At 43.1% G+C, this 57,671-nt stretch carries 47 protein-coding genes (2 of these 47 cut by a window edge); 20 read left to right on the forward strand and 27 right to left on the reverse strand.

Going from position 1 to position 57,671, the window contains the following annotated elements; translation table 11 throughout:
- The 12 genes from VRUMOI_RS11830 to gspC all read right to left on the reverse strand — a co-directional run.
- Positions 1 to 447: the 5' portion of a type II secretion system protein N gene (locus VRUMOI_RS11830; protein ID WP_089137740.1), read on the reverse strand. It extends 303 nt beyond the left edge of the window; 447 of the gene's 750 nt are visible here — the first part of the coding sequence; it begins with the start codon at positions 445 to 447; the stop codon falls past the left edge of the window.
- Between the two features lie 102 nt (positions 448 to 549).
- The gene (locus VRUMOI_RS11835) at positions 550 to 1,059 is read right to left on the reverse strand and encodes a type II secretion system protein M (RefSeq protein WP_089137718.1); all 510 of its coding nucleotides are present in this window, start codon (positions 1,057 to 1,059) and stop codon (positions 550 to 552) included.
- On the reverse strand, positions 1,056 to 2,450 hold the full coding sequence (gene gspL / locus VRUMOI_RS11840) for a type II secretion system protein GspL (protein ID WP_089137717.1): 1,395 nt from the start codon (positions 2,448 to 2,450) through the stop codon (positions 1,056 to 1,058). The genes VRUMOI_RS11835 and gspL overlap by 4 nt, the downstream gene beginning before the upstream one ends.
- The gene (gene gspK, locus VRUMOI_RS11845; RefSeq protein WP_231897459.1) at positions 2,416 to 3,462 is read right to left on the reverse strand and encodes a type II secretion system minor pseudopilin GspK; all 1,047 of its coding nucleotides are present in this window, start codon (positions 3,460 to 3,462) and stop codon (positions 2,416 to 2,418) included. Before gspK ends, gspL begins: the two co-directional genes overlap by 35 nt.
- Complete coding sequence (gspJ, locus tag VRUMOI_RS11850) at positions 3,459 to 4,148, reverse strand: type II secretion system minor pseudopilin GspJ (RefSeq protein WP_089137716.1); 690 nt, start codon at positions 4,146 to 4,148, stop codon at positions 3,459 to 3,461. Before gspJ ends, gspK begins: the two co-directional genes overlap by 4 nt.
- Positions 4,135 to 4,500 (reverse strand): type II secretion system minor pseudopilin GspI, encoded by a 366-nt coding sequence (gene gspI, locus VRUMOI_RS11855; protein ID WP_089137715.1) that lies wholly within the window; start codon positions 4,498 to 4,500, stop codon positions 4,135 to 4,137. The genes gspJ and gspI overlap by 14 nt, the downstream gene beginning before the upstream one ends.
- Positions 4,487 to 5,080 carry a type II secretion system minor pseudopilin GspH gene (gspH, locus tag VRUMOI_RS11860; RefSeq protein ID WP_089137714.1) on the reverse strand — a complete coding sequence of 198 codons (594 nt, stop codon included), beginning with the start codon at positions 5,078 to 5,080 and terminating at the stop codon, positions 4,487 to 4,489. Before gspH ends, gspI begins: the two co-directional genes overlap by 14 nt.
- 255 nt (positions 5,081 to 5,335) lie before the next feature.
- Complete coding sequence (gene gspG / locus VRUMOI_RS11865; RefSeq protein WP_089137713.1) at positions 5,336 to 5,797, reverse strand: type II secretion system major pseudopilin GspG; 462 nt, start codon at positions 5,795 to 5,797, stop codon at positions 5,336 to 5,338.
- Between the two features lie 346 nt (positions 5,798 to 6,143).
- Entirely contained in the window at positions 6,144 to 7,364 is a 1,221-nt protein-coding gene (gene gspF, locus VRUMOI_RS11870) for a type II secretion system inner membrane protein GspF (RefSeq protein ID WP_089137712.1), read from the reverse strand.
- 3 nt (positions 7,365 to 7,367) lie between these two features.
- The gene (gene gspE / locus VRUMOI_RS11875; protein WP_089137738.1) at positions 7,368 to 8,855 is read right to left on the reverse strand and encodes a type II secretion system ATPase GspE; all 1,488 of its coding nucleotides are present in this window, start codon (positions 8,853 to 8,855) and stop codon (positions 7,368 to 7,370) included.
- Positions 8,856 to 8,890: 35 nt separating this feature from the next.
- A complete protein-coding gene (gene gspD, locus VRUMOI_RS11880; protein WP_089137737.1) occupies positions 8,891 to 10,894 on the reverse strand; it encodes a type II secretion system secretin GspD in 2,004 nt (667 codons plus the stop codon).
- A gap of 117 nt (positions 10,895 to 11,011) precedes the next feature.
- Positions 11,012 to 11,908 carry a type II secretion system protein GspC gene (gene gspC, locus VRUMOI_RS11885; protein WP_089137711.1) on the reverse strand — a complete coding sequence of 299 codons (897 nt, stop codon included), beginning with the start codon at positions 11,906 to 11,908 and terminating at the stop codon, positions 11,012 to 11,014.
- A 344-nt stretch (positions 11,909 to 12,252) separates the two neighbouring features.
- On the opposite strand from gspC, the gene hslR reads away from it, so the two are divergent.
- From hslR to VRUMOI_RS11905, 4 genes are all read left to right on the forward strand, one after another.
- Complete coding sequence (gene hslR / locus VRUMOI_RS11890) at positions 12,253 to 12,642, forward strand: ribosome-associated heat shock protein Hsp15 (protein ID WP_089137710.1); 390 nt, start codon at positions 12,253 to 12,255, stop codon at positions 12,640 to 12,642.
- A gap of 28 nt (positions 12,643 to 12,670) precedes the next feature.
- Positions 12,671 to 13,537, forward strand: a complete 867-nt coding sequence (gene hslO, locus VRUMOI_RS11895) for an Hsp33 family molecular chaperone HslO (RefSeq protein WP_089137709.1) — start codon at positions 12,671 to 12,673, stop codon at positions 13,535 to 13,537.
- 279 nt (positions 13,538 to 13,816) lie between these two features.
- Positions 13,817 to 15,442 carry a phosphoenolpyruvate carboxykinase (ATP) gene (gene pckA / locus VRUMOI_RS11900; protein WP_089137708.1) on the forward strand — a complete coding sequence of 542 codons (1,626 nt, stop codon included), beginning with the start codon at positions 13,817 to 13,819 and terminating at the stop codon, positions 15,440 to 15,442.
- A gap of 276 nt (positions 15,443 to 15,718) precedes the next feature.
- A complete protein-coding gene (locus tag VRUMOI_RS11905; protein ID WP_089137707.1) occupies positions 15,719 to 17,725 on the forward strand; it encodes an AsmA family protein in 2,007 nt (668 codons plus the stop codon).
- A 121-nt stretch (positions 17,726 to 17,846) separates the two neighbouring features.
- Here the strand turns inward: VRUMOI_RS11905 and VRUMOI_RS11910 are convergent, their stop codons facing one another.
- The 4 genes from VRUMOI_RS11910 to typA all read right to left on the reverse strand — a co-directional run bounded on the left by VRUMOI_RS11910 (position 17,847) and on the right by typA (position 22,184).
- On the reverse strand, positions 17,847 to 18,770 hold the full coding sequence (locus VRUMOI_RS11910) for a bifunctional GNAT family N-acetyltransferase/hotdog fold thioesterase (RefSeq protein WP_089137706.1): 924 nt from the start codon (positions 18,768 to 18,770) through the stop codon (positions 17,847 to 17,849).
- 59 nt (positions 18,771 to 18,829) lie between these two features.
- Positions 18,830 to 19,267 carry a D-aminoacyl-tRNA deacylase gene (dtd, locus tag VRUMOI_RS11915; protein WP_089137705.1) on the reverse strand — a complete coding sequence of 146 codons (438 nt, stop codon included), beginning with the start codon at positions 19,265 to 19,267 and terminating at the stop codon, positions 18,830 to 18,832.
- Entirely contained in the window at positions 19,264 to 20,139 is an 876-nt protein-coding gene (locus VRUMOI_RS11920; RefSeq protein ID WP_089137704.1) for a virulence factor BrkB family protein, read from the reverse strand. The genes dtd and VRUMOI_RS11920 overlap by 4 nt, the downstream gene beginning before the upstream one ends.
- A 215-nt stretch (positions 20,140 to 20,354) precedes the next feature.
- A complete protein-coding gene (typA, locus tag VRUMOI_RS11925; RefSeq protein WP_089137703.1) occupies positions 20,355 to 22,184 on the reverse strand; it encodes a translational GTPase TypA in 1,830 nt (609 codons plus the stop codon).
- Between the two features lie 658 nt (positions 22,185 to 22,842).
- On the opposite strand from typA, the gene glnA reads away from it, so the two are divergent.
- The 5 genes from glnA to VRUMOI_RS11950 all read left to right on the forward strand — a co-directional run bounded on the left by glnA (position 22,843) and on the right by VRUMOI_RS11950 (position 30,508).
- Complete coding sequence (gene glnA / locus VRUMOI_RS11930; protein WP_089137702.1) at positions 22,843 to 24,252, forward strand: glutamate--ammonia ligase; 1,410 nt, start codon at positions 22,843 to 22,845, stop codon at positions 24,250 to 24,252.
- A gap of 154 nt (positions 24,253 to 24,406) precedes the next feature.
- On the forward strand, positions 24,407 to 25,027 hold the full coding sequence (locus VRUMOI_RS11935) for a DUF4124 domain-containing protein (RefSeq protein ID WP_231897460.1): 621 nt from the start codon (positions 24,407 to 24,409) through the stop codon (positions 25,025 to 25,027).
- Positions 25,028 to 25,203: 176 nt separating this feature from the next.
- Positions 25,204 to 26,289: a nitrogen regulation protein NR(II) gene (gene glnL, locus VRUMOI_RS11940; RefSeq protein ID WP_408646229.1), complete on the forward strand. Its 1,086-nt coding sequence runs from the start codon at positions 25,204 to 25,206 to the stop codon at positions 26,287 to 26,289.
- Positions 26,290 to 26,351: 62 nt separating this feature from the next.
- Positions 26,352 to 27,764 carry a nitrogen regulation protein NR(I) gene (glnG, locus tag VRUMOI_RS11945; protein WP_089137700.1) on the forward strand — a complete coding sequence of 471 codons (1,413 nt, stop codon included), beginning with the start codon at positions 26,352 to 26,354 and terminating at the stop codon, positions 27,762 to 27,764.
- Positions 27,765 to 27,955: 191 nt separating this feature from the next.
- A complete protein-coding gene (locus tag VRUMOI_RS11950; protein ID WP_089137699.1) occupies positions 27,956 to 30,508 on the forward strand; it encodes a bifunctional diguanylate cyclase/phosphodiesterase in 2,553 nt (850 codons plus the stop codon).
- Positions 30,509 to 30,599: 91 nt separating this feature from the next.
- On the opposite strand, the gene hemN is transcribed toward VRUMOI_RS11950, so the two are convergent.
- From hemN to VRUMOI_RS11975, 5 genes are all read right to left on the reverse strand, one after another.
- The gene (gene hemN, locus VRUMOI_RS11955) at positions 30,600 to 31,973 is read right to left on the reverse strand and encodes an oxygen-independent coproporphyrinogen III oxidase (protein WP_231897461.1); all 1,374 of its coding nucleotides are present in this window, start codon (positions 31,971 to 31,973) and stop codon (positions 30,600 to 30,602) included.
- 132 nt (positions 31,974 to 32,105) lie between these two features.
- Entirely contained in the window at positions 32,106 to 32,594 is a 489-nt protein-coding gene (locus VRUMOI_RS11960; protein WP_089137698.1) for a DUF2489 domain-containing protein, read from the reverse strand.
- Between the two features lie 53 nt (positions 32,595 to 32,647).
- Complete coding sequence (gene yihI, locus VRUMOI_RS11965; RefSeq protein ID WP_089137697.1) at positions 32,648 to 33,223, reverse strand: Der GTPase-activating protein YihI; 576 nt, start codon at positions 33,221 to 33,223, stop codon at positions 32,648 to 32,650.
- A 30-nt stretch (positions 33,224 to 33,253) separates the two neighbouring features.
- Positions 33,254 to 33,892: a class I SAM-dependent methyltransferase gene (locus tag VRUMOI_RS11970; protein WP_089137696.1), complete on the reverse strand. Its 639-nt coding sequence runs from the start codon at positions 33,890 to 33,892 to the stop codon at positions 33,254 to 33,256.
- Positions 33,893 to 34,056: 164 nt separating this feature from the next.
- Complete coding sequence (locus VRUMOI_RS11975) at positions 34,057 to 34,674, reverse strand: c-type cytochrome (protein ID WP_089137695.1); 618 nt, start codon at positions 34,672 to 34,674, stop codon at positions 34,057 to 34,059.
- A 181-nt stretch (positions 34,675 to 34,855) separates the two neighbouring features.
- Between VRUMOI_RS11975 and yihA the strand changes: the two genes are divergently transcribed.
- Positions 34,856 to 35,575 carry a ribosome biogenesis GTP-binding protein YihA/YsxC gene (gene yihA, locus VRUMOI_RS11980; RefSeq protein WP_231897462.1) on the forward strand — a complete coding sequence of 240 codons (720 nt, stop codon included), beginning with the start codon at positions 34,856 to 34,858 and terminating at the stop codon, positions 35,573 to 35,575.
- A gap of 823 nt (positions 35,576 to 36,398) precedes the next feature.
- Here yihA and polA read toward each other — a convergent pair.
- From polA to recQ, 4 genes are all read right to left on the reverse strand, one after another.
- Complete coding sequence (polA, locus tag VRUMOI_RS11985) at positions 36,399 to 39,230, reverse strand: DNA polymerase I (RefSeq protein WP_089137693.1); 2,832 nt, start codon at positions 39,228 to 39,230, stop codon at positions 36,399 to 36,401.
- A 974-nt stretch (positions 39,231 to 40,204) separates the two neighbouring features.
- The gene (locus tag VRUMOI_RS11990) at positions 40,205 to 40,915 is read right to left on the reverse strand and encodes a 7-cyano-7-deazaguanine/7-aminomethyl-7-deazaguanine transporter (RefSeq protein ID WP_089137692.1); all 711 of its coding nucleotides are present in this window, start codon (positions 40,913 to 40,915) and stop codon (positions 40,205 to 40,207) included.
- Positions 40,916 to 41,254: 339 nt separating this feature from the next.
- Complete coding sequence (locus VRUMOI_RS11995) at positions 41,255 to 41,560, reverse strand: DUF3630 family protein (protein ID WP_089137691.1); 306 nt, start codon at positions 41,558 to 41,560, stop codon at positions 41,255 to 41,257.
- Between the two features lie 3 nt (positions 41,561 to 41,563).
- Positions 41,564 to 43,405 (reverse strand): ATP-dependent DNA helicase RecQ, encoded by a 1,842-nt coding sequence (gene recQ, locus VRUMOI_RS12000; RefSeq protein WP_089137690.1) that lies wholly within the window; start codon positions 43,403 to 43,405, stop codon positions 41,564 to 41,566.
- A 192-nt stretch (positions 43,406 to 43,597) separates the two neighbouring features.
- Between recQ and rarD the strand changes: the two genes are divergently transcribed.
- Both rarD and VRUMOI_RS12010 read left to right on the forward strand, forming a co-directional pair.
- Positions 43,598 to 44,584, forward strand: a complete 987-nt coding sequence (gene rarD / locus VRUMOI_RS12005; protein WP_089137689.1) for an EamA family transporter RarD — start codon at positions 43,598 to 43,600, stop codon at positions 44,582 to 44,584.
- A complete protein-coding gene (locus tag VRUMOI_RS12010; protein ID WP_089137688.1) occupies positions 44,571 to 45,221 on the forward strand; it encodes a LysE family translocator in 651 nt (216 codons plus the stop codon). Before rarD ends, VRUMOI_RS12010 begins: the two co-directional genes overlap by 14 nt.
- 698 nt (positions 45,222 to 45,919) lie before the next feature.
- Here the strand turns inward: VRUMOI_RS12010 and VRUMOI_RS12015 are convergent.
- Complete coding sequence (locus VRUMOI_RS12015; protein WP_089137687.1) at positions 45,920 to 46,447, reverse strand: CpxP family protein; 528 nt, start codon at positions 46,445 to 46,447, stop codon at positions 45,920 to 45,922.
- A gap of 330 nt (positions 46,448 to 46,777) precedes the next feature.
- Here VRUMOI_RS12015 and VRUMOI_RS12020 point away from each other — a divergent pair, with 330 nt between their 5' ends.
- From VRUMOI_RS12020 to trmL, 3 genes are all read left to right on the forward strand, one after another.
- Complete coding sequence (locus VRUMOI_RS12020) at positions 46,778 to 47,455, forward strand: response regulator (protein WP_089137686.1); 678 nt, start codon at positions 46,778 to 46,780, stop codon at positions 47,453 to 47,455.
- Positions 47,455 to 48,822 carry an envelope stress sensor histidine kinase CpxA gene (cpxA, locus tag VRUMOI_RS12025; RefSeq protein WP_089137685.1) on the forward strand — a complete coding sequence of 456 codons (1,368 nt, stop codon included), beginning with the start codon at positions 47,455 to 47,457 and terminating at the stop codon, positions 48,820 to 48,822. The genes VRUMOI_RS12020 and cpxA overlap by 1 nt, the downstream gene beginning before the upstream one ends.
- 63 nt (positions 48,823 to 48,885) lie before the next feature.
- Positions 48,886 to 49,365: a tRNA (uridine(34)/cytosine(34)/5-carboxymethylaminomethyluridine(34)-2'-O)-methyltransferase TrmL gene (gene trmL, locus VRUMOI_RS12030; protein ID WP_089137684.1), complete on the forward strand. Its 480-nt coding sequence runs from the start codon at positions 48,886 to 48,888 to the stop codon at positions 49,363 to 49,365.
- A 383-nt stretch (positions 49,366 to 49,748) separates the two neighbouring features.
- Here trmL and VRUMOI_RS12035 read toward each other — a convergent pair whose 3' ends face one another.
- Entirely contained in the window at positions 49,749 to 50,243 is a 495-nt protein-coding gene (locus VRUMOI_RS12035; RefSeq protein WP_089137683.1) for an FxsA family protein, read from the reverse strand.
- Positions 50,244 to 50,598: 355 nt separating this feature from the next.
- On the opposite strand from VRUMOI_RS12035, the gene aspA reads away from it, so the two are divergent.
- From aspA to VRUMOI_RS12060, 5 genes are all read left to right on the forward strand, one after another.
- On the forward strand, positions 50,599 to 52,044 hold the full coding sequence (gene aspA, locus VRUMOI_RS12040; RefSeq protein WP_089137682.1) for an aspartate ammonia-lyase: 1,446 nt from the start codon (positions 50,599 to 50,601) through the stop codon (positions 52,042 to 52,044).
- A gap of 151 nt (positions 52,045 to 52,195) precedes the next feature.
- The gene (locus tag VRUMOI_RS12045) at positions 52,196 to 53,494 is read left to right on the forward strand and encodes an anaerobic C4-dicarboxylate transporter (RefSeq protein ID WP_089137681.1); all 1,299 of its coding nucleotides are present in this window, start codon (positions 52,196 to 52,198) and stop codon (positions 53,492 to 53,494) included.
- Positions 53,495 to 53,679: 185 nt separating this feature from the next.
- Entirely contained in the window at positions 53,680 to 55,521 is a 1,842-nt protein-coding gene (locus VRUMOI_RS12050) for a protein-disulfide reductase DsbD (protein WP_089137680.1), read from the forward strand.
- A 126-nt stretch (positions 55,522 to 55,647) separates the two neighbouring features.
- Positions 55,648 to 56,283, forward strand: coding sequence for a response regulator (locus VRUMOI_RS12055; protein ID WP_089137679.1), 636 nt, complete (start codon positions 55,648 to 55,650; stop codon positions 56,281 to 56,283).
- A gap of 201 nt (positions 56,284 to 56,484) precedes the next feature.
- Positions 56,485 to 57,671, forward strand: partial view of a potassium/proton antiporter gene (locus VRUMOI_RS12060; protein ID WP_089137678.1) — the 5' portion only. 535 nt of this gene lie beyond the right edge of the window; 1,187 of the gene's 1,722 nt are visible here — the first part of the coding sequence; the start codon lies at positions 56,485 to 56,487; its stop codon lies beyond the right edge, outside the window.

Here is a 57,671-nt window from a genome sequence, read left to right on the forward strand (position 1 = left end):
TTCTTCACACCATGGCTGTGCGTACTTCAATGACGTTAACGATAACTCTACTCGGCCTTTTAATTCAACCGGCACTTGAGTTGGTACATAAGTCATGACTTGTTGTATTGGCATAGAAGCGAGAACATTGTTGGCATAAAGGCCAGAAAAGCTCGCCCCAACAAAGCCTTTACCATCTAGCTTAATACTGCTGCCACGACCGAAACGAACTTGGTATTCTAATTTAGCGGTCAATAATTTACTGGCTTGCAAATCCCAAGAGACACTACCGTATGACTGGCGGTTGACTTTAAGTTGTTGAACTTGCCCTTGCCAAATTGTGCCACTCATTCCAGTGACTTCGATTCCGCGTTGAGTGGGCATTTGAGCATAAACCCATGCCGCTGGAATATGTGCCACTAAACTTGTAATCAGCATCAATACAAAAACCAACAGATACCATTTCATACTTTTCACAAATTTGATCCTTTCACAAACCCATCGCTATTAGCCATGTTTATAAGAGTCATGTTTATAAGAGCCATCTTTATAACCGAAATAATAAAACGGCTAACCACGCTGAAACTGTAAGCGATTCACTTCGACCATACCGGCTTTATCTACACGGTTAATGTCCAAGAACAACACTTGCAACCCATATTGATCGCGCAATTGAGCTAACCAATTGATTAAAGTGTTAAATGGCACAGGTTGAATCCACACTTGCAACATATCATCACGCGGCTGCATACGGATCAGTTCGATATTAAAACGACTCGCCGTCGATGACACTACTTGGTTTAATGGCTGACTACGCTGCACACCTTTCGTGCCTGTTTGAGCGCGTAAGGTCACGATGCTATCGGCCGATTGCGTCACCCAACTCAAAAGCTGCTTTTCACTATTTAAACGCATTTGCGCTTGTTCGGTCCGAGCGCTTAATGGTTGTAAGATGCCCCAATACAAGAAGCCTACTGCAAATAATCCGCCACAAACTAATACTAGACGTTGCTCTCGGCTCGAAATACTGCTCCACCAACGCTGTAGTGGTGCCATAAGAGCGGCTAATTTATCATTCATGATCCGCTCCCTGTTCCTTTATTTTTAATCACATAGCTACCTTGCACTAGGTCACCATTTTTATTTAACTGGCCTTGGCTAACCTCAAACTGTTTCGCCAATTCAACTCGCAGACGCTCAAAAGATTGAAAATCATTACTTTGGGCATTTAAGCGAATTTCTTGACGAGTACCATCGAATTGCACGCTTTGTACCGTTACCGATTTCACGCTTTGCAAGGCTGGCGGCAACTTCGCCATCCACCCCAATAAAGAAGCACCACTGCTTCCTGAGCCCGATAAGGCATTCTCTTCATCTTGCATTAAGCGTTTTAAATAACTGATGGTTGGAATGCGTTGCCTATCTGGAAATACGCTACGGAAGATTCGCTCGCTCTCCGTTCGATAAGCTTGAGTTTGCGCTTCAATTTGTTGAACTTGCACCGTTTGCTGCACTAACAGTAGTACCAATAAAATGCTCGCCGCAATCGCCACTTTACGCCACACTCGTAAATGCTTAAACCACGACGATTGCGCTTTAAATGGGCCGGTTAATAAGTTGGCTTGTGATTGAATCGCCCCTTGCGCTAACGTCAGCATTGCCATTTCTTGTGGCGCTGCTATCCATCGGCCTGGTAAATCAGCATGTTGCTCAGGCAGTTCGCTATAACTATAAATCGTGAAGTGTTCAGCTGAAGTGTGAGAATGCTCTAAAGCTTCAACACTAGACTGCGCTTCGGCGACAATCTCTTCGCTTGATAGCATAGCACCATCAGCTGAATCGCTGTCTTGCGTGTCATCCTCAGACTGATCGTTGTCTTGTAGTAAGGTTTCAAAATTAAGTGCATCACCATCGGGTTCTAACCAACCTGACGCTAAAAACACATCGAGCCAATCATCATCAACCGCCGCACCTTTCACATCACTTTTGCGCATTAACCATTGATGATTAATGTGCATCGCACTGATGTAATTCTCTTTTAATGGTAAGGCTAGGCAATCTGGCAATACTTTTTTCAGCTCAATACCGTGCGATTTAAATTCATCGACCCAATCGGCTAAATATTGCTGCTCAACAGTGGCAACAATCGCTTGATCACCTTGTTTTTTAATCACGCTAAAGTGCATGCGCTCGATATCTTGCGTCAGTTCATCTTCCATTAAAAATGGCAACATCGAGTGTAATTGACGCCCGGCACCCGATGGAATTTGAATTGGCGTAATTAACACATCGCTGCTTGGTAATAACGCAATCACAGTACGTTGAACGCTGTAATCAACCAATTCACTTAGCTTTTCTCGGCTAGATAATTCTCCCGAGGCAATCACTTCTTGTAAGCTTGGCGACCAAACTAACCAAGGTATTGGATCAGTTGGATTACTGCTCAGCTTGATTGTCAGAAACTCGTTCACTGATCCCTCCGAAACGACGACGTATCACTTGTGTCGTTTTTTTATCTGAACTGTAGATTAGACTACGCAGCCTAACCCTTGAATTGTCTACTTTAATTTGCGCATCTAGCTCAAAATATTGGCTAGTTACCGATAAAAATGGGCTCGCCTCGCTGGTAATGTTGGCCGGCACACGTGTTATTTGTGGTTCATTTAAAAAGGTTTCTACATCTTTCCAACCGTCATGCGGTCGATTTTCAATTAATTGTTGTGCATCACTTACACTCAAAGAAGGCTGAAACATCCCGGCTAATAACAAGGCTTGCTGCGGCTTTAAGGTATTCACATTGATATACAAATCGGTCGTCGGTAGTGCGCAGGTGACTTGATTTAAAATCGTCATCGCAGGAGCAGTCACTTGATTAACCGCCCTTAATTCACTGCTATCGGCAATCAAGGTATCTGGTGCATCATAGCTAGGTTGCATCCCTTCATAAGTGGCACTTTCTACCCCACTTTGGGTACTTACTTGGCTATCACTATCGACATACTCTTTGATTGAATCAGCAATCACTTCCGCCTGATAATTATCAATGTCGACTTCTTGCAGCATATACGCTAAAACTTTCAATAAATAAGGTCGCTCGGACGTATTAGTTGCCGGTAATGCTGCCAGTGCATTGACATTAAAACACGCCTGTTTATCCACTATGCTGCCGACTGCATCGCCATTTTCAAGTGGGTATTGCGTGCCTTCAATCGCCCATGCTTGGCTTAAATTTATATTATCGTCACTGTCTTTATAGCTTTCTTCGATGGCGACCTGAGCCAGCGCTTCCACCCCCATGCCGTACCAGTAGGCTTGTTGGTGATTTAATAAATTACTGGCGCGATAAAACTGGGTCGACATTCTTTCTGTCATCGTCGCGGCAATCGCCACCAGCACGGCCACCAGCAATAACACAAAAATAAGTGCCACACCTTGCTGGCGTTTCATTCGGCGAAATGAAGCACGAGAAGTAAGCGGCATCATTGCGTTACCTCACTACCAGAACCATCTGAACCATTTTTCGCCGTAGCGGATTGCCCTTTTGGAATTAAATAAACACGGCGAATAGTGCCATAATCTTTTAATTCCAATGTCACCTCAACCGCTGCAGGCAATTGGGTTTCGACTTGCCATGTCTCTTGCCAGTTTTCTTTATCGCCGTCATAAAAACGGAAATCGAGATTCTCAACTTGCGCTAATAATGATTTATGCAGCGGTTCTTGTCCTTCAGGTGTATCAGGATAACGCCACCACACTCGCTCTAATTGATTACCGACGACCCGATAGCCGACTTTAACAATCTCTCCTCGTGGGAAAGCTTGTTGAGGGTTTTGCCATCCTAAACGAGTAAATAAAATACCGTGCGATTGTGAATCAAGTAAATATTCATCGCTGTAAAGCACTCGATTACCCGTGGCATTCGCTCGACCTTTAAATGAACGGGCGACCATCTGACGAAAATCACTATCCATAATAATCATTGCTCGTTGCATATCTTGCAAACGGGCGGTTTTCTCTGCCGACAGTTGATTACTACGTTGAACCTGATTAACCACTTGATAGGCTGCAATACTTAAACTGGCAAATACCATGATGGCGACCATCACTTCTATCAGAGTAAAGCCCTTGCTTAACGTTTTACGGCTTAACGTCTTCTTACGGTTTAACATAAGTTCTCACCGTCATCAGAGTGCTTTTGCGTTGTGGATCCAAAGACACACTAACATCCACTGCTTTAATTAAATCTAATCCTGTTTTTACTGGCGTAGCGGTCCAGTACCAAGTTTGTCCAGCAAACTCTTCTTCACCTTTTTTCGTCGCATTAAAAGACGAGGATAAATGCACCATCGCCAATTGGTTATCCACCACCATGCTGGCAAAGGTTTTCTCTTCTAAATAGCTCAGAGTATTGATGTGTTGAGTCACCGCGCGAATCACACTAATCGCTGCCGTGGCAAAGATCGCCAGCGCAATCAAGACTTCCAATAAAGTCATGCCTCGAACTTGCTTACGATGGCTCATTATCACCGACTCCTTCATTGCTCATCCCCGGAGACAATAGTTGTGCCACTCCCTCTTCAGACACTTTTACACGCCAAGTTTGCTCTGGCTTTTGATTCGGCTGTGACGTAAATAGCAATAAAAAAGGCGTCACTTCACCACTAGACAATACATACACTTGAGGCGGTTTCGGTTTTTTATCGGCATCTTCAAATCGGTCTTCGTAAAAGTCTTCTTGTTTGAATAAGCGATCATCATCCCCCCAAGCTTCACTGCCGAGCTCAAAACTAAAAGTTAAGTCTTCAGGCAATGTGGTTTCAGTAAAATATTTACTGTCTTGTACTTTTTGCCAACCTTCTTCACCTAATTGCATATAGGTATAAGTCAGTTTTTTCTCATCGAAACGTAAACCATAATCTTGGCCATTAAGAATCGCATCATCACTGAGTAATTGCAGTCGCTGGAAAAAGCGTGAAGCCTCTTCCTTCGCTTGGTCGTCATTACTCTGCGGTAAAGTTTGCACCACCGCTAACGCACTCAGTGACATTAACACCACCACTAACAGTACTTCGAGTAAAGTAAAACCACGCTGACGCTGCATTGTGTTCCTTAAATCATCTTGCGAGTTTTTAGTCGTCATTCCGTACATGAGCCTAAGCGAAGAAGATACGGAATCTCCTACAGCATATTGATAAACCAAATGTTGTAGGAGATCCTGAACTGCGCTCCTACGTCGCTTTTCAGGATGACGACTTTTTTGCACTTTCGAGCAACGAGAAGTAAAACGTCCGAGATACGAGTAACGAAATTGCTTTCGGCTCTCGAGCGAAGCGTCCTCGCCCCTCGATTCTCTCTGTTACTGGAAGTCTTGAATATTCCAGTTACCGATGTCTTTTTGCGAACCGTCATCGCCACCTTCTTGACCATCAGAGCCAAGAGTAAAGATATCTACTGTGCCGTGATCACCTGGGCTTAAATATTGGTAATCACCACCCCATGGGTCGTTAGGTAGACGTTTAATGTAACCACCTTCACGATAATTGCGTGGCTCAGGGCTACCGGTTGGTTTACTCACCAACGCATCCAAGCCTTGGTCGGTAGTTGGGTAAACACTGTTATCGAGCTTGTACATATCCAGCGCATTTTCTAGCGCCACAATATCCGTCACCGCTTTTTGTTGATCGGCTTTCTCTTTGTTACCCAATAAATTCGGGACAACGAAGCTAGCTAGAATCCCCAAAATAACCACCACTACCATCACTTCAAGCAAAGTGAAGCCAGATTGCTTCTTAGTCGATAAATTTAATTTTTTACTCATTGTGACTCCTAAAAAAATATCAATTTTGTGTTTCGTGGATCGAATAAAAGTTCCTGGTTTCTAGTTCCTAGTCCCTAGAAAAAGCGGACCGTGATCGTTATTGCTTCTACAACAAACAGACAGAACCCGATAATCTTTTCGTCTCCCGAGCGCAGCATCCCCGAACCTCGGGGCAATTCGCTACCTAAACTAAGACCTAAACAGAGCAAACAGTAGTCGTTACTGCTTTTACACCAAACTGGCAACACCCCATAATCTTTTCGTCTCCCGAGCGCAGCGTCCCCGAACCTCGGGGCAATTCTCTACCTAGAAACTAGGGACTAGAAACCAGGAACCGTTCTTTACTTTACTGCGTCACCAAATTATTCAATTCCAATATCGGCATTAAGGTTGCAGTAACAATAAACAATACAATTCCAGCCATGGCGACGATCAGTAATGGCTCAAAAACACCAAGAGCCATATTCACCAAAGACTCAAAATCTCGGTCTTGGTTATCGGCCGCGCGAATCAACATCGGCTCAAGTTCACCACTTTGCTCACCACTGGCGATCATGTGTAGCATCATCGGCGGAAACAAACCGGTGTGTTCAAGCGATTTACGTAAGCTAGTTCCTTCGCGAACTTTATCGGCGGCATCAAGAATCTGCGCTTTAAAATATTGATTACTCATCACATCGGCCGCGACTCGCATGCCATCTAATAAGGGAATCGCACTGGATGAACAAATTGCTAAGGTGCGAGCAAAACGAGAGGTATTCAGCCCTTTAGCCACTTTGCCAATCACAGGTAGGGCCAACACGCGTTTATCCCACTTCATGCGAAAATCTGGTTTCTTTAAGGCCACTTTTAAACCGACGATCATTAGCACAATCAAACCAAGCACTAATAGTCCCCAATGTTGCACAAAATTACTGGCAACCAATAAGAACTCGGTCGACATAGGCAAACCTTGGCCCATTTGCACAAACTGATCGACAATTTTAGGTACCACGGCCGCCAATAAAAAAGCCACCACGCTGATAGCAATTAACGTCAACATGGTTGGGTAGATCATGGCTTGTTGTAGCTTAGAACGCATCTTTTGGCGATTTTCGGCGTAGTCGGCTAAACGATCTAAAATCGCGTCTAAGTGACCCGACTTTTCACCTGCTGCAACCATGGCGCAGAATAGATCATCAAAGACGGCTGGGTATTCCGCCATGCTGTCCGATAGGGTATAGCCTTCCACCACTCTTGAACGAATGCTCACTAACATGTTGCGAATATGAGGTTTGTCCGATTGATCCGCCACCGCGCGAATGCATTCTTCTAGCGGCATACCGGCTTGTACTAGAGTGGATAATTGACGAGTGACTAAGGCTAATTCATTGGTACTAATACCACGTTGAAAACTAAAACCGCTCGATTTAGCTCGTTGTGATTTCGCTTTGGTTTCAATAACCTCTGTCGGCATTAACCCTTTTTCTTTAAGGCGCTGACGCACTTGGCGAGCATTATCCCCTTCCAATACGCCTTTCTTTTGCTTACCTTTGGCATCGAGTGCTTTATATTCAAATGCGGCCATGGATTACACTTCCTTGGTCACACGTAGCACTTCTTCCAAAGTGGTGATGCCACGGCGTACTTTCGCTAAACCATCATCACGAATACTCGGCGTTTTGGCGCGAATCGCTTTTTCGATCACTTGCTCACCCGCCTCAGCGTGAATCAATTCTTGAGTTTCATCATCAATCAACAACAACTCGTGAATACCAGTACGACCGCGATAACCTTTATGGTTACAACGCTCACAGCCATGAGGTTTAAATAGCTCTAGTGGCTCATCAGCCGCAACGCCAAATAACTGCTTTTGCTGGCTATCGGCTTGATAAGGCTGCTTACAGCTTGAACATAATGTTCGCACCAGACGTTGAGCTAACACCCCAAGCAGTGAAGAAGAGATTAAGAAGGGTTCAATCCCCATATCACGCAAACGGGTAATCGCACCAATCGCGGTGTTGGTGTGCAAGGTCGACATCACTAAGTGCCCGGTTAACGAGGCTTGTACCGCTATTTGCGCGGTTTCTAAATCACGAATTTCACCGACCATCACTACATCGGGATCTTGACGCAAAATTGCACGCAAACCACGAGCAAAGGTCATATCTACTTTCGGGTTAACTTGAGTTTGTCCGATACCATCAATATCAAACTCAATCGGATCTTCCACGGTTAAAATATTACGCTCGCTGCTGTTCAGCTCTTGCAGGCCAGCATATAAGGTGGTTGATTTACCTGACCCCGTCGGGCCGGTGACCAAAATAATACCGTGTGGCCGAGCGATTAAATGACGAAAGGCTTCGTGGTTTTTAGGCGTCATGCCTAGGCTGTGTAAATCTAAGCGCGTGGCGTTTTTATCTAATAAACGCATCACCACACGCTCGCCATGAGAAGATGGCATGGTCGATACACGAACATCGACCGCACGGCCACCGATTCGTAATGAAATCCGACCATCTTGTGGGACACGTTTTTCCGCGATATCAAGCTTAGCCATAACTTTGACACGTGAAACTAGAATCGGCGCAAGTTTACGGCTTGGCGATAATACTTCACGTAACACACCATCAACACGAAAACGGATCGATAAGACTTTCTCGAAGGTTTCAATATGAATATCAGAAGCGCCTTCTTTGATCGCTTCACCTAACATGGCGTTGATCAATTTAATGATTGGCGCATCATCTTCTGATTCTAATAAGTCTTCGTTTTCTGGTAGCTCTTCGGCCAGTGAGAAGAAATCATCATCGGCACCGATATCTTCCATCAACTGGCGAGCTTCCGATGAATCGCGCTGATAGGCTTCGGTCAACTTATTTTCAAATTCACTAACCGCTAATTTTTGCGGCTTAAAAGATTGCCCTGAAGCACGACGTATTTCGAGCAACACTTGTGGAGTAAGGACGCCACAATAATATAAAACACTTTGTTGCTCGTGATAATCCAGCACCACTTGATGACGTTTGGCATAAGCAAAAGGCAAACGAAATGTCGGGCGGCTATCTTGGCCACCCATCGAATCATTTGCCAACTCTTGTGCTGAATCCACCATTATTGATTACCCTTAAGTTGCTCTTCTTCCGCTTGCTTGAGTTGATCGAGGAAAGCCTGAACTTCCGCAGGTTGACGAGAATCTTGACCAAACTTAGGTAACACTGGCGTTTCGGTATTAGGCAATAATTTCAAACCTTTCTGAGCGCGATATAACTGCTCTGCGCGAATGTAGTTGTATTTACGGCGAGAGAGGCCATCAATTGACATACCATCACGAATAATAGTTGGCTTGATAAACACCATTAAATTCTTTTTCTCTTTGCTGTTACTCGTATAAGAAAATAGCGCACCAAGATAAGGAATATCGCCAAGTAACGGTACTTTCGAGACACTCTCTTGTGCACGTTCATCAATTAAACCACCCAACACGATCATTTGACCATCTTGCACCATCACCGAAGTGTTAATTTGACGCTTGGCAAAACGCACATCGACTGCACCATTCGCTCCGAGCACATTCGATACTTCTTGCTCGATTTGCATTTGGATCGAATCACCTTCATTAATTTGCGGCGTGACTTTTAGCTTGATGCCCACTTCCTTACGATCAACGGTTTGGAATGGGTTCGAGTTATCAGAACTTGCGGTGGAACCGGTGACGACAGGTACTTCTTCACCCACAATGAACGACGCTTCACTGTTATCCAATACCGTAATACTTGGAGAGGATAGAATATTCGAGTTGGTATTGGTGGCCACCGCGCTGATCAAAGCCGTCCAATCGCCTTTCACAATACTGAGCGCCGCACCATTTACACCGCTTAACGCCCCCGCTAAGGTTGAATAATCCCCTTTCGTATCTGGGTTTACGGTTGTATTACCATTGGCATCAATGATCGTGGAACCCTTAACATCTTGTGCTTCTTTGATACCTACCGCGACCTGACCAATTTTGGCGTTCGCGTTCGAGTATTGCACCATGCTACCGGTTTCTAAATTGCCGTATTGCACCCCGAGATCAATCCCATCCCCTTCAGAAAGCTCGACAATCAAGGCTTCAATCAATACCTGCGCACGACGAATATCCAGTTGGCTAATCACTTCTTGCAGCGCTTTCATAATATCTGGTGGCGCAGTGAGTACTAGGGCATTAGTACCCGGATCGGCAGTAATCATCACTTTAGCTTTACTGTTACTGTCGGCTCCTGATTTAGAATCTTTTTCTGCTTGTAGGTTTTCAGAAACCCCAGTGAGCACCTCGACCAAATCTTCGGCTTTGGCATAACGTAAATAAATCACGCGGTTATTGCCTTTGGTCGCCATTTCCACATCAAGCTGGCTAATTAATTTTTTCAAACGTTGACGAACTTTCGGATCGCCAGAAATCAAAATTGCGTTAGTACGCTCATCGGCGACTAACTTAGGTTGTAATAATTCAGGGGTATTTTTAGCATCGGCACTTTTGCTCAGTGAATCGACAATTCGAACCATTTCGGTGGCTGAAGCATTTTTAAGCTCCACCACTTCCACTTCTTTATCACCAGCTTGATCGACACGTTTAATGATTTCCGCTAAGCGATTTACTACCGAAGCGCGGCCGGTTAAAAGAATGATATTAGAAGGGTCATAATGCACTACGTTACCGGCACCCGCGTTATCATTGAGCTGGCGTAAGATAGGTGATAATTCGCGTACTGACACGTTTTTTACCGGCACAACCCGGGTGATCACCGCATCTCCGCTGACATTTTCCCCTTCACCAACCACAGGCACTGCCGCAGTTTTGGCATCTTTATCTTTAATGACTTTTAAAATTCCATCGTCCATTTCCACTACAGCGTAGCCATAGACCTCTAGAACATTAAGGAAGAATTTATAATATTGCTCTTCATTGAGCACATCGTAACTGCGTACATCAATTTTACCGCGTACCGATGGATCAACAATAATCGTCTTTTGTAAATTACGTCCGACAATATTGATAAACTCTTGAATATCGGTTCCTTTAAAACTGGCACTAAAATCTTCTGCCATCGCAGATACCGATACCAAACTTGTCATTACGATTAGTGAGACTTTGCTCAACCACTTTTTCACACCATGCTCCTGCTCACCTGAGGTGACGTTGCTGTACTCTACGCCGCTAAATAAGTGTTAGCCACGAACTGAGAATCCATTTTAAAATTGAATGTAAATATCGTGAGTCTGACCATCTCTTTCTACGGTTAGATTCCACTCCGTTGAATCTAAAGCCGTTTTCCATAATGCCGCCATTTGCGACTGGTCAGTCAAATCTTGTCCATTTAATGCTGTAGCAATATCACCATCTTGTAGCCCGACTTGATCAAACAGTGTTCTTTCACTGCCTGGACGTACTCGATAGCCTTTTAATTGTCCGTCTTCCATCACTTGAGAAAGACGAATGTATTGAAAAATCTTTTGTGGATCCGATGAAATCTCTTGGCGAATTTTATCTAAATCTGCGACATCATTCGTCGCAGGCTCGGTGGCAACCGGTTGACGCTCAATGGCTTGAGGCGATTTATTATAGTCTATGCCTTGTAACATCAAGGTTTCATCTCGGCCTTGATTACTGATGATCACCCTATCGACATACACCGCCGTCAACGTGACTCGGGTACCATCAATGGTTTCACCAATCCCATAAGTCGATTGCTTGCCTTGATTGGCAATGATCGCCAAACTTAATTTGTCGTTACTGCTCGCAACCGCACCCACTAATGTGAGATTTAGGCGTGTTTGTGGCGCATCTTGTGCCACTTGCTGTTTTTTGGTTGGCGTCTGAGTATATAAACCAAATAAATTGGCACTTAATAGAGGAGAAAGGGTATCGGTTTGATGGGTTGAGGATGCTTGAGAAGCCACTACGCTTGGCGCTGACCAGTGATCAACCCCGGGAGTCGACGCTAACAAAGCCCAAAACAAAATGCCCACTAACCAAGCAATACCGGCCGTCAGTAGCAAAGTCAGCAAAAAGCTTAACTGTGCTTGATTTTGTAGCCAACGGCTTGTTAACTGAGACCATTGGATCTGGATATTCCCTTTTGACACCATTAGAGATGACACCTTAAATTCTCGTCCACTTTTTAATTTCTAACCTTAACGGCTTAGCAGGATTAAACCAAATTAAATCACACTTTCATGTGGCGATAATCAATATTTTTCAACCAGATCGCCAAGAATTCGCCCAAAAACTATCATTTTCGTCAGTTTTAATTTATCTAGCCCAATACTGACAACGAAAATACACATTATATCCCTTAATTTATGACATCTTTGTCCTGCCCCTTGAAAATGACTAAAGCCATCACCATTTTGACTGATATTATAGAGTTAAATTGTAAATATCGTTTAGCTGATCTTCTAGGAACCTTTGATCTTTAAGGACATATCTCAGAATGAGTTCACAAACTTTATCAGTGCGCCTCGACAAATGGTTATGGGCGGCTCGTTTTTATAAAACTCGATCGATTGCCAGAAGCATGGTTGAAGGTGGCAAAGTTCACTATAATGATCAGCGTAGTAAGCCGAGCAAGATCGTTGAATTGGGAGCATTGATTCGCTTGCGCCAAGGCAACGAAGAAAAGACGGTGATCATCGAAAAAATTTCCGATCAGCGTCGCGGTGCGCCTGAAGCACAAACCTTATATAGCGAAACAGAAGAGAGTATGCGTAAGCGAGAAGAAGACGCTCAAAAACATAAGCTCAACGCGCTATACAGCCCAAGTCCAGAACGACGTCCCGATAAGAAACAACGTCGTAACCTTATAAAATTTAAACACCAATAAACCGCCCGAGGCGAGGAGTCCCAAACTAATGGCAAATAACCTTTTGCATCGCTATTTATTCGAAGATTTGTCAGTTCGTGGTGAGTTAGTGCAACTTGATACCGCTTACCAACAAATTATTGCCAACAAGGATTACCCACAGCCAGTTGAAGCTCTTTTGGGTGAATTACTTGTCGCAACCAGTCTTCTTACCGCCACGTTAAAGTTTGAAGGTTCGATTACGCTTCAACTACAAGGCGATGGTCCACTTTCGTTAGTGGTTATCAATGGCGATCACGAACAAAAAATGCGTGGTGTTGCACGTTGGGAAGGCCAAATTGCACCAAATGCCACTCTTCACCAAATGGTTGGTCAAGGGCATTTAGTGATCACTATTTCTCCGGATAAAGGCGAGCGCTACCAAGGCGTCGTTGGTCTAGAAGGCGAGACACTTTCTGATGTCTTAGAGAGTTACTTTGAGCGTTCGGAGCAATTAAAAACGCGTTTATGGTTCCGCACAGGTGAACATGAAGGCCAAGCACATGCTGCGGGTATGCTATTACAAATCATGCCTGATGGTACCGGCTCTGCAGATGACTTTGAGCATTTAGAAAGACTCACCGAAACCATTAAGAATGAAGAACTGTTCTCACTTGAAGCCAATGACGTGCTTTATCGCCTTTATAACCAAGAAAAAGTGCAGTTATTTGAAGCTCAGCCAGTTGAATTCTTCTGTGGCTGTTCACGCGAACGTAGTGCGGGTGCCATTGCGACCGTCGCCAAAGAAGAGCTTGATGATATTCTAAAAACGGAAGGCGAAGTGGCTCTGCATTGTGATTACTGCGGCAGCACTTATTCTTTTGATGCCGCACAAGTCGACCAAATCGTAACGGCCGCTAAAAAGAGCCTGCATTAATTCATTGTATACAATAAGTCATACGTGACATCACATAAGCCGACTCAGTTCGGCTTTTTTTGTGCCGAAAAACCACGCTTAATCCTTCATTTCTGCCAAATTATAGAAACTTATTTTATTCAATATAATAATCATAGTGTTCTTGACGCCACCTTTTTGTACTACGAATTTTGTTAAAGTTGTTATGATCCTCAAATAAACCACACGTAGAAAGTGGTTATATAGGGGTCATTACCTAAAATTATAATATTCCCTACAAATTTCCTATTAGGAGCATCTATGACCGTTATGGATAAAACGACGACTGTACCTCAGTTAGATCTCACAACTTACGGCATTACTGGCGCAACTGACGTTATTCGTAATCCAAGTTATGAACAACTGTTTATCGAAGAAACTCAATCAAACTTAAGTGGCTATGAAAAAGGTATTGTCACCGAATTAGGCGCGGTCTCAGTTGATACTGGTATTTTTACCGGTCGTTCACCGAAAGATAAGTACATCGTGAAAGATGAGATCACCAAAGATACGTTATGGTGGTCCGATCAAGGTAAGAATGACAACAAACCGATCACACCTGAAGTTTGGGCCGATCTAAAATCATTAGTCACCACACAGCTTTCTGACAAGCGTATTTTTGTGGTCGACTGCTTCTGTGGCGCAAACCCAGAATCGCGCTTAAAAGTTCGGGTGATCACGGAAGTCGCATGGCAAGCACACTTCGTTAAAAACATGTTCATCCGCCCAACCGAACATGAACTACAAGATTTTGAGCCTGATTTCATCGTCATGAATGGCGCTAAAACCACCAATCCAAACTGGCAAGCACAAGGGCTAAACTCGGAAAACTTTGTTGCCTTTAACTTAACCGAACGCATTCAAATTATCGGTGGTACTTGGTATGGCGGCGAAATGAAAAAAGGCATGTTCGCCATGATGAACTACCTACTCCCACTCAAAGGTATAGCTTCAATGCACTGTTCCGCCAATGTCGGTGAAGCCGGTGATGTGGCGATTTTCTTTGGTTTATCTGGCACCGGTAAAACCACACTTTCCACCGATCCTAAACGCCAATTAATCGGCGACGATGAACATGGTTGGGATGATGACGGGGTGTTTAACTTTGAAGGCGGTTGTTACGCTAAAACTATCAAACTGTCTAAAGAAGCGGAACCGGATATTTATAATGCGATTCGTCGTGATGCATTACTCGAAAACGTCACGGTATCAGAAGATGGCATTATCGATTTTGATGACAATTCGAAAACCGAAAACACTCGTGTTTCTTACCCGATTTATCACATTGATAATATTGTTAAGCCAGTATCCAAAGCGGGTCATGCACAAAAAGTGATCTTCTTAACCGCAGATGCGTTTGGGGTTCTGCCTCCTGTTTCGAAGCTGACACCAGAACAAACTAAGTACCACTTCTTATCTGGTTTTACGGCCAAACTTGCGGGGACTGAGCGCGGGATCACCGAGCCTACACCGACGTTCTCCGCCGCTTTTGGTGCTGCCTTTTTAACGCTGCACCCAACCCAATATGCCGAAGTGCTAGTGAAACGTATGGAAGCGGCTGGCGCAGAAGCTTACTTGGTCAATACCGGTTGGAATGGCAGCGGTAAACGTATTTCAATTCAAGATACTCGAGGCATTATTGATGCAATTTTAGATGGCTCGATTGATCATGCGCCAACCAAAATCATTCCAACATTTAATCTTGAAGTGCCAACCGAGTTACCAAACGTTGATAGCCAAATTCTCGATCCTAGAGATACTTATCCAACAGCGGAACAATGGCAGAATAAAGCCAATGAACTGGCGCAACTCTTTATTAAAAACTTTGCGCAATATACGGACAACGAAGAAGGTCAGTCGCTAGTCAGCGCAGGCCCTCAACTGTAGTTTCAACTTAAAACGACTTAACCTTTAAACAAAACGAGAAACTTCACGGTTTCTCGTTTTTTGTTATTTTATATATAAGATTGGTTTCAAAGGTGCTTTCCTTCGCCAATCTTCCTTGATTAAAGGTTTGGATGATAACGCTGAATTCTGCACCTTGCAGTCACTTGGGTATATCCGTAATAAAAAGCAGGAATAATTGTACCGGAACTCATATCTGCTTATACTTCACAGCTCTAATCTCCCTGCCAATGGGGACATGAATAAACAGGACGTTACATGAGAAAACTGCTAGCCGTGATTGTTGGCTTGATTTCATTAGTGGTTATCGCGCTTTCCGCTTCTTATGCGGCCTTACACACCAAATATGCCCCTCTGGTAGTCAACAGCGCTCTGAACTATGCCTACCAAGGTAATATCCAAGTTCGTGATGTCACATATTCTTACCAGCAACCTAATCATATACAGCTCGATGGCGTACTGCTTAAACATCAAGACTCTGATCCTATTCTGGTTGAGAAGATGGATATCTGGCTCAGTGATGACCTATTGCTTAACAACCAATTACAGATTGATAATATCTTAGCAGATGGCGTCACTCTTCAGCATGGCTGGCCACGTCTAGATCTTCCTGGATATGTACATTTAAATCAATTATCTATCGCCAATATCGACTTTTCGGATAACGGTTTGGTTGGGCGTGATGTGAATATACAAATCAAACACCCAAAAAAACGTGATTCACAAAGACTGCCCTTTTATGGTGAGATTCAACTTTCAGCCGGGCAACTTTATTGGCAAGGCGAAGCGCTTGATAACGTCTTCTTAGATGGTGACATCACCCCAACTCATTCCACCTTTTATGATATTCGTTTCCGCTGGCGTAAAGGACAATTTTCAGCTCAAGCAATCAAACAGCAGCAACAAAGAATATGGCAGTTTCCGCGTATTAGCATTACTGGATTACGCCTACAAAAAACCAACTCGGATACCATTAGCCGAGAAAGTATCGAGTGGTTTAATCGCTTACCGATCGCGATTGATGAGTTAGAAATCAATAACTCAAGTATCGAAATGCCTAATTTCTCCGCTAACAACATCAAACTGACTGCGGCCAATCTTCATCTGCCTTTTAATTTCTGGCAACAGCAAGATGCATCGATATTTATCACTGCGGATAATATGAGCGCCTTTGGCCAAGTGATTGATTCACCCGCAGTAGACATTACGCTACAACCTAACACTGCCAATATCCAAGATATTTCATTAGAAATGCTGCAAGGCAATCTGCATATCCAAGGTAAAGCAACACCGACCAGCTTAGAGTTAGCTCAGCTTAACATTAATAATATGAAGTGGTTTCCAGAACCAGAATCAAAACAGCTTGCTCTCGATTATTTAAAAAGCTTATCTGACATTAAAGCCAAAATGCTCACCATCAATCATGTTCAATTTATCGATCTCACCACGACGCCCCCTAAGCAAGCGACCGGTTTGAGTATTGAAGGTGATGACATAGAGATTAAAAAAGATAGTCACTGGGGCCTATGGCAAGGAAAGCTAACCGTCAGTGCGAATAGCGCCAGTTACGATAGCGTGAATAGCAACAATCTATTGGTCAGCATGCAGAGTAAAAAAGGGCACTTTTGGCTAGATAAGGTATTTATTCCATTAGAAAATGGGCTCATCAAAGGCTCTGGTGATATGGCTTTCACTCAAACGAGCCAACCTTGGAAACTCGATTTGGATGCCTCAGGAATACCCCTACGATTTTTCTCTCGCTGGTTTAACCTGCCGCTGCATTTAGATGGTATTACCGATTTTACCGTTAAAGGTGAAGGTCTGTATGGCGATCAATTAATCTTTAATCACAGTGTGACCGGAAAGCTCGATGCGAGCGTGACACGGGCGACTAGCGATGATGATTTCCAAACATTATGGTTACGTAACCAAAATATTGAATTACCACCACTCGCGCCACCGCAAGATCCACAGAATGCACCTGATACGACAGATAAAACAGCTAAGCCAAAACAGCAAAAAGAAAAAAAAGTTCAATCAGTCACTATCAGCGATATTCATTTAGTTGCCGACCGTGGCCGATTATCCTTAAAACCTTTTACGATAGAAGGAAAGGATTTTTCTGCTCACTTAGGCGGTGAATATGACTTTCTTTTTCCAGATAAAGGCAATTTACAATATCGGTTAGAAGGTGAATGCCAAGCGTTAATTTTTGACTTATTAGGGGATAAAAATTCTGTCGTGGTCGAAAATAATTGCCACTGAGACCAATCAAGATTGCTAAAATATAAAAGCAAAAAAAAGGCGGTGATCGTTCAACGATCACCGCCTCTTTGTTTTCTATCCGATCGCTTATTTAACGCCATCCGTGGTTTAACAAACCTTGTTATTTTACAACCGGAGCTTCACCTAAAAAGTCGGTCATCAACATATAGGTGCCGGTAAATTCAACTGCCGCCACATCACCACTGTAAACCGTCACTTTTACGATAATTCGGGCACGACGCCCATTAACCAAACGGTCTAAATCGCCACTAATACCATCTAAAGACGTCACCGCAACTGGGCTTTCGGTAACTGGTGCTCGAAAACGGATTTGACTGTCAGCTAAAATAATATCGGCTTCCAAGCCTTTCTCACGCATCAACAACCAAGCCATTCCCCACCCGGTTAATGTGGTCAAGGTAAATAGTGAGCCAGCAAACATGGTTTCATGCGGATTAATATTCGGATTAAGCGGGGCCGAGCATTCAAATTGATAGCCAGTGTATTGGCTAATGCGGATCCCCATCGCGGCACAAATTGGGATTTCTTGTCGCCAACGCTTTTGCAGTTCATCGCACCACTCTGGGCGACGTGACACATTGGCGCTTGCTTTCAAACGCTTCAACATTTGTTGATGTCGAATTGGCCCTCTTTCATCATTTAATTCACCCTGGCTTTCAAAACCATTCTTAGCATAGAAATGAATCGCATCTTCACGAGAGTTACACACTAAGCGCTTAGCGCCTTCTTGCAGCGCATAGGACTCTAAGGCGACAAGAATTAACGAACCTAAGCCTTTGCCTCGATGTTGAGGATGAACCGCCATATAACGTACTTGACCTTCGTTATTAGGGGTCAAATACATACGCCCGACGGCCATAATGCGTCCACGCCCATCGACAATCATACGATGAGCACTCATTTCATCATATTCATCACGCTCAGAACCTTGCGGCTGATGAAATGGCTCACGCAGCATTTGCCAACGGAAATGATAATAATTCTGCAAGTCAGATTCGTTTTTGGGCGTCACTAACTTAAACATGTAAATCCCTTACTATTTAATATTGGTTTACTAGGGTCTGTTGACCTTTCGTTATAATCTTATACTTGTAGCCAGAAGGTCACGGGACCGTCATTGACCAGAGCCACTTTCATATCAGCGGCAAATTGACCATTTTCAGTGCGAATATCGGCTTGACGGCAACAGCCTGAGAAATAGTGATAGAGCCTCTCCGCTTCCTGTGGATCAGCACCTTTAGAAAAACTTGGACGCATACCTTTTTGCGTGTCTGCCGGAAGAGTAAATTGTGATACCACTAAAACCTCGCCTCTTGCCTGCTTCACATTAAGGTTCATTTTCCCTTGGTCATCTTCAAAAATTCGATAACCTAATACCCGCTCGCTCAGACGCTTCGCCTTTGCTTCATCATCGTCTTTCTCTACCCCTAATAGCACCAGTAGACCTTGATTGATTTCACCGACAATCTTTCCATCTACTTTGACACTGGCTTCACTGACTCTTTGGATCAACGCAATCACGAATCGTTCCTTTTACGGCTGAACATTTCTTTTATTTTTTGCAATGGATGATAAGTTTCATCATTATACCAATCCTCTCTTTCCCCAAGACTGGCCGTCACTTCAGCCCCAACCAATACAATGAACCAGCACAAATACACCCATACAAATAAAATCGGTATTGCTGCCAATGCGCCGTAAATCAACTGATAGGATGGAAATGCGGTGATGTACATCGCAAAGCCTTTTTTCGATAATTCAAAGAGTAAGCCGGCAACAAGCGCACCAGTACAAGCATGAAAGAATTTCACTTTAATATTCGGCACAAGCATATACAAGCCGACGAAAGTCGACATTGATAAAATAATCGGCAAAATACGATAAATGCCACTGACGACTTCTTGGCTGATGTATTGCTCTGAAGTGATATAAGAACTGAGCGCTAAACTAGCTCCCATAAATAGAGGTCCTAGAGTTAACACCATCCAATACATGGAAAATGAGTACACCATACGACGCTTGCGTTTTACTCGCCAAATAAAGTTAAGATTTTTATCAATGGTTGAAATCAGCATCATCGCGGTGATAAATACAAACACCCCACCCACTGCCGTCATACTTGAAGTATTAGAAATAAAAGTATTAAGTGCATTCTTTACCGCATCCCCTGCTGCTGGCATAAAGTTTAAGAAAACAAATTCTTGGATTTGCTCGGTAATCCCTTGAAACACCGGAAACTTAGAGAGAGTCGTCACCAGTACAGTCACCAGTGGCACTAAAGATAATAACGAGATATAAGCCATGTAACCGGCATTCACCGCCAATCGATCATGTACGATGCGATCTTTTAGGTACACTAAATAATGGATGAATACGCTGATTGTTTTTTCCATCATCACATCCCTAATGATATTAACTAAGATGGTTTCGTTAAAAAATAAAGTAGTTGAAGGTAAACGCTAAGCTCTAATCTTAAAGTAATTTAAGCACATACCCGACTTTATACGGCGGTCTCTAGAATAATAAAAAAGCCGATGCATTGATAGCATCGGCTTTCATTGTGCATTAACAGCAGAATTTTGCGTTAACGTTTATTGAGTAGTTCGCCTTACTTAGGAGCACGACCTGCACGTTTACGATCGTTTTCCGTTAAGAACTTCTTACGGATACGAATGCTTTCAGGTGTTACTTCTACTAGCTCATCATCATCGATAAACTCAAGCGCTTGCTCTAGTGTGTATTTGATTGCTGGTGATAGTGTTTGCGCTTCATCAGTACCAGATGCACGAACGTTAGTTAGCTGCTTACCTTTCAAACAGTTAACCGTTAAGTCATTTGAACGGTTATGAATACCAATAACTTGGCCTTCATAAACTTCATCAGCGTGCTCAGTAAATAAACGACCACGATCTTGAAGGTTAAATAGTGCGTAAGTTAACGCTTTACCGGTTGCATTAGAAATCAATACACCATTTTGACGTTGACCGATGGTACCACCTTTGTGGTTATCGTAACGATCGAAAGTATGGTAAAGAAGACCAGAACCAGAAGTTAGCGTTAGGAATTCCGTTTGGAAACCAATCAAGCCACGAGAAGGCATATCGAAGTCCATACGTACACGGCCTTTACCATCTGGTGCCATATCGGTTAGCTCACCTTTACGGATACCGATGTTTTCCATGATGCCACCTTGGTGCTCTTCAAGCACGTCGATAGTCACTTTCTCATACGGTTCCATTAACTGGCCATTTTCTTCTTTAATGATAACTTCAGGACGAGATACCGCTAATTCAAAACCTTCACGACGCATGTTTTCGATTAGGATTGAAAGGTGAAGTTCACCACGACCTGATACTTTGAATTTATCTGGATCGTCAGTTTGCTCAACGCGTAATGCTACGTTGTGCACTAATTCTTTTTCTAAACGCTCAAGGATGTTACGTGAAGTCACGAACTTACCTTCTTTACCCGCGAACGGAGAAGTGTTTACTTGGAACGTCATGGTTACTGTTGGCTCATCCACTGAAAGTGGCTTCATTGGCTCAACATTGTTGACATCACAGATGGTGTCAGAAATTTTAAGCTCACCAAGACCCGTAATCGCAATGATGTCGCCAGCGTTAGCTTGTTCAACTTCATGACGCTCAAGACCAAGATAGCCAAGAACCGTACCGACTTTACCGTTACGCTTCTTACCATCGGCACCAACGATAGCAACTTGTTGGTTCGCTTTAACGCTACCACGAGTAACACGACAAACGCCGATAACACCAACATAAGAGTTGTAATCAAGTTGAGACACTTGCATTTGCAATGCGCCATTAATATCAACATTTGGACATTCAACGTTATCAACGATCGCTTGGAATAGGGGTTCCATGTTCTCGCCTGTTTCGCCTTCTTCTAGTGTCGCCCAACCGTTTAGTGCTGATGCGTAAACCACTTGGAAGTCTAACTGTTCATCCGTTGCACCAAGGTTGTCGAATAGGTCGAATACTTGATCCATAACCCAGTCAGGACGAGCGCCAGGACGGTCAATTTTATTGATAACAACGATTGGTTTTAAACCATGTGCGAATGCTTTTTGTGTTACGAAACGCGTTTGAGGCATAGGGCCATCAACCGCATCAACGATAAGTAATACAGAGTCAACCATTGACATGATACGCTCAACTTCACCACCGAAATCGGCGTGTCCTGGGGTATCTACGATGTTGATGCGGAAATCATTCCAGTTAATCGCGGTGTTTTTCGCCAAGATGGTGATGCCACGTTCTTTTTCGATGTCGTTTGAATCCATGACGCGCTCTTCAGCTTCACCACGAGATTCAAGTGTACCCGATTGTTGTAAAAGCTTATCAACCAAGGTTGTTTTACCGTGGTCAACGTGCGCGATAATCGCGATATTTCTTAACTTATCAATCTGTGGAGTAGTCATGGAATTCGATTCACTTATAAAAGACACCCAAGTATTGGGCGAACTTGATTAAAAAAACGGTCGTAAATGTACCAGATTTTAAGAAAAAACCTAGGAATATGTCACATTAGTGGATAAATATTACCCGTAAATGACCATTTTAGTGTAAACCACGTCAAGCAATCTCGCCTAACTGAGATTCTAATCTCAACTTTTCATCGAAAAATAATGAATATAATCAGCTAAATGGCTTAGTTTTTCTCATGTATAAAAGACTTTCCATCCTAGTCGCATCAAGATTCGCTCCCCCCCGCAAGACCAATAAATAAAAAATAATGTGCTTTACGCACCATGCTGTACCAAACCTCACCCTTTTACATTGACAAATCGATCAATTCTCGGCTGAATAGAGGGAGTTATTTAACCGTTTGCATCACAATGGCGCGCACCGCACCAAAACAATGCAATCGAGCACCATTTAAGTGCACAGTAATGCACTTAATTGGAATGAATAGCTTTATCTTTTTGTTTTTTAAGGATTTATTTTTTTGGCACGATTTTGGCTTTATTGAAAGCATCATTGATTATTTTTTAAATCAAGATCGCTGAAAGCTAGATTCATTGGGTTGAATCACTTTTATCGTTCAAACAGTATTAATAACACCGGAGGTTATCCAAGATGTCAGTAGAAAATGTACTCTCTCTGATCACAGAAAACGAAGTTAAATTTGTTGATTTACGCTTTACCGATACCAAAGGTAAAGAGCAACATATTTCTATCCCTGCTCACCAAGTAGATGCTGACTTCTTTGAAGACGGTAAAATGTTCGATGGTTCTTCAGTCGCTGGCTGGAAAGGCATTAACGAATCTGACATGGTCATGATGCCAGATCCATCAAGTGCAGTTCTTGACCCATTCACAGAAGACGCAACGCTAAATATTCGCTGTGACATTCTTGAGCCTGCCACTATGCAAGGCTACGACCGTGATCCACGCTCAATCGCAAAACGTGCTGAAGATTACATGCGTTCAACAGGCATCGCTGATACGGTACTTGTTGGTCCAGAACCTGAGTTCTTCTTATTTGATGACATCAAATACGGTAACGACATCTCTGGCGCATTCTTTAAAATTGACGATGTAGAAGCGGCTTGGAACACAGGTACTTCTTATGAAGAAGGCAACAAAGGTCACCGTCCAGGCGTGAAAGGTGGTTACTTCCCAGTTGCACCAGTCGATTCATCTCAAGATATTCGTTCTGCAATGTGTTTAATCATGGAAGAAATGGGCTTAGTTGTTGAAGCGCATCACCATGAAGTCGCAACAGCGGGTCAAAACGAAATCGCATGTCGTTTCAACACGCTAACTGAAAAAGCTGATGAGATTCAAATCTACAAGTATGTCGTGCATAACGTTGCTCACGCTTACGGCAAAACGGCAACCTTTATGCCTAAGCCACTCGTTGGTGATAATGGTTCTGGTATGCACGTTCACCAATCTCTAGCAAAAGACGGTGTAAACCTATTTGCTGGCGATAAGTACGGCGGCCTATCTGATTTAGCGCTTTACTACATCGGTGGTATCATCAAGCACGCGCGTGCAATCAACGCCTTTGCTAACCCATCAACTAACTCATACAAGCGTCTAGTTCCTGGATTCGAAGCACCAGTTATGCTTGCATACTCTGCACGTAACCGTTCAGCATCGATTCGTATTCCAGTGGTACCAAGCCCGAAAGCGCGTCGTATTGAAGCTCGTTTCCCAGATCCAGCAGCGAACCCATACCTAGCATTTGCGGCATTGCTAATGGCTGGCCTTGACGGTATTAAGAACAAGATCCACCCTGGCGATGCTATGGATAAAGACTTGTACGACCTACCAGCAGAAGAAGCAGCTGAGATTCCAAAAGTAGCAGAATCACTAGAAATCGCTCTAAAAGCACTAGACGAAGACCGTGAGTTCTTAACTTCTGGTGGCGTATTCTCTGATGACTTCATCGATTCTTATATCGCTCTGAAATCAAAAGACGTAGAACGCGTTAACATGGCAACACACCCATTAGAGTTTGAATTATACTACTCGGTATAATCAAAACCGGTTAACCTGATCAGAATTATTCTGTAACGGTGTAAACCAGATAAAAATTTTAGGCTCGCCTCTCAGGTGAGCCTTTTTTTTATTGTGGTCAAATAGCCATCGATTAAGCTATTGATAAGATATTTTCAACAACACGGTACCCATAATGAAACGGATCTTTATATCAGTATTGTTACTTAACCTCATCATGGGCCAATCCGTTCTCGCAGGACAAGTCTACAAATGGACAGACCAAAAAGGTGTCACTCACTTTAGCGATAGCCCGCCCCCAGCCCAAGTAAACACTAAAGAAATGGTCTCGTTGCCAGATATTAAAGCGCCGGCTCCTGAGCCTCAATATGGTGATAGCACTCAAGTTGCCAAACAACCTACTGAGGCCCTACTGAGCTCTACGGATAACTCTAAAAGCAATAACACACCAAACGACACCGAAATAACAAAACAAGATGACTCACCAAAACCGGCCAAAGCTCAGAAAAAAATCACGCTTAAGATTGCCAATCTACAAGACGATCAGACAATCCGCAGTAATCGAGGCTTCATAACAGTGCAAGTTGAGCTCAACAGAAAGCTAAAAATCGGTGAATCTCTACAATTAATGATGGATACGCAACCTTATGGTGCACCTCAAACGCCCTCGTTATGGGAGTTAAACAATATAGACCGAGGAACACACACCTTTTCAGTCAATGTTGTCGAAAGCGGCAAGGTTATTGCATCATCTAATACAATCACAGTGCACCTACATAGAACAACTGTGAAGTAGTAGTATGATCAGCAAAGCAATAAGCCCTTATTCGTCGTAAAAGTAAGCGCTATACTCATGTAACTGCTTAAAACAAAAATAAAAACGTGTATTTTTGTTTGTGCTCAATTTTATCATGCTCCATACTGAAACTTTCAGGTGCACCTTTTTAGTGCAATTAAATGGATTTGAGCGTAATGACTAATCACACCATCCAAAGCGATGATCTTATTGCCACTATTCTTGGCAATATGGTAACGGCAACTTTATTGCTTGATGAAAAATTGACCGTGCATTATGCCAACCCTGCCGCTGAACAATTATTCTCACAAAGTGCCAAACGACTCCTCAACACAGCGTTATCTCAGCTAATACAACATGCCTCTATGGATTTGGCATTATTTACGCAACCATTACAAAGCGGACAAAGCATTACCGACAGTGACGTGACTTTCGTCATTAATGGAAAACCCATGCTACTTGAAGTCACCGCCAGCCCACTTTCTGTCCAATCACAACATGACCAACGCTTAATGCTATTAGTCGAAATTCGTAAAATCGACTCACAACGCCGCTTAAGTCAAGAGCTTAACCAGCACGCTCAACAACAAGCAGCGAAACTATTGGTCAGAGGATTGGCACACGAGATTAAAAACCCACTTGGTGGGCTGAGAGGCGCCGCTCAGCTACTAGGTCGCATGCTGCCCGACCCGAATTTAAACGAGTACACCCAGATCATCATAGAACAAGCGGATCGTCTACGTGCTTTGGTTGATCGACTACTCGGCCCACAAAAGCCGGGTAAAAAAATCCCCGTCAATTTGCATGAAGTACTAGAAAAAGCACGTCAATTGGTCGAGCTAGAATTTGGTAACCAAGTGTTGATCGAGCGAGATTATGATCCGAGCATGCCGAATATCGTGATGGATGCCGATCAGGTTGAGCAAGCATTCTTAAATATCACCAGCAATGCAGCCCAGATTCTAGCGTCACAACCAGATGGCACCATTACGATTAAAACTCGTACCGTCTATCAAGCCAATATTCATGGCCACCGTCATAAGCTCGTGGCTCGCATTGAAATCATAGATAACGGGCCAGGTATTCCAAGTGAATTACAAGATACCTTGTTTTATCCAATGGTCAGCGGGCGAGAAGGCGGAACTGGCTTAGGCTTATCTATTTCACAAAATATTATCGACCAGCATAACGGAAAGATTGATGTTGAAAGCTGGCCAGGGCATACCGTATTTACGATTTATCTACCGATCCAAACGGTTTAAATCCAATAAAGAGTGGCCTCACATGTTGTTTAACTTATCGAACTTGCGCAAGGAATTAGGATATGAGTAAAGGATTTGTATGGGTCGTAGATGACGACAGCTCAATCCGTTGGGTATTAGAAAAAACATTATCATCAGCCAATATCCAATGTGAAACATTCGCCGATGCCGAAAGCGTGTTACTGGCATTAGAGCGAGAGACCCCAGATGTTTTAATCTCAGATATTCGTATGTCAGGTATGGACGGCTTAGCGCTGCTAAAACAAGTGCAAGGAAGTCATCCTGATTTACCCGTGATCATCATGACCGCCCATTCCGATTTAGATGCAGCGGTCAATGCTTATCAAACAGGTGCATTTGAATACTTGCCAAAACCATTTGATATTGATGAAACCCTTACTCTCGTTGAAAGGGCCATTACGCATAGTTATGAACAAAAGCACTCAACAACCAACGAAGAAAGTCTAAAAACCGTGACGCCAGAAATCTTGGGCGAAGCTCCTGCGATGCAAGAAGTGTTTCGTGCAATTGGCCGTTTATCTCGCTCATCAATCTCAGTCTTGATCAATGGCGAATCAGGAACCGGTAAAGAGTTAGTCGCTCACGCTTTACACCGCCATAGCCCTCGTTCTAAAAACCCGTTTATTGCCTTAAATATGGCGGCGATTCCAAAAGATCTTATTGAATCAGAATTATTCGGTCATGAAAAAGGCGCATTTACCGGTGCCAATAGCGTAAGACAAGGACGCTTTGAGCAAGCCAATGGTGGCACTCTATTTTTAGATGAAATCGGCGATATGCCACTAGACATTCAAACCCGTTTATTAAGGGTGCTTGCGGATGGACAGTTTTACCGTGTCGGTGGCCATGCACCAGTCAGTGTAGATGTACGAATCATTGCTGCGACCCATCAAAATTTAGAAAAACTGGTTAACCAAGGTGGCTTCCGAGAAGATCTGTTTCATCGCTTAAATGTCATTCGTGTTCACATTCCAGCATTACGTGAACGTCGCCAAGATATTGAAAAATTGGCATCGCACTTTTTGGGCCGTGCGGCAGATGAACTTGGGGTCGATATGAAGACCTTACATCCAAGTACGGTTGAAACCCTCAATCGATTACCTTGGCCGGGGAATGTTCGCCAACTAGAAAATATCTGCCGTTGGTTAACCGTCATGGCGAGTGGTAGTGAAGTCCTACCAAACGACTTACCTTCAGAGCTTGTCCATGAAAAGCGCACGACCGGTCAAGATGATTCTACAGGATCGTGGCAACAACAGTTGGAATCTTGGGCTCGAGCGGCATTATCTGCAGGGGAATCAGAACTGCTGAATATTGCCCAACCTGAATTTGAGCGTATTTTATTGCAAACAGCGTTAACCCACACGAATGGCCACAAGCAAGATGCCGCTAAGCTATTAGGTTGGGGAAGAAATACTCTGACAAGAAAATTAAAAGAGCTCAATGTCGATTAATTGTTACTAGACTGATGTGTCATATGTTATCAAGATCACATGATACATCAGTCTCTATAATACCGATCGGACAAACTTATATGCATTATTGATGAAGCATGCATAATTGCGTCTTTTCATTAAAAATACCTACAAGATCACCGTTTTTTTATTATAATTGTTCATTGTCTTTTTATTAAACATTGACCTACATGAAAGCCCCTCGCTTAACATTACGAATTGCTATTATTTTACCTCTGACTTTAATTCTCTTCGCAATGAGTGCGGTTATTTTTGTTATTCAATCGATTAGTTACAAAAATACTTTAGAAGACATCAGCAAAAAAGAATTAACGACAATGGCTCAAACCGTGCAAACGAATTTGGGCAACTTTCTGTATCCCTCGTTTATTATTAGCTCAACACTCAGCGAGTCTATTCTTCACCATTTTGATGAGCTTGGTAGCACATCTAAAGATAAAACCCACTTTTTATTCGATGTATATCAAAGTGTTAAAGATAAACTACCACAACTCGACACCCTGAATGTCGGCATCGATAAAACCGGTTACTATTATGGGTTCCGCAGAGAAGGCGATCAGTCTTTATCTCTACTATTAAAAGATGAGACAACGAATGGTGCGTTAATGGTGTTTGATGGCCACACTAGACAAGATAAAATGATATACGAGGTCAAAGATTACAACATGCACCCTCGTCCTTGGTACGCACCAGTGGTCAACGCACGTAAGCAAATGTGGTCTGAACCTTACATCAATAATGATGAGAAACAAGATATTACCCTTTCTGCTCTCACGCCTATTATGCGAGCTAATCAATTGTATGGGGTTATTGCTGCTGATATCAAAATTTCAACGTTTAACCAATTACTCACTGAGCAACAAAATCAGCATAACCGCTCTATTTTCATCTTTGATGCCGATCAGCGACTCATCGCTCAATCCGAATCATCAGATAAACTGAGTGTGCTCAGTGATGATGCACCAAAAACGGAAGTCCATAACCCTCTATCAATTTCAGGCGGTCGCCGTGCCATCTACGCGAGTACCGATCCAGTTATTAATGCTGCCTCCAAAGCTTACTTATCTCAATCGATTGGCGATGACCACTTATTTGAATTTTCTGTCGATAATAAAAAACACTTTGGCTATGTCACTGGCTTTAGCGACCAATATGGACTGAATTGGCATATCGCGATATCCATCCCAGAATCAGAGGTACTTGGAAAGATGTCTAGTCAACAACATATGATGAATATCACCATTATCGTCAGCACCATCATATTATGTTTAGCCGGATTCATTTTCTTAACTCGCGTCACTTCACCGATCACGGAAACGGCAAAAGCTGCACAAAAATTAGCGAAAAAAGAGTGGGACACTCAACTACCGGTCTCAGGTCAAACCTTTGAAACCTACACCTTAGTTAAATCATTTAATGAGATGGCGACCGATCTTCAAACCGCCTTTACCGATTTGCATAAACAGTTAGCATTTGACTCGTTAACTGGCCTTTATAGTCGAGAAGGTTTAATTGAGTCGGTAAGAAGCTACAAAAGAATCGACGGGTTTGTTTTTGTACTTGGTTTTGAAAATTTCCGTAATATCAATGACACTTTGGGCTATCTAACTGGCGATCGCTTATTGATATTAATTGGTGACATGATTACTAATCTCGCTCCTCAACACAGTGTTCAAGCTAGAGTCGGTGGCAGTGAATTCGCAATTATTGCACTCAATATGGATTTACCAGCGAAACAAAAGCTCATTGACTCGATCATCAAAAGCTTTGATAAGCCGATTCGACTAGGAATGGAAAATATTCTTCTAACACCAGCCATTGGTAGCGGCTCAATCAATAGCAACGATGTGGAACAATCACTTCGCCAAGCGAGTATTGCCTTAAGTCATGCAAAAAAGCATCAACGTAAAGATACGACCTATTCAACGGATATTGAAGAAGACTCATTAAAAAGAACACAAACGATCTTACAAATTAACGAAGGCTTAAAAAATCACGAATTTGTGCCTTTCTATCAACCTCTCGTGAATTTAGAAAGCGGTAAGATTATCGGTGCTGAAGCACTTGCTCGTTGGTTATCGCCAACTCAAGGCATGGTTTCGCCCATGCAATTCATTCCAATTGCAGAAGAAACGGGGCTAATTCACCAAGTCGGTTATCAGATTTTATTGCAGTCTTGCCAAGATACCCAGAATGAAATTGATGCTGGTCGTTGGCCTAAAGATTTCCATATGCATGTCAATGTCGCCGTCGATCAACTGGCGTCAGAAAAATTCTTATCAGAACTAAAGCATGTCTTAGATAAAACCAAGTTATCCGCGAATAACCTAACGTTAGAAGTCGTTGAAAGTAATCTGATTGATGACAATCCATTATTACTTGAGAACATTGAAGCGATCAGAGCAATGGGCGTCGGGATTGCTATCGATGATTTTGGCACTGGCTATTCTTCATTAGCTTACCTACAAACCATCCCATTTGATTGTTTGAAAATCGACCGGGTATTTGTCAAAAACTTAAGCAAAGAGAACGGCAATAACTCGATTGCAGCCGCAATTTTATCATTAACGCGCGATATGGATATTGAAGTGGTTGCTGAAGGGATTGAAACACAAGAGCAAGCATACGTTCTATCTAAGCTGAAATGCCAGCAAGTTCAAGGGTTCTTCTATGGCCGTCCTTCTCCACTGCAAGAGTGGGCAACCCGCTTCCCTCTAAAATGATCTTAAATTGGCTTTATCTATCTATATGTCAAATATGAAAAATGCCGCCATTCTTATGAATGACGGCATTTTTTATCTCAATAGATAGAGACTAGATCACTCGAGAAAACTGTTGCTGACGAGCGCGAGTGCGTAAATAGGTATCAAAGCACATACAGATATTACGAATCAATAAGCGGCCTCGTAAAGTCACTGAAATGTGAGAGTCGCTGACCTCAACTAAGTGATCATCAATAAAGGTTTTCAGTAACGCAAGGTCATCTTTAAAGTACTGCTCAAAATTTAGATCGAATTGTTTCTCAATCCAAACCTTGTCTAAAGTAAAGTTACAGATCAGCTGCTTAATCACTTCACGGCGAATCAAATCATCTTGATCGAGTACCACACCGCGCCATAAAGCGTGACGCTTTTCATCAACCTGAGCGTAATACTTTTTCAGCTCTTTTTGGTTTTGCGCGTAGCTATTGCCAACCATTGAGATAGACGACACACCAAAGCCAATCAAGTCACAATCGCCCTGAGTGGTGTAACCTTGGAAATTACGGTGCAATACACCTGCTCGTTGCGCGACCGCCAGTTCATCATCTGGTAGAGCAAAATGGTCCATGCCAATAAATTGATAACTGGCTTCAGTCAGGGTGTTAATTGTGTATTGCAGAATCGCCATTTTTTGCTCAGCGTTCGGCATATGCTCTTCTTTCAACTTCGCTTGTGCGGCAAACAGTTGTGGCATGTGGGCATAATTGAAAATAGATAAACGCCCAGGTTTCATGGCTAACACTTTTTCTAGCGTATGTGAGAAGGTCGCCAGTGTCTGTTTCGGTAAGCCATAAATTAAATCAAGGTTAGTGGAACGGAAGCCCAACTCTTTCGCTCTTGCGACCATCGCAACAATGAAATCTTCATCTTGTTCACGGTTGACCAACTGTTGAACTTCTTTATCAAAATCTTGCACACCAATACTCAGGCGGTTAAAGCCCTCTTCACGTAAATGATCAAGCATATCCAGCTCAATTTCACGCGGATCGACTTCAATACTGATTTCAGCATCTTCAGTAAAGGTGAACTCGCTACGTAGAGCCGTCATAATACGCGTCATTTGGATTTTAGTGAGGAACGTTGGCGTACCGCCACCAAAATGCAATTGGCTTACCTGACGCTGCTGGATAAGCGGTGCTCGCTCGCGGATTTCCTGAATGAGGACCTGCAAGTAATCATCGGCTTTATGCTGATGGCGAGTAATCACTTTATTACAACCGCAGTAGTAACAAAGCTTATGGCAAAATGGAATATGGATGTAGAGCGACAATGGCCGTTCAGGGTAATCAGCACAAGCCATGTCTAAATCAGAAATGGTAAAAGCTTCATGAAATTCAACCGCAGTTGGATAGGAAGTATAACGAGGACCAGAGTAGTTATACTTCTCTAGCATTGCTTGGTCCCACACTATTTGTTCTTTTGACATCATGACTTCCACTTATTATTTCAATAATACACGCACTGAATATATTTAGATTACTTAAACTTTAGGTTATCAATACCGTTTGTTGCTCAATATTCATATACCTATAAAGGCTAAAACCAAGCTTAGTTTGTTCTACATCATTTTAATTGGAATTTGGTTATTTAGCGGTGCGATTCGAGCTTTTAACAAAGAAAGCTCAGCAATCACCGACTCGGTTAAACGAGACTCGGCTTTTTGGCGCGCTAAGTTCTGCTTCATTCGCTCTTGTTTCACAAGGTTTTGGCGCTCTTCACCACGAGCCATATTTTTAACCACTTCATACAATTCATAAATCGCAGGGTAGTCTTGAGCAAAATCAACACGATCATCGCCTTGCACGTAATCCATGATGCAATACACACGAATCACGATTTCAGATAAATCACATTGCTCGTGAATACCCGCCATACATAAGGTATTCACATTCTCAAAGATATTCGCGTTACGCTTTTCAATTGCCCTTTGTTGTTGAATCTCAATCAATTGCTTTTGCTTTTTAATTTTGATCAGCAAAAAACCAGCATAGCTGGCTAAAGCAATAATAATGATGGCTCCAACAATGGCTAACAATACGATCAGCATAACTTTCCTTCCGCTAGATGTGCCCCAACCAGCATTCAATCAGGGCGCTTCATTTATTTAAAATCGTTTAAATCTAAGTCTTCAAATTGTGATAATAAATCGTCATCAGAAGCAGGCTTTTTCGTCTTTTTGGCGACCGGTTTATCTTCCGCCATTTCGTCTTCAGGCTCAGATTCTAACATGTCATCTTCATCAAAAATGCCAAGTTGCTTCATTAAAGCTTCTAAACGATCCAGTTTCTGATCAACATAAGTCTGCAAACCTGCGCCCAATTTTTCGCCATTGTCTAAGCGGTCGATCAACACATTCAATTGAGGATCGTTTTGGATCGCTTCAAGCTCTTGCTCTGCATTAAGCTTACGTTGCTGCTTCGACGGTTTTGCTTTCGCTTCAACAACCAAAGGAATAGGCTTCTTACTACCATGACGAGGATCTTTAGAGCTCCCCTGAGTACGTTGATTATGCGCACCTGAACCATCTGAATGACGGCTACCGGTTTTTAAACCTTTGCGTTTGTTCAGACGTTTGCGTAAACGACCTTCGACATCCGATTCTGAGCGATTACGAGTAACAATCACTTCTTCAGAGCCAGTTGAACCTGGTTTTCTAGACTTTTTCTTACGAGACATTATTTTTTCCTATTTTAAGGCCGAAATAGATTACTCAGCCTTTTTCAGTAACATGACATCATTACCGATAAATTCAAGCTGAAGCTGGTCGCGACGCGCCAAGAACTCAAAAGTTTCCCGGCTAAAAAACACCACATGCGTGGGATCATGTCGATAATGCCAACTTGCAAATGCATCCACATCCTTCACTAACTTTGTCATCACGCCAAGCCAGCCACCCGGCTTTAACATATCAAGCCATTGTTGCCATACGAGGTTCGGGCTAAAAAGATGTTCAATCACTTCTGTTGCCGTCACAAAGTCATACTTTTGATGTAGAACCTGTTTATTAGGGTAATAGTAAAGATCATACAACGCCACTTGATGCCCTTGTTCTTCAAGCATCATCGAGAGTGCTGGACCGGGCCCACACCCAAAATCTAAACCTTGAGAGTGCGGAGCAATACGTTGTAATAATGGATCCGCCATTCGCGATAAAAAGCGACGGTAACCCTGATCTTGAGGGTCATTTTCATGCAAATCATACACCGCTTTTTCAGCTTCAGCATCTACACGCTGATCTGGGTTTACAAATACCAAAACACATTGTTGGCACTGTAAATACTGACGGCGGATATCCTCATAATAAATATCCGTTTGGCTGCTTTGGCACAATGGACAGGTATGCATAAAATCACCCCCTTAGATTAAGGATGCGCAACATACCAGAAATGGCGGTTAGAGTGGAGTTTTATTAAGCAATATTACTAAAGATTTTTTGCCTGAAAAGCCAAAAACCCTCAATTTATTTCGACAAATTGAGGGTTTCTGTTTTGACGATTTGGATTGCAAACTTAGTGTAATCCGCCGATGTACTTAGACAAAGTATCTATCTCTTCATCGGTCAGATGTTTAGAGACATCTTGCATCATCGCGTTCATATCATTTGAACGATCGCCAGAGCGGAATTTTTCTAATTGAGCTTTAATATAATCAGGCTGCTGTCCTGAAATTTTCGGGAAGCCACCAAGCTCCATACCGTCTCCACGAGGGCCATGACAAGCAGCACAAGCCGTTAGGCCTTTTTCTGCATCACCAGCAAAATACAAAGCTTTGCCTTTTTCTACCACATTTTCAGGGGTTGAACCTTCGGATTGTGGTAAAGAAGCGTAATAAGCGGAAAGATCCGAAATGTCTTCATCAGTCAGTGGCATCGCCATGGCACTCATAACAGGATCATAGCGACCTTGCTTACCACCACTGCTCATACCCAGTTTCAGGTCATGCAACTGCTTTTCTAAATACTTAACATGTTGACCGGCCAACTTAGGATATTGAGCCACTAGACTATTACCATCCGCACCATGACAAGCAGCACAAGTTGCAGATTTTTCTTTACCTGCATCAATATTACCTTGTGCCCATGCTGAGCAACTGGCAACTAAACTAATAAGGAGGACTAATTTTTTCATGACATTCCATTTATAATTATTCAGCTTCCACTACCACGATACGTCAACGTTCATGGTACACTATGTCCAAGATCACTTGGTGTACGCATATTGAGTCTTAGCTAGACAAGTAAACCAATTGTACACAATTATACATAAAAGCAATCATTCCTCTACAAAAGTGGAGATGGAGTTAACAAATATGGAAAAAATCCATTATCAAAATACCCACTTTATTACGAGTGCCCCAGATATTCGCCATCTTCCTGAAGACGAAGGCATTGAAGTTGCTTTTGCTGGCCGATCTAATGCCGGTAAATCGAGTGCATTAAACCGATTAACCAATCAGAAAAACCTGGCGAAAACCAGTAAAACACCGGGTCGTACTCAGCTAATAAACTTATTTAAAGTGACAGAAAATTGTCACATCGTTGATCTTCCTGGCTATGGTTTTGCACAGGTACCGGTTGAACTGAAAAAGAAATGGCAGAAGTCATTAGGTGAATATTTACAAAAACGCGAATGCCTAAAGGGTTTAGTGGTACTGATGGATATTCGCCATCCGATGAAAGATCTCGATCAGCAATTAATTTACTGGGCAGTAGAAGTCAATATTCCGGTTCAAGTTCTCCTAACCAAAGCCGATAAATTGAAACAAGGTCCACGCAAAGCACAGCTATTAAAAATCCGTGAAGCTTCCATGGCGTTTTGTGGTGATGTTCAAGTTGATGTCTTCTCTTCTTTAAAAGGGCTTGGCGTTGACCAATTACGTAATAAACTCGATTCATGGTTCGCTCCAGCCTTAATGAGCGAAGAGATGATTGAACAGTTACATCGCGAAGAGCTTGCTACTGAATTTGCCGCTGAAGATGATGTCATCATTACGAACCCTGAAATTCAGGATGATGTAAGCAAAGGCTAACCTTAACCAACCTCATATAGCACGAAAGCAGCCAAAGAAAACTGAGGCTGCTTTTTTATATCTCAAATTTATTGATTCACTAAAAAGTACACCTACTCACCTAATAAAAGAAATCCCCAAAAGCATGGCGGCCAGTGGGGAAAATGGGAGAGAAATGGAGGTTTTCTTTTTATGGTTTAAGCATTAACCAAGCACTTCAAAAACACAAGAAAGCACAATTTAATCATTATTGCTGGACATTGAATCCTGCCACAACGCCCCCATCAACGACCAGTTTTCATTGATATTACAAATGAATTACGAAGCAATTCACAATCTTGTTTTCATCAGTAAATTAAACCTACGATTCACGCTGAATACTGGTGATTTATTCTGTTATTTTACTACAAAATGAATTTTACTCTGAAAAGAATCAAATCAGGAATGATGAGCTAGAATCTGATTAAAGAAGAGTTGAGAGCCTCAACAAGATAGGAACAGAGGGAACAATTAAAATAACAATTATATTCAATAAGTTACCGTGATTTACTTTTCCTTTCGCACAAGAAAAAACGCCCCAGTCAAAAACTGACTGGGGCGGCTGAAACAGCCTAATCCAATAACGTGAAACAAAAGGTCTAAAAGATAGAACATCTTACCTCTGTACCCTACGCCTCTTAATCTACCGGAAATGATACTCAGATCAAGTTTTTTCTGTACTAAATTTTCACCTTTTTTGTAAAAACTACCAATTTTCAAATAAAATCAAAACTTTATTTCGGATAAAAAAAAGCCACCTCGTGAGGTGGCTCATAAAAACAAATGTAAATGAAACAGCCAAGTCTTAGTGAGCTTGATCCCAGTTGTCTCCATGGCCAAATTCCGCCACTAATGGCACATTTAAGCTCGCCGCTGACTCCATTAATTCCTGTATTTTTATTTCAATACGTTCTAATTCGCTTTCTTTGACTTCAAACACCAATTCATCGTGTACTTGCATCAACAGTTTCACCTCACCATTACCTTCGGCTTGGATCCACTGATCAACAATCAGCATGGCTTTCTTAATGATGTCTGCCGCTGTACCTTGCATTGGCGCATTGATCGCCGCACGTTCTGCGCCCTTACGACGCATACCGTTGCTTGATTTGATTTCTGGCAAGTGCAAACGACGCCCAAATAAGGTTTCAACGTAACCCTGTTCTGTCGCTTTTGAGCGAGTATCTTCCATATACTGCATTACGCCAGGGTAACGTTCGAAATACACATCCATATATTGCTGGGCTTCACCACGAGGAATACCAAGTTGTTTAGCGAGACCAAAGGCGCTCATGCCGTAAATCAAACCAAAGTTAATCGCTTTAGCGCGGCGACGCTGTTCAGAGGTCACTTGTTCAATACTGCCCCCCATCACTTCCGCGGCGGTCGCTGAGTGAATGTCTTTACCTTGGGCAAAAGCATCCAATAACGCTTGATCGCCCGATAAGTGCGCCATGATGCGTAATTCAATTTGTGAGTAATCGACTGCTAAAATCTTCCAGCCATGTGGCGCAACAAACGCTTGGCGAATCCGGCGACCTTCTTCATTACGGATTGGAATGTTTTGTAAGTTAGGATCGGTTGATGATAAACGTCCAGTCGCGGTGACCGCTTGGTGATACGAAGTATGCACTCGTCCAGTTTGCGGGTTGATCATCTTCGGCAGTTTATCGGTATAAGTCGATTTCAATTTCGCTAAGCCACGGTTTTCTAAAATCAGCTTAGGTAATGGGTAATCTAACGCAAGCTCTTGCAGCACTTCTTCATTGGTTGATGGCGCGCCTGAAGCGGTTTTCTTCACCACTGGCAAGCCCATCTTTTCAAACAGAATCGCTTGTAATTGTTTTGGGGAGTTTAGGTTGAATTCTTGCTCTGCTAGCTCAAAGGCTTTGGTTTTTAGCTCTTCAAGGCGAGTTTCCAACTCTTTCGATTGCGCATTCAGCAGCATGTCATCAATCATCACACCGGTGCGTTCAATGCGTGAAATGACCGGTACTAAAGGCACTTCGATATCTTGATAGATAGATTTCAAACCCGCATCTTGCTCTAAAGCGGCTTGCAAGCGGTTATGCAAACGCAGTGTCACATCAGCATCTTCAGCAGCGTAAGGCCCAGCCTCTTCAATATCAAGTTGATTGAACGTCAGTTGATTTTTGCCCTTCCCTGCCAGCGATTCAAAAGAAATACAGTTATGCTGCAGAAAACGGAATGCGAGGCTGTCCATATCATGCTTACCGCCCACGCTGTTAAACACGTAAGAAGCTAACATGGTGTCAAAACGAATGCCTTTCATCTCTATATCATAACGCGCTAATACGCTGGCATCGTATTTCAGATTCTGGCCGACTTTGGCTTGTCCATCATCTTCAAGAATCGGTTTAAGTTGCTCAAGTACCCAAGCGCGATCCAGTTGCGCTGGCGCATCAAGGTAATCATGCGCCACTGGCACATATGCAGCCTCGCCTTCAGCAACCGCAAAAGACAAACCAATTAAATTGGCTTCCATGTAATTCAAACTGTCGGTTTCGGTATCGAAAGCAAATACATCGGATGCTTTTAATTTGTCTAGCCAAGCGAGGAATACTTCTTTCTCAAAAATGATTTCATACTGGCTACGATCGATATTGGCAGGGCTCATATCCACTTCAAGTGCATCCGCGGTGGTCGCGGATTTGGTTGCGGTTTGAGTCGCGCCACCACGTTGTTCCGCTTTCACCTGTGCCAATCCGTCTACGGCGGCGATTTTACCGTCGCCACCTTCCAATAATTCGTTTAACCAAGATTTGAACGTCAGCTCACCAAACAATCGAATTAATTCATCTTTATTTGGCTCGGCTTTACAAAGATCTTGCGGCTGACAATCGAGATCCACATCCAGTTTGATCGTCGCCAACAGGTAAGAAAGATCAGCGTTTTCTTTATTCTCTAGCAGCTTCTTCGCCATGGTTTTCGAACCACGAAAAGAAAGATCGGCGATCTTATCTAAATTTTGATAAATGGTTTCTAAACTGCCTAACCCTTGTAATAGAGCGACCGCGGTTTTCTCACCGACACCCGGTACACCAGGAATGTTATCGACTTTATCGCCCATTAAAGCGAGATAATCGATGATAAGCTCTGGCGGTAAACCAAACTTTTCAATTACGCCTTCCCTGTCCATCACAACATTGGTCATGGTGTTAATAAGGGTAACGTTATCATCCACCAGCTGAGCCATATCTTTATCACCCGTGCTGATTAACACTGGCATGCCCTGTTTGGAAGCCTGTGAAGACAAGGTACCAATCACATCATCAGCCTCAACACCCGGCACACAAATCAGCGGCAGCCCCATTGCTCGAATAATATTATGCAAAGGTTCAATTTGATCGCGTAGCTCTTGCGGCATCGACGGTCGGTTCGCTTTATATTCAGAGTACATGTCATCGCGGAAAGTTTTTCCTTTGGCATCAAATACCACAGCAATGCGTTCAGAAGAAAACTGCTTCATCATACTGCGCAGCATGTTAACTACACCGTACACAGCATTAGTTTGAATATTGCCATTGTTCATACTTTCAGGATAAGCGTGAAAGGCTCGATATAAATAAGAAGATCCATCAATAAGAATCAATGAGTTGTCAGCGATTGTTGCCATAGTGTCTAGTACCCAAGCTGGTGAGAAACATACGATCCGCTTAGAATGCCACGTCTCGCTTTATGAATCTATTCCTATGTCGGAAACACGGCTGCATCACCTGTGGATAACTTTGTTGTTAACTTTTCTAATAAGATTTCAATAAAATCAAGATCATTCTCGAAAAATAATTTTAATTAATTAAAAACAATAACTTAAATTAAATTAGATCATAATGGGATTAAAAGCATTGAAAGGATCTTTTGTGGAAAACAATTAATCACAGTGGATCCTATGTTAATTGATAATAATAAAGATAGTTAAAGCAGCAACACTAAACGATAGGCAAAAAGAAAGCGACACCGAATGGATGTCGCTTAGCAAAAATGGTTAGATGTCATACTTGATGCACCTACCACGAAAGCTGGTACCAATGATTGTAATAATTAACTCATTACTGGAGTTGGTACAAAATACACTGGAAGCAATGTGAGCAATGTCGTGTCTTAAAGAAGCCAAGAATCTCATGCTGCTGCATTTGATTCTCTTTTCCCTTTCGACGTAGTTAATAATAATCATTCTCATTAAATGATCAACCCCTAAATGAGAAAAAATATCATTTAATTTTTAAAAAAGTAAACCAATAAAGCTAATTGATTGATATTTAAATCACTTTTTATTTTGAGATAAAGAGGAATTATATCGTTACTCGGGGCTCGGGCGCTACGCTGCTCGTAGCTCGAAAAAGAAAAGAGGTTTCTAGCTACGAGCGCCTAGTCTAGGAAAAGAAGAAGCTGAGTTGCTCGGTATTTTTAGCTGTGGCACAAAGACATCATAAAAAATCGTCATCCTGAAAAGCGACGTAGGAGCGTAGTTCAGGATCTCCAATCACTATAGGAGATTCCAAACAGCTCGTCCCTCACTTTTGGAATGACGGTGTTAAATGTATCACCCTCGATAAACGAACAGCGGAGCGCCCGAGCGACCAGTCACGCTTACGCATTCACTTCTTGTTGAGAGGAAACGTCAGCTACCGTGGTGAGCTTTTTCATTAAGTAATTAAGTAGTACACCATACATAGGCACAAACAAACCTAGGCTAATAATCAATTTCACACTGTAATCAACCAACGCAATTTCGGTCCAATGTTCCGCCATAAATGGATCGCTGCTCATATAAAAAGCAATTGAGAAGAAGGCGATGGTATCAAGTGCATTACCAAATAATGTTGAACAGGTTGGTGCAACCCACCACTGCTTAAGCTGACGTAAGCGATTAAAAACGTGTACATCCATAATCTGACCAAGCAAGTACGCCATAAAGCTGGCAATCGCAATACGGGCAACAAACAGGTTAAACACCCCCAGTTGAGCCATTCCTTGGAACTTGCCTTCAAAGAACATCACCGATAATACATAAGAAATCGCCAGTGCGGGCAACATCACCCAAAAGATGATTTTACGTGCCATACCTGCGCCAAATATACGTACCGTGAGATCGGTGGCTAGGAAAATAAACGGGAAAGTGAATGCGCCCCAAGTGGTGTGCAAACCAAAAATAGTAAAAGGAATTTGGACCAAGTAATTACTGGATGCAATCACCACCAAATGAAAGATAACCAACCAAAACAGGGCTTTATTTTGCTGTTGATCAGTATATTGAACAGACGAGAACGCCGCCTGCGAAGCAGATTTTAAACGAGTCATATTGTGACCTTTTTTTAATATATGGGGGCGAGGGAACCCATAATTGCAAATGAATAATGTTCAGTATTTGACTATTTAGTCAGATATTTAGGCGAGCGATTATACAGAAATGATCATCCACTTCAACTGTTCGTTTTTCAAACAATGGTTTGTTTACCCGGTCTCGGGTCTCGGGTCTCGGGTCTCGGGTCTCGGGTCTCGGGTCTCGGGTCTCGGAAGAATGTTTTACCCGCATACAAAGAAAATCAAGGCTCTTTTTATCACTGACCATTTCCGCCCCTAGAGACGAGTAACGATAAGCGAAGCGTGTCTAGCAGCGAAGCGAGCCGCCCTTAAGCTCTACCCTATCCCCATAGCGAAGAGTTTGGCAAGATATTGCAGCTCTTCATCGGCCTGATTCGGTGCCATCGCTTCTAACCAAATAGTTTCGGAATAATGTTCCGCACGTAAAAATAATTGGCAGCCTTCAAAATCAATCAGCCAGGAATGCAAATCCGCATCATTTTGCTTTTCAATAATAGAAGCCGATAACAACTTCACCAACTCTGAGCCAAATACTGGAAAAGAGTCATAATCAAACCTAGGGTTAAGTAAAATAACTCGCCCAGCCTGTGCATCGAATTCTCTTAAGCTGTATTTGGCCATAACCTACCCTTCACCATTGGTTAAATGTTCTTGAATTAAATCTAAAAAGGCATCGGCGTATTTTTCTAGCTTGCGCTGTCCTACCCCGTTAACTGCTAGCATTTCACCATAAGACGTCGGCAATATATCAGCCATGTCGACTAACGTTGCATCACTGAATACCACATAAGGTGGCAAACCATCTTCATCGGCAATCGCTTTACGCAATTTACGTAACTTGGCAAATAACTTCTTATCGTAATTTTTAGTGACCAGTTTGTCGTTTTTAGCTGAACGTACTGCGGTATCTAAACGCGGCACCGCCAATTCAATCGACATTTCACCACGCAATAAAGGACGGGCTTCTTCAGTTAGTTGCAAGGTAGAGTTACGAGTAATATTTTGCGTGAGTAGTCCTTTGTGAATCAATTGGCGCATGATGCTGACCCAATAATCATGACTATGTTCTTTGCCTATCCCATAGGTGCTGATCTTGTCGTGGCCGTTATCACGCACTCGAATATTTTGCATGCCACGTAACACTTCCACCACATAACCGACCCCAAAACTTTGATTGACTCGGTACACACAAGAAAGTGCCTTTTGCGCCGCTTCGGTGCCATCAAAATGTTTCGGTGGATCTAAGCAGATATCACAGTTACCACACGCTTTATGGCTATATTCGCCAAAGTAATTTAGCAGTACTTGGCGACGACAGGTTTGCGCTTCAGCAAAAGCACTCATCGCATTCAGTTTATGGGTTTCTACCTGTTTTTGCGGGCCATCGTCTTTTTCATCCAACATGCGACGCAACCACCCCATATCAGCAGGGTCATATAACATCACCGCTTCCGCCGGTAAGCCATCGCGTCCTGCTCGCCCGGTTTCTTGATAATAAGATTCAATGTTACGCGGAATATCGAAATGCAGTACGAAACGCACGTTGGGCTTATTGATGCCCATCCCAAAGGCCACCGTCGCTACCACGATTTGAATGTCGTCTTTTTGAAAGGCTTCTTGCACATAAGCCCGCTCATCATTATCCATACCGGCATGATAACCTGCGGCACGAATATGATTGTTACACAGCTTCTCGGTCACCATTTCGACCTTTTTACGGCTGCCACAATAAATGATGCCACACTGCCCTTTTTGCGTTGCAAGGTAGCGGATCACTTGAGAAACGGGCTTATGTTTTTCTAATAAGGTGTAGCGAATATTAGGGCGATCAAAGCTACCCAAATATTCCAAAGGTTGATTGAGTTGCAGGCGAGAAATAATGTCTTTACGCGTCGCGTCATCAGCAGTCGCGGTTAATGCCATCACCGGCACATGAGGAAAACGCTGCTTTAATTGGCCAAGTAGTGCGTACTCAGGACGAAAATCATGCCCCCATTGAGAAATACAGTGCGCTTCATCGACCGCAATCATGCTCAGTGGTAAGTGCTCTAATCGTTCACTAAAATCTCGGCTTAAGATACGCTCCGGTGAGATGTAGACCATCTTCAATTGGCCGTTGTTCATCCGGTTATATACCCGAATCAACTCCTCTCTTTCCATACTGGAATTAATGCATTCTGCCGCCACCCCATTGGCTTTTAATTGGTCGACTTGGTCTTTCATTAAAGAAATCAACGGGGAGATAACAATGGTGAGACCAGAATGCAGCAAAGCAGGAACTTGATAGCATAAAGACTTGCCACCACCGGTGGGCATGATCACTAAGCTATCTTGCCCGGCGAGCACACTGTCGATCACTTCTTGCTGACCAACACGAAAGTGCTGATAACCAAACACATCTTGCAGAGTTTGAGCCGGTGTCGGTGTTGAATGCGAATGCACTTGTGCAGCGTCAGTGGTGGGCATGCCTATCTCAATACAAAAAGTGAACCTAAAAATCAGCCGCCCATTGTATACCCAAGTCACCTCAAGATGCGAGTTTGGATATGATTGAAACATGAGGATCGGGCAATTTACTTATTCCCGTAATTCATTAGGTAAATCACTTATCCGATTTTATACTTGCTGGCCTTTCTAATAATAAAAAGATAAACCGTTATGGATGATCAATTAAAACGTACTCAGCAAGGCGTACTACTTGCGGTTCTTGCCTACCTAATGTGGGGAATTGCCCCAATCTACTTTAAAGCCCTCGGTGATGTTCCCCCTTTTGAAATCCTTTGTCACCGCATTATCTGGTCTTTTGTTTTTCTTGCCGCGTTATTGTATTTCACCAATGGCTGGCCAACGGTCAAAGAGACATTACGCTCTAAAACCAAAGTCACTTATTTATTGATCACTTCCGTTACTATTGGCGCCAATTGGCTCGTATTCATTTGGGCGATCAGCATTGGTCACATGCTCGATGCCAGCTTAGGGTATTACATCAACCCTTTATTTAATGTCATCTTAGGCATGATTTTTTTAAGTGAGAAGTTACGTAAACTGCAATGGTTTGCGGTCGCGCTCGCCACCATTGGTGTGTTAGTGCAACTGGTAGTGTTTGGTTCAGTACCGATCATTGCAATGATGCTGGCATTCACGTTTGGTATGTATGGCTTATTACGTAAAAAGGTTAATTTGGATGCCTTTACCGGATTATTCATTGAAACCTTAGTACTGCTCCCAGTGGCGTTTCTTTACTTGTTTGCGTTCGCCGATACCGCCACCAGCCACTTAGGCGAGAATAGCCTAACGCTGAATGTCTTACTGATTTCTGCCGGTATTGTTACAACACTCCCTTTACTATGTTTTGCTGGGGCGGCGGTACGCTTACGTCTCGCCACCTTAGGTTTTATTCAATATATCGGACCAAGCTTAATGTTCATCTTAGCGGTGTTTGTTTATGGCGAATCCTTCACTCAAGATAAAATCATCACTTTTGCTTGCATTTGGGCAGCATTGATTGTGTTTACTTGGGATGGATTAAAGAACAACGCTAACAACAAAAGATTAGCCGCCGCACAGAAAAAGGATGCGCTAGACGTTGATATTACCAATGAAACGTTGACACAGGATTTAAACCAAACCAATGAACGAAATTAGTTTATTACTCACCCTCGCCAGTGTGCACTTTATTGCTTTAATGAGCCCTGGGCCGGACTTTGCTCTGATCGTACAAAATACCAGTCACCATGGTCGAAAAACCGGGTTAACCATCGCCGCTGGGTTATCGCTAGGGATCTTGATTCATTCGATCTTAAGTATCACGGGCATTAGTTACCTAGTTCAGCAACATCCGATGTTTTTTTCTATTTTACAACTGCTCGGTGGTAGCTATTTACTATGGCTAGGCTTTGGTGCGCTTAAATCTATTTATCAGCACAAACGTTCAGACAACCAAACCGAACGTAAGCCAAGCCGGATACTGAAAGATCAAACCAAAGCGTTTTCCAAAGGGTTAATGACCAATTTATTGAACCCCAAAGCCTTAGTGTTTTTTGTCAGTTTGATGTCGTCTTTAGTCCCTGCCACTATGTCGGTCGCAGGAAAAAGCGCCGCGGTATTTATTTTATGGTCATTGGCTTTATTGTGGTTTTCACTGTTGGCTTGGATGTTGTCCACCAAAACTTTACAACGTAAATTGGAAGCCTCGGCAATCTACATAGATAGCATTTGTGGGATCATCTTCACACTATTAGGGGGAGTGATCTTAACCCAAGCAATTGGTCATTTGAGCTAATATGCAGACTTACCACCTCACTCTTGTGCGAGATCTCGCACAAATAAGTGAGAAAACTAACATTAATGCATAATAAAAAGCGACAAAAAACACCCTAAGGCATTGAAAGATAAAGAACCAGGTTATAATTGTGTTATTTTTTATTAAATAATTTGAACTCGCACCATTGTTCCTTTTAGGTTTATGCGTAATATTAACCCTGTCGGAAGGATGCTGACAGGAACAGGAAAGACCCAAGGATTGGTCATCTTCAGGATGAAGATTTGGTTACTTAGGATGAGTAATCAGCACGGAGCAAACGGACATTGAATGGACGCAATCATTACTAGGATGGTAATGACTAAGGAAAGACAATGGACACCTCAGGATTGAGGCTATGGAACACACATCAGGACGATGTGAATGGACACCGCTCATGGAACAAGTGATGCGCGCTAATTAGGATAATTAGCAGGCTAGGATAAGGCCAAGGACACCGCTAGGATGGCGATGAAAAGGAATACGCTGAAGGACACAGCACTGCTATCAAGGATTTGATGCATGGAGCACTATTAGTAGCCGGATTGCTGCGAGTAAGACTATAACCCCGATGGGCTTTTGCTCTCGGGGTTTTTCTTTTTTAGCGAACGAATGCCACCTATCAAAAATAAGGCGGCCCAACTTGGCCGCCTTAACGATTCTAAAAATACTGACACTAGTTATTCAGCGTTTTTCTCGGCGCGTGAGCCTTTTTTATGTGCATGGTCTTTCATTTTTTGCCACTTTTCCATGCATTGCTGATGTTGCTCACCTTTTAATTTAGTGAACTCTTGCTTCTGCTCAGGCGTCAATACACTAAACATATCATGGCGTGCTTTTGCCATTTTCACTTGGCCTTCAACACGTTGTGCTGCCATTTTTTGAGCAAGGTCTGTGACTGCCGCTTGGTCAAAATTATCCGCCATTACCAATTTTTGCATTTGCTCATGCTCTGCCGACATTTCCGCCATATTCGACTTAAAACCGTCTTTCATTGCGGCAAAATCTTGCTGACGTAATTCTTTTAATTTTGTTTTTTGTGCATCCGTTAAATCAAGCTGTTTCCAGATGCCACGTTCCATCCCCATGCCACACTTTTGATCCATTTTAACGTGATCACCGTGACCGGCGGCTAAGGCAGAAGCAGAACCGAAAGCCAAAGGGGCAGCAAGTAACACGAGTGCGCTTTTTGTGATAAATGATTTCATAATTCTGTACCTTTCTATTATGGATATGGTGAACACTCATTTTTATTTGTCGGTGTTCCTATGCCAATCAGAATAGCCTCTGCAATGTAAAAGGGTGTATCGCTTACGTAAAACAATGTAAATCGTTGTCAAACTAGTCGTTTTTCCTAACGAAACAGAGATAATGCTATTATTGCATTCGATATATAGCGTCCAAAGTAACTGGCGTGACAGTCAGCCGACAAGTCAATGAGATTCTATAATCATAGCGCTCCTATGTGATTAGGGTGAATGAACGTCAATAACAAAACTGCAACGTCAAATACCAGGGAAATACCTAAAAGGCTCTTTATGACCCATATTCTATTAGTTGATGATGATAGCGAACTCACTGCCTTGCTTGAGGATATTTTAACCTTAGAAGGCTTTACCGTTTCACAGGCTCACAATGGTTATGAAGGCTTAGAAGCCCTCGACAGTAGTGTTGATTTGATCTTACTCGATATCATGATGCCCAAAATGAACGGTATGGAGATGCTCAAACAACTAAGGCAACAATGGCAAACGCCAGTGTTAATGCTGACTGCCAAAGGTGAAGAAGTCGACCGCGTGATAGGGCTTGAATTAGGCGCCGATGACTACTTGCCAAAGCCATTTAGTGACCGTGAACTAATGGCGCGCATACGTGCTATTTTACGCCGCACTCAAGCCGTTAAACCAGAAACCTCGGAAACCACACCACATGGTTTACAAGTTTTTCCCGGTAAGCAAGAGGCGTATTATCAAGGGGCATTACTTGACCTCACCACGACCGAATTTGCTTTATTAGAGTATTTTTTAAGTCATATGGGTGAGTCGATTAGTAAAGAAGATTTAAGCCTAGAAGTGCTAGGTAAACGACTCAGTCCGTTTGATCGGGCGATTGATATGCATGTCTCTAATTTAAGAAAAAAACTGTCAGAACATAATGAACATTCATTGATCAAAACCTTACGAGGGAAAGGCTATTTAATGATTGAGGACCAATAATGAACTTACCTAAGTTCTCCAGTTTATATGGGCGAATTTTTGCTATTTTTTGGCTAACCATGCTGTTAGTGGTGATCGCTGTATTGGCCGCCTCACAGCTCGACCCAAGGCAATTGCATGACATCCCAAACGAGCCTTTAAAAGGGATGCAACAAACAGGTCAAGATTTAACGAAGACTTATCAAGATACCCACTCATTGCGCAGCGCATTAACCACTATTGAGCGCACCAATATCGACCATGGTCGCCTAAGCTATTATTTTACCAATGCGGATGGTCGCTGGCTCAATCCACCTCAAGGTATGAGACTACGGGCATTAAATAACTTTATTACTCAATCCGATAAATTAGACCGCCCTCAACAACGTCTCTACGGCAGGTTGATGGTCGCAGGGCCGATCCCGGTCGTAATTGCCAAGCAAAACCTATACATGTACTTTGCGATTCGTTGGCACCAACCACCGCCCTTTTTATTGCAATTACTCGATAAGCCGATTCAACTTCTGTTGGCCGTGATGCTGATCAGTACCCCTCTTCTATTATGGCTCGCATGGGCACTCAGTAAGCCTGCAATGCGATTAGAGAAAGCGGCTCAGAAAGTCGCACGCGGAGTAATCGAATACGATCCGGAGTTAGAAAAAGGGCCGAGTGAATTTAAACAAGCTGGCGCGAGCTTTAACCAAATGGTCACCGCCATCAACAATAAGATTTCCGAACAACAGCGGCTATTGTCCAATATTTCTCATGAACTGCGTTCCCCTCTCACTCGCTTAAGAATGGCGAATGCATTAGCGATTCGTAAGCAAGGTGAAAGCGCCGAACTCACTCGCATCGATACCGAAGCAGAACGGTTAGAATTGATGATCAATGAATTATTAGAGCTATCGCGCCGACAAATCGATGCCCATCAAATTCGCCAGCATCTCTTCATTCAAGAGCTTTGGGAGGACACCATTGAAGATGGTAAGTTTGAAGCGGAGCAACAACAGAAAACACTCATTTGTGAATCGATCCCGAACGCTCATATCACAGGGAATCCAAATTTACTGATTAGTGCGGTCGAAAATGTCATACGTAATGCCATTCGTTATTGCCATCAATCGGTTTGGGTCACGTTCACTCTGCAGAACGACAAACTACTCATACAAATTGAAGACGATGGTGAAGGTGTCGATGATTCCGAGTTAGACGCCATTTTCCGTCCATTTTATCGTGTTTCAACCGCTCGGGACCGACACAGCGGTGGTGCGGGTTTAGGCTTGGCGATCACTCATAATGTCATTATGCAGCACAATGGCGAGATTCAAGCGTCACGCAGCAAACATGGTGGTCTGGCCGTACAATTGACTTTACCTATCGATTTATGATCAAGGGCTGGTATTATTGCCCTCTCTTTACAAGTAACCTAATCAACTAACGGTATCACCACTATGTTTGACATTGCTTTATTTGAACCAGAAATCGCCCCGAACACCGGCAACATCATTCGCTTATGTGCAAACTGTGGCGCTAACCTGCATTTAATTGAGCCATTAGGGTTTGATTTAGAAGAGAAGAAAGTTCGTCGTGCTGGGCTTGATTATCACGATTTAGCACGAGTAAAGCGTCACAAAGATTACGCCGCTTTTATTGAGTATCTAGAGCAAGAAAAAGGTGGTCACTACCGTATTTTCGCCTGCACAACGAAAACCACCGGTCACCATGTGGATGCAGAATTTAAGCAAGGCGATGTCTTATTATTTGGCCCAGAGACCCGAGGCCTACCCGCTGACACCATTGAAGCACTGCCAATGGAACAACGCATTCGCATTCCTATGATGCCAGACAGCCGTAGTTTGAATCTATCCAATGCCGTGGCAATTATAGCGTTTGAAGCGTGGCGTCAAATGGGATTTGAAGGGGCGGTTTAAAAGTAAGAGGAACTAGGTTGCTAGTTCCTAGAAGAAGATAAGAAGACCGTGGTGAGAGCTGGGGTCTTTTTCGTGTATAGGGACTCGGGCGCTATGCTGCTAGTGGCTCGGAAAAGAAAAAAGCGAAAGAGCTAAGAAAAGAAAGAAACGAGACTCGGGGACGCTTCGCTCGAGAGCCGAAAAGCGCTTTTGTTGCGGGTGACGAGTTTCGGATTGCGCGTAAGAGCGAAAGTATCATCGCTCAGATGAAGGACTCGCAACTCGGAGCGAAGCGTTCACGCATCTCGTTACCATCTTCTCACTCTTTCAAGCCACGAGCAGCGGAGCGCCCGAGCCACGAGATCCGAAAACGCTCTTCCTAGAAACTAGAAACCCATAACCCTCTACTTATCTATCCTTTTATCTTCATCGGTTTTCTTTTCAAATTCTCCTTCAAATACATCCCCTTGCTGATCATGCTCCGAGGTATTAAATGGATTGTCGCCATGAAATTGCGATGATGAATGAAACTGAGCAGAAGAACTGACTTTCACTCGCTGCATTAATTGTTTCGCCAGCCATGCGCGAGGAGCGGGCAACAAGACCAACATACCCAGTGCGTCGGTCATAAAGCCGGGAGTCAATAGTAATACCCCTGATACGGCCAACATTACCCCTTCAATAATTTGTTGCGCTGGCAGTTCACCTTGTTGCAAACGAGACTGCACCGACATCAAGGTTTGAATCCCCTGACTACGAACCAGCGATGCACCGACAAAAGCGGTCAGTAATACGATGGCAATGGTCGGCCATAAGCCAATCAGATCACCCACTTGAATAAATAACGCAATCTCAATAATCGGCACGCATATAAATAAAATAACTAAAATCGGAAACACAGACACCTCCTGTAATCAGGTTTTCAGTGTATGCTTTCTAAGCTCAGACAACAAATGTTAACCATCTTAAAATATAACGATCTCGTGTTTGGTCATTTTTAAATGAATATGGCCAATATAACGAGATACCTATAGAAAGTTTCACACTTCAAAAACAATTCGTTTGCAAACAGACAGAAACTCTTATTAAGATGCAATATGCAATCAAAAGTTTGATCTATGATCTATTTTTATACCCATAAAGGGGTATGATTGCAGCGTCAAAGATAAGCCACCTGTATGCAGTGAATGGATTCTAAGCAACATCGGCAAAGATATTTTTTTATTAGCGTTCCATGCTTATAGGATCCATCCAATGACTACACCAACAATTGATACACCTGTTCAACAATTCCGTATTGAAGAAGATTTACTAGGCACTCGTGAAGTACCCGCTGAAGCTTATTATGGTATTCACACTATCCGTGCAGTAGAAAACTTCAACATCTCAAATGCCACTATTTCTGACGTACCTGAATTTGTACGTGGCATGGTAATGACTAAAAAAGCAGCCGCGCTTGCCAACAAAGAAATTGGCGTATTGCCTGCTGACATCAGCGATTACATTATTCAAGCTTGTGACGTTATCCTAAATACTGGCAAATGCATGGATCAATTCCCATCGGACGTATTTCAGGGTGGCGCAGGTACTTCAGTTAACATGAACACTAATGAAGTGATCGCTAACCTAGCACTCGAATTAATGGGCAAAGAAAAAGGTCAATACGACTTCATCAACCCAAATGACCATGTGAATAAGAGCCAGTCAACGAACTGTGCTTACCCAACCGGCTTCCGTATCGCAGTATACAACAGCATCATGAAAATGATTGATGCGGTTGAATACCTAAAAGGCGCTTTCGATCTTAAGAGCACCGAGTTTGATACTGTCATCAAAATGGGCCGTACTCAGCTACAAGACGCGGTACCAATGACCGTTGGACAAGAATTCCACGCTTGGTCTGTGACGTTGAACGAAGAAGTTCGTAACCTACAATACATTTCAAAACTATTACTTGAAGTGAACTTAGGTGCAACGGCGATTGGTACGGGTCTAAACGCCGCACCAGAATACCAAGCGCTTGCAGTTAAACACCTATCAGAAGTCACGGGCCATGAATGTGTTCCAGCGGAAGACTTAATCGAAGCAACCTCTGACTGTGGCGCTTATGTCATGGCTCATAGCGCACTAAAACGTCTTGCCGTGAAACTGTCTAAGATCTGTAACGATTTACGTCTACTGTCTTCAGGTCCTCGCGCTGGTTTAAATGAATTAAACCTACCAGAACTACAAGCGGGCTCTTCAATCATGCCTGCAAAAGTAAACCCTGTTGTCCCAGAAGTGGTTAACCAAGTGTGCTTTAAAGTACTAGGCAACGACACCACTATTTCATTTGCCGCTGAAGGTGGTCAGTTACAGCTAAACGTAATGGAACCTGTCATTGCACAATGCATGTTTGAATCTCTAGAAATTCTGAAAAATGCCTGTGTAAACCTACGTGACAAGTGTGTTGACGGTATTACCGTAAACAAAGAAGTATGTGAAGCCTACGTATTCAACTCTATTGGTATCGTGACTTACCTAAACCCATACATTGGCCACCACCAAGGTGACATCGTGGGTAAAATCTGTGCTGAAACAGGTAAGAGCGTACGTGAAATCGTACTCGACCGCGGCCTACTCACCGAAGAGCAATTAGACGAAATTTTCTCACCAGAAAACCTAATGCATCCGCAATACAAAGCGAAGCGCTATAACTAGTTGTTCGTCGAATTAAGGGAACGTATTTATCGTTCCCTTTCTTTTGCTTATATACCCAAGTGACTTCAAAAATTAACGTGCTATGCGGATTTTTAGCCTATTTCAAGTCTGCACCTCAGGTTGATTTTTAGATTTAAAAGAAGGTAACAACATGTTATTACAACTATTTATTGTATTACTGTTTATTTATATCGGTGCCCGAATGGGCGGGATAGGGATCGGTTTTGCCGGTGGTGCGGGCGTGGTCGTTCTCACCATGGTCTTTGGTGTCGATGCCGGAACCATCCCAATTGATGTGATTTTGATCATTGCATCCGTAATTACTGCCATTGCGTCTATGCAAGTCGCTGGCGGTATGGATTGGTTAGTACAATTGGCGGAACAATTTTTACGTAAGAACCCAAAACGTATTACCTTCTACGCACCCATTGTCACTTACTTTATGACGCTGCTTGCCGGTACCGGTCATACAGCATTCTCAACACTCCCCGTTATCGCTGAAGTAGCAAAAGAGCAAGGCGTTCGCCCTTCAAGACCACTGTCTATTGCGGTTATCGCTTCACAAATTGCCATTACCGCTTCACCAATTTCTGCTGCGGTTGTGTATTTTGCTGGCCTTTTAGAACCATTAGGCATTAGCTACCTACATTTACTATTGGTTTGTATCCCAACGACATTCCTAGCTTGTATGATTGGTGCTTTCGTTGCCAACTTCATGGGTTGTGAACTCAAAGATGATCCTATCTACCAAGAGCGTATGGCAAAAGGGTTAATTCAATTAAAGAAAAGTACCCAAATGAAAGTGACCTCAGCGGCAAAACTTTCTGTGTATATTTTTGCAGTTGCGATTGCGATTGTCGTGGTTTACGCCACATTAATCAGTGACTCTATTGGTTTAATTACTCACCCTCACATCGACCGCAACCACGCGATTATGGCCATTATGCTAAGTGCTGCGGCAGCAATAGTTGTATTTTGTAAACTTGATGCCAACAAAGTAACGACCGCCGCAACGTTCCGTTCAGGTATGAGCGCATGTATTTGTGTACTCGGTGTGGCTTGGTTAGGGGATACTTTTGTGTCCGCTCACTTAAATGAAATCAAACATTTTGCGGGTGATTTACTACAACAATACCCATGGATGCTAGCGATTACTTTGTTCTTTGCTTCTATGTTGCTTTACTCTCAAGGTGCAACCACAACCGCATTAATGCCTGCCGCGCTAGCGATTGGCGTCGCTCCTCTTACGGCTGTCGCATCATTTGCTGCGGTAAGTGCTCTCTTTGTATTGCCAACCTACCCAACGCTATTAGCGGCGGTTGAAATGGATGACACAGGTTCAACTCGAATTGGTAAGTGGGTATTTAACCACCCATTCATGATCCCAGGTGTCGTGACGATTGCATCTTCAGTCATTCTGGGCTTTGTGTTCGGTGGATTAATTCTCTAGTTCATCATTGAATAACAAGTATTCATCAAAACGAGTCTGCGGACTCGTTTTTTTTGCGTGCAACAAACCTCCTCTCAACGACTGCGACAATAAATCACTGTGATATACTTGCGGCTATGAAACCAAAACCACCTTTGCGTGGTCTTATATCACTCTTTTTTAAATTATCTGATTATTGAGATTTTATGGCCGCCATTCGTTGCTTATTCACTTTGCTCGTGAGCTTATTCATTGGTTTTTCAACAACCGCTCACGCGGCCAACTTTGACTCGGCGCAAGCGCCTTTAGCCGATTTCACCAATTCTGCAACGCCGGCCACCAACAATCAATTCGTGCCGGTTGACCAAGCATTCCCGTTCAACTTTATGCAACAAGGCGACACCATCACCCTAGATTGGCAAATCAAACCGGGTTACTACTTGTACCGCGAGCGTTTTTCTTTCCAAACTAAACAGGCCGAAATGGGCGAAGCGAAGATTCCTGAAGGGACTTTCCATTCCGATGAATTTTTTGGTGATGTGCATATTTTCACCGAACCGGTCAGTGTCGAGATTCCATTAAAAAGCGTCGCGGATAACGGTCAACTGATCGTCCAATATCAGGGTTGCGCCACCACCGGTTTTTGCTACCCGCCGGAAACGCGCATCGTCCCTCTAGATCAAATAGGACAACTCTCTAACGCAACGTCAGGTTCAATAACAAGTAATCAAACAATAGACAACCAAGCTCAAGCGACCACCGGCCTCCATTCTGAAGATAGCAATATTGCCTCTCAGCTGGCTGAGCACTGGTGGACACCGTTATTATTCTTACTGCTTGGAATTGGCTTAGCCTTCACACCTTGCGTGTTGCCGATGTACCCTATTTTAACCGGCATCGTTTTGGGCGGTGGACGTCTGAGTGCAAAGAAAGCCTTTAAACTGTCGTTCATCTACGTACAAGGCATGGCGCTGACTTACATGCTGCTTGGGCTTGTGGTTGCCTCCCTTGGGGTGCAATTCCAAGCGGCGCTGCAAGCTCCCGCAGTATTGATTGGTTTAAGTGTGCTATTTGTGCTGCTCTCTTTGTCGATGTTTGGCTTGTATACCATTCAACTGCCGAGTCGCTTGCAAACTTGGCTTAACGAACAAAGTAACAAACAACAAGGCGGCAATTTAATTGGCGTGTTTATCATGGGCGTGATTTCAGGATTAGTCTGCTCGCCTTGTACTACTGCGCCGCTTTCTGGCGCGTTATTGTATGTCGCGCAAAGTGGTGATCTACTCACCGGTGCGATTGCTCTATACGCACTCGCCATCGGAATGGGCATTCCACTGATTATCGTCGCGGTGTTTGGCAATAAATTACTGCCTCAAGCTGGCGAGTGGATGAACCGAGTAAAAGTGCTCTTTGGCTTTATCTTGCTGGCTGCGCCGATTTTCTTATTAGAGCGCATCTTACCTGACGTTTGGGCGCAAGCTTTATGGGTCGTGCTTGGTTTAGCCGCTTTTGGTTGGCTGTATCATGTCAAACACACTATGCAACAAGCCAGCTGGAAACAAAGTCTGCTCGGTATTATTGCGATTCTTGGGTTGGTTTTTTCTGCTTACACCGGCCTGCAAACAAGCGGCATCATGACTTCAGGGCAATATCACACTCAATCTCAACCCGCACAAGCGAACGTGACGTTTACTCGCATCTCAACCGTCAGTGAGTTGGAGCAACAATTAGCCCAAGCCAAAGCCGCCAATAAACCGGTGATGTTTGATTTCTACGCCGATTGGTGTGTCGCCTGTAAAGAATTCGAAAAATACACTTTTCATGATCCTAAAGTCGCCAGTGAATTAGCAAACTTTGTTTTGATTCAAGCCGATGTGACCGCTACCACGCCAGATGATATTGCACTCATGGAAAAAATGAAGGTACTCGGTCTACCAACGATTGAGTTTTGGAATTCACAAGGTGAACACGTTCCTCAAGCTCGTATTGCTGGCTTTATGAATGCCGAAAAATTTTCACTGCACCTCAAGAAAAACCAATTGCTCTAGGGGCTGCCTGAGTACAAATTAGACAAAAGTCGGATATAGTTCAGATTTTTGCCTCTGCTTGGTTGAGGGAACGGTTAAACAGGTTGATAATAAAACCATTGTTACTTTAACAGTGAACTTATTGTCATGGATTCGACATACAACATTATCATTGCAGATGATCATCCACTCTTTCGTAACGCCCTATTTCAATCAATTCATATGGCGGTGAGTGGCGCTAACTTACACGAAGCCGACTCTCTTGATGCATTACTCGCATTAATCAAGAAAGTCGATGAACCCGATCTATTATTACTCGATCTTAAAATGCCCGGCTCAAATGGCATGTCAGGGTTAATTCACCTACGTTCAGAGTATCCAGATTTACCGATTGTGGTCATTTCCGCCAGTGAAGAATCAAGCGTCGTCAGCCAAGTAAAAAGCCACGGTGCCTTTGGATTTATCCCTAAATCCAGCGATATGCGAGAGCTCAATAGCGCGCTCAACCAAGTGCTCAATGGCGACCCATTCTTTCCTGAAGGTCTAATTCAAAATAATGACGCTTGCAATGAACTCAGCCAAAAACTCACCTCTCTGACGCCACAGCAATATAAAGTGTTAGGAATGTTGTCCGATGGATTACTTAACAAGCAAATTGCTTATGAACTCAATGTCTCAGAGGCAACTATTAAAGCCCACATGACGGCGATATTCCGTAAACTAGACGTTAAAAACCGTACTCAAGCGGTGATCCTATTGCAACAATTAGAAACAGAGAATTAAATAAATCAGTAACGACTTGTTCAATATCTATTTGCAGAATATGATATTTTGCATTGGTCGTTACTATTTCCTCCTAAACCAAATCATGAGCCCTCACGCTCATCGAATACTGCTTTTTATCTCCTTAAAAACGCAGTGAAATGAAATAGTGCCGCGATAATATTTATCTTTCCTTCCAAATATTCAGGAAGAGTTCTGCCTATGTTTGTTATTGACCAACTCATTTTATTAGCCGCCGTTTTGTTGGTGTTAGGGATCTTATCGAGCAAATTATCGGCTCGTTTAGGATTGCCTTTACTGGTGATGTTCTTAATTGTTGGCATGCTGGCAGGCGAAGATGGTCCAGGCGGTATTTATTTCGATAACGCACAAATTGCTCACTCACTTGGGTCACTGGCTCTGGCTATCATTTTGTTTGATGGTGGCTTGCAAACGCCCATTACCTCAATCAAGCAAGTTTGGAAACCGGCTTCCGTGCTCGCCACCTTCGGAGTCCTTATAACAACCATTATCACCGGAGTGTCGGCCGCCTATATCTTAAATACTTCACTACTTTATGGTTTGTTGATTGGAGCAATTGTCGGCTCAACGGATGCTGCAGCCGTTTTTTCCTTGTTGCGTACGGCAGGGATCCACATCAACACTCGTCTTAAATCGACCTTAGAAATTGAAAGCGCGACTAACGACCCGATGGCCATTTTCTTAACCGTCGGCCTGCTCGAGATCATGACGAATAAGATTGAACCCGGCTCAGGCCTGATCATGTTGTTCGTGCAACAAATGGGAGTAGGCTCTTTAGTGGGCTTAGTGTGTGGTTGGCTGTCGATTCGTATTATTAATAATATCAATTTAACGACTTCTGGCTTATATCCAGTGATGGTCGCAGCGTTAGGTTTACTGTCTTTTGGTATCAGCGCCAACTTAGGTGGCAGTGGTTTCCTCGCGATATTTATTACAGGTGTTGTTATTGGTAATAGTCGTTTTGTATTTCAAAGAAGCACCTTTTTGTTTCATGACGGACTGGCTTGGCTTGGGCAGATAAACATGTTCGTGATCTTAGGTTTGCTGATCACACCGTCCTCTTTACTCGATGTTTGGTTTGAAGGCTTATTGATCGCGATTGTTTTAACATTGATTGCTCGCCCACTAGCCATCTTCCCCATTCTTAAGTTATTTGGCTTTAATAAAAGAGAAAGTGCTTTAGTTTCTTGGGTTGGCTTAAGAGGATCTGTACCGATCATTTTGGCGATTTACCCTTTAATGTACGGACTCCCCAATGCCAATTTGATTTTTAACGTTGTGTTTTTCGTCGTCTTGATTTCTGCCACGGTACAAGGTTCAACACTGCCTTTGGCGGCCCGAAAATTAGGCCTCACCATTCCTCCACC

It is taken from the genome of Vibrio rumoiensis, assembly GCF_002218045.2.
GTDB lineage: Bacteria > Pseudomonadota > Gammaproteobacteria > Enterobacterales > Vibrionaceae > Vibrio > Vibrio rumoiensis.

Coding starts and splice junctions, on each gene's coding strand:
- VRUMOI_RS11835 (WP_089137718.1), bottom strand. CDS start 1,059: ATGAATGATAAATTAGCCGCTCTTATGGCACCACTACAGCGTTGGTGG.
- gspK (WP_231897459.1), bottom strand. CDS start 3,462: ATGATGCCGCTTACTTCTCGTGCTTCATTTCGCCGAATGAAACGCCAG.
- gspJ (WP_089137716.1), bottom strand. CDS start 4,148: ATGTTAAACCGTAAGAAGACGTTAAGCCGTAAAACGTTAAGCAAGGGC.
- gspI (WP_089137715.1), bottom strand. CDS start 4,500: ATGAGCCATCGTAAGCAAGTTCGAGGCATGACTTTATTGGAAGTCTTG.
- gspH (WP_089137714.1), bottom strand. CDS start 5,080: ATGCAGCGTCAGCGTGGTTTTACTTTACTCGAAGTACTGTTAGTGGTG.
- gspG (WP_089137713.1), bottom strand. CDS start 5,797: ATGAGTAAAAAATTAAATTTATCGACTAAGAAGCAATCTGGCTTCACT.
- gspF (WP_089137712.1), bottom strand. CDS start 7,364: ATGGCCGCATTTGAATATAAAGCACTCGATGCCAAAGGTAAGCAAAAG.
- gspE (WP_089137738.1), bottom strand. CDS start 8,855: ATGGGTGGCCAAGATAGCCGCCCGACATTTCGTTTGCCTTTTGCTTAT.
- gspD (WP_089137737.1), bottom strand. CDS start 10,894: ATGACAAGTTTGGTATCGGTATCTGCGATGGCAGAAGATTTTAGTGCC.
- gspC (WP_089137711.1), bottom strand. CDS start 11,908: ATGGTGTCAAAAGGGAATATCCAGATCCAATGGTCTCAGTTAACAAGC.
- hslR (WP_089137710.1), top strand. CDS start 12,253: ATGAGTTCACAAACTTTATCAGTGCGCCTCGACAAATGGTTATGGGCG.
- hslO (WP_089137709.1), top strand. CDS start 12,671: ATGGCAAATAACCTTTTGCATCGCTATTTATTCGAAGATTTGTCAGTT.
- pckA (WP_089137708.1), top strand. CDS start 13,817: ATGACCGTTATGGATAAAACGACGACTGTACCTCAGTTAGATCTCACA.
- VRUMOI_RS11905 (WP_089137707.1), top strand. CDS start 15,719: ATGAGAAAACTGCTAGCCGTGATTGTTGGCTTGATTTCATTAGTGGTT.
- VRUMOI_RS11910 (WP_089137706.1), bottom strand. CDS start 18,770: ATGTTTAAGTTAGTGACGCCCAAAAACGAATCTGACTTGCAGAATTAT.
- VRUMOI_RS11920 (WP_089137704.1), bottom strand. CDS start 20,139: ATGGAAAAAACAATCAGCGTATTCATCCATTATTTAGTGTACCTAAAA.
- typA (WP_089137703.1), bottom strand. CDS start 22,184: ATGACTACTCCACAGATTGATAAGTTAAGAAATATCGCGATTATCGCG.
- glnA (WP_089137702.1), top strand. CDS start 22,843: ATGTCAGTAGAAAATGTACTCTCTCTGATCACAGAAAACGAAGTTAAA.
- VRUMOI_RS11935 (WP_231897460.1), top strand. CDS start 24,407: ATGAAACGGATCTTTATATCAGTATTGTTACTTAACCTCATCATGGGC.
- glnL (WP_408646229.1), top strand. CDS start 25,204: ATGACTAATCACACCATCCAAAGCGATGATCTTATTGCCACTATTCTT.
- glnG (WP_089137700.1), top strand. CDS start 26,352: ATGAGTAAAGGATTTGTATGGGTCGTAGATGACGACAGCTCAATCCGT.
- VRUMOI_RS11950 (WP_089137699.1), top strand. CDS start 27,956: ATGAAAGCCCCTCGCTTAACATTACGAATTGCTATTATTTTACCTCTG.
- hemN (WP_231897461.1), bottom strand. CDS start 31,973: ATGTCAAAAGAACAAATAGTGTGGGACCAAGCAATGCTAGAGAAGTAT.
- VRUMOI_RS11960 (WP_089137698.1), bottom strand. CDS start 32,594: ATGCTGATCGTATTGTTAGCCATTGTTGGAGCCATCATTATTATTGCT.
- yihI (WP_089137697.1), bottom strand. CDS start 33,223: ATGTCTCGTAAGAAAAAGTCTAGAAAACCAGGTTCAACTGGCTCTGAA.
- VRUMOI_RS11970 (WP_089137696.1), bottom strand. CDS start 33,892: ATGCATACCTGTCCATTGTGCCAAAGCAGCCAAACGGATATTTATTAT.
- VRUMOI_RS11975 (WP_089137695.1), bottom strand. CDS start 34,674: ATGAAAAAATTAGTCCTCCTTATTAGTTTAGTTGCCAGTTGCTCAGCA.
- yihA (WP_231897462.1), top strand. CDS start 34,856: ATGGAAAAAATCCATTATCAAAATACCCACTTTATTACGAGTGCCCCA.
- polA (WP_089137693.1), bottom strand. CDS start 39,230: ATGGCAACAATCGCTGACAACTCATTGATTCTTATTGATGGATCTTCT.
- VRUMOI_RS11990 (WP_089137692.1), bottom strand. CDS start 40,915: ATGACTCGTTTAAAATCTGCTTCGCAGGCGGCGTTCTCGTCTGTTCAA.
- VRUMOI_RS11995 (WP_089137691.1), bottom strand. CDS start 41,560: ATGGCCAAATACAGCTTAAGAGAATTCGATGCACAGGCTGGGCGAGTT.
- recQ (WP_089137690.1), bottom strand. CDS start 43,405: ATGCCCACCACTGACGCTGCACAAGTGCATTCGCATTCAACACCGACA.
- rarD (WP_089137689.1), top strand. CDS start 43,598: ATGGATGATCAATTAAAACGTACTCAGCAAGGCGTACTACTTGCGGTT.
- VRUMOI_RS12010 (WP_089137688.1), top strand. CDS start 44,571: ATGAACGAAATTAGTTTATTACTCACCCTCGCCAGTGTGCACTTTATT.
- VRUMOI_RS12015 (WP_089137687.1), bottom strand. CDS start 46,447: ATGAAATCATTTATCACAAAAAGCGCACTCGTGTTACTTGCTGCCCCT.
- VRUMOI_RS12020 (WP_089137686.1), top strand. CDS start 46,778: ATGACCCATATTCTATTAGTTGATGATGATAGCGAACTCACTGCCTTG.
- cpxA (WP_089137685.1), top strand. CDS start 47,455: ATGAACTTACCTAAGTTCTCCAGTTTATATGGGCGAATTTTTGCTATT.
- trmL (WP_089137684.1), top strand. CDS start 48,886: ATGTTTGACATTGCTTTATTTGAACCAGAAATCGCCCCGAACACCGGC.
- aspA (WP_089137682.1), top strand. CDS start 50,599: ATGACTACACCAACAATTGATACACCTGTTCAACAATTCCGTATTGAA.
- VRUMOI_RS12045 (WP_089137681.1), top strand. CDS start 52,196: ATGTTATTACAACTATTTATTGTATTACTGTTTATTTATATCGGTGCC.
- VRUMOI_RS12050 (WP_089137680.1), top strand. CDS start 53,680: ATGGCCGCCATTCGTTGCTTATTCACTTTGCTCGTGAGCTTATTCATT.
- VRUMOI_RS12055 (WP_089137679.1), top strand. CDS start 55,648: ATGGATTCGACATACAACATTATCATTGCAGATGATCATCCACTCTTT.